The organism is Thioclava sp. SK-1 (assembly GCF_001705665.1).
In the GTDB taxonomy this organism is placed as follows: Bacteria; Pseudomonadota; Alphaproteobacteria; order Rhodobacterales; family Rhodobacteraceae; genus Thioclava.
In genome coordinates this window covers 1-56,636 of record NZ_MDHA01000101.1, presented here as the reverse complement: position 1 = coordinate 56,636, position 56,636 = coordinate 1, and the positions used below count along the sequence as shown (strand labels likewise).

The window sequence follows — 56,636 nt, the reverse complement described above, 5'->3', positions numbered from 1 at the left end:
ATGAAGATCGCGATGCGCTGGCCGGTGATCAGGTTCTCGACCCGGCGCATGAGGTACATCATGATCGGGTTGCGGATTTCCGGATCGTCGAGGAAAGCCGTGATGTCGAAGCCCACCAGGTCGGCATCGAAGGCGATGGTGTCTTCGGAATTGTCGAAGACCCAGCCGAGCCGTTCGTTGCCGAGCCAGCGATCCAGCCGGTTGCCGATGTCTTCCGCGCCGCCGCCGAACCCCAGCAATTCGCGTAGGGCAGAGACGGTGCGGCCATTGCGCGGCAGGTTGGACAGGCCGGTGACGGCCATCTCTATCCGCCGGATGTCCTCGGCCGAGAAGGTGGCGCGCTCGCCGCCCAGCATGGATTTGACCAGTTCGACCATGAAGGCCTGGCCGTCGGCATCAAGGTCGATTGCCATGAACGGAGCGCAGCCGGTCGGGCGACCGGGTTGAAAATCGAGATAGGAGCCGCCCGAGGCGCGGACGAAGATCTCGGCCCCATAATCCTTGTCGAAGAGGACGCGCTTCGCCCCGAATTTTTCCAGCTGTGACAGCAGGAAGGTCTGCACCACCGTCTTGCCGGAGCCGGAGGGGCCGCAGATGAAGGTGTGACCGAGATCGCCGACATGGAAATTGAAGTAGAAGGGGCTTCCGGCGCTGGTCTGGAGCTTGCTGACCGCATCGCCCCATTCGTTGCCGTGCCGGTGGCCGGTCGGGTAATTGTGAAGCGGCGACATGGCCGTGTAGTTGCGGCTGGTCACCATCGCGACCCGTGCTCGATGCGCATGGTTTCCGGGAAGCTGCGCCCAGAATTGCGGCTCAAGCCCCATGTCCTCGCGGGCGACGACAGCCCCGGATTCCGACAGCAGGTTATGCGCATCGGCGGCGCGGGCTTTCAGTTCCTTCGCGTCATCGGTCAGGACCGTCAGGGACAGGTTATGTTCGCCCATCACGAATTCGCCCGACATCAGGTCGTCGCGGGCGTCGCGCAGCCCGTCCGCCTGGGACACGGCGGGGTCATTCGCGTTGCGCAGCCGCCCTTCCTTGAGGGCCATCTGACGCATCGCCTCGTTCTTCGCCGTGCAGCGGAAGGACTGCGTCAGGACGAAACGGAACGGGGCCGTCAGCAGATTGTCGAACATGTTCGGGCGGGTGCGGGCGTGGTATTCCTTGATGCCGAACATCGCGCCATAGGTGCTGGCGGCGGCATGGCGGATTTCCAGCGCCTCTCGCCCGAAGATCACCCGGTCAGTGTAGATCGCATTGCCAATGGTCCCGTGCACCAGCGGGACCGGCTCATACCGGCCAGAGATCAATTGCTTCAGGACGCTGGCAGGCTCGGAGATCAGCAGGTCGCGGTGGTCCCTGATGATCGAGAGCTTCCGGGGCCGAAAGCGGCTGAGGCTGCGCGTCAGCTGCGTGGTCTTGTCGTCGAGATCGTCCAGAAGATCCTGATCCACCTCGATCTGGCTGGTGCGGGCGCGACGGACGCCCTTTGCCAACCGTCCGCCGGGCAGGCTGCGGGGCTGCATGTAGACGGTCAGATACAGATCGTTCCGGAACAGGCGCTTGGCCTCGATCCGGCTACGATAACTCTCGTCGATCCAGCGGGCGAGGTCGGTGACAAAGGTGCCAGACGGATAGTCGTCATCGGTGGCCCGGACCACATGGACATAGGCCATGACGGTGTCGTCGGCGATGTTGCGCAGGGCATGGCTGAGCTGGTTGTGCAGCGTGTTGATGAGCTGGGTATCTGCCGTGCGGAAGGAGACGCCCTCAAGCTTCAGCATCTGGAAGGCCCCCCGGTTGCGCGTGATGATCGTGTGCGCGTCCGAATGGCGGATGAAGGGAAGGTAGCGGTCTGCCGTGTTCTCGGTCTTGATCTTGTCGAGCAGGCCCATCAGTCGATCTCCTCGATCTTATAGAGGCGGCGGAGACGCAGGGGGGATGTCGATGATCCCCCCCAGAGGCTCCGGTTCCGGCACCGGGCATTTGTGTCCAGCCAGCGAAACAGGATTTGAAAAGCGTTCTGATCGCGCTCGACGATCAGGCGAGAGACGCCGAGAAGGGGGATCGCAATGGGCAGGTAGAAGATCGAGTCCGCGGCGATCATCGCCAGACCGCCGATGCCGCAGCACATGGCGAAGGCTTCGACAGGGATGCCGAAGATCATCGCCGGGCGCGTGAGGGCGAGGAACAGCACGTCCTCGTTCATCTTCACCTTTTCCATTGGTTGCCCTCCCTGCCGATCAGCCGGTGATCATGCTGAGCACCTCGGAGGAGGCGTAGATCAGGACGACGCCGCCAACCGCCCAAGCAGCACGGCGAAGATCGACGAAGTTGAAGAGCCAGCCCGCGCCGATGAACATGAGCGCGATCAGGGCAATGGGCTGCTTGGCGCTTTCGAACTCGTCGAGGATGTTGTTCAGGAAGTCGGTGAAGCCTGCGGCGGCGGCGGGCTGCGCCGCTGCGGTCAGGACCGCAGCCAGGAACATCGGGGCGCCGATGCTCCGGTAGCGGGTCAGAAAGGTCTTCATGGTTGCGTCCTTCTATTGAAAAACCAAGGCGTTTGATCCGGTGGCCGCGCCGAACACGTCCCATCGTTTCGCGCTGTCCTTGTCGTCACTCGGGGAGGGCGACCGCTTTTCTATCGAGGGGGCGGTCACGGACCCCTCTCCCAGCACGCGGGCCACATAGCCGTTGTGGAAACCACGCGTGAAAGAGCCGGTGTTGTAGGAGGAAAGTGCCTGGTGCAGGGCCTGTGTCTGGTCCGCTCCGGCATCGCGCGCCCGGTCATAGCCGTCGCGCAGCACGGTTTCCGCCGCCGTCAGATTGCGGCAGGCATCGAACACGGTGGCGGGCGTCAGCCCGAGCCAGGACAGGTTGGCGCTGTTGATCTGCCCGAGGCCCATGTCGATGGACTTGCCTTCTGCGATCAGGCGGGCAGCGATTTGCGCTGCCTCATTGGCGGAGCGCGGCGCATAGGATGCCCGATCCGGGCCGTTCACGCCGATGGCGAACGGGTTGAAGCCACTCTCGGCGGCGACGAGCTTTTCCATGATGGAGGGGGCGACACCGGGCGCGCAGTTTTCGGCGACGGCCCGGAACGCGGTGGCATTCATGGGCTCAGCCTGCGCGAGGCGCGGTGAGCCGACGGTGAATGCTGAAAGGATCGAGAGGGAGAGGAGGGAACGGCAGAGCGGTCGGAGGATCAGCCAGCGCAGAGCGCCGAAGCGATCACTCGGTGTCTTCGTCTTGTCCAGATTTCGGGGCAGGCACCCAAACACCTTCGGCGTCGGGGAAAATGCGCATGTGGAAGCTGACCAGCGCATCGGAAGACTTGAAGACGCGGGCTTCGCCAGTCTTCGAGGAAATGACCGGGCTGGCCGCGCCGTTCGTCTGAACAGCCCAGAGCTCCCAGTTCCATCCTTTTGGGGTGTGAATCGGGCGGTAGTCGAGCTTGCCACCCTTCTCAAGGAAGTTTTGCACTGCATCAGTCGTAATCACGCGTGGGTTCCACATTGGCTGACACCTGTCGTTGGGAATTTCTGGACAGGTGCTGCGTATCCTTGAATCACGACTTTTTTCAACTTTAAAGCCTTTTTTTGAAAAAGGCGCTAAACGACTAAAAGAAGCCTATGTTTATGAAAAGCGCCAAACATGGACTTAGCGTATTTGACAATAAGCGCTTGTTCTGGAAGTTTGGCGTCAAATTTGGTGCTTTGGCGCTATTCCTGACGTTCTCCGCTATAGGATGATCACCCCGCTGTGACCATCGCGCGAGCGGGACACCGGCGGGGACATGCCGATCGAAGATGCGAAGGAGGCAGAGGCCTTGATCCTGGATGGACATGCGATGCGGCGCGCCGCCGCGACTGCCTTGACCTGTGCGGGCCTCTCCTTGGCGGCTCCTCCGGCTGCACAAGCCTATCAGGTCGACTGTGCGATCCTGATCTGTCTGGCGGGAGGCTGGCCCGGCAGCACCGAATGCAACGAAGCGCGATCCGTCTTCATCAGCAGGATCACGCCTTGGCCGGTGGAGCCTCCCTTACAGATCTGGAACTGTCCCTTGGGCGTGTCCTACCGCCCGCCTCAGGGCCAGAGCCCTCTGCCGCTTTTGCGTGAAGCTTCGAGCACGCCGATGCCTTCGACACCGCAGCCATTCTCGGCCGTCCTGGAGGGGCTGCCTGTGCCGACGACTAAGAAGGATGAGATGATGTCCCTGATCGCGGACTATGCCGACGACAACGGCGTGGCCGACATCGACATCAGCGGGTCCGAGTATGACTTCGTCCGCTCAATCCGCGTTTACAACGTCGAATATGCCCGCCAACGTCAAAGTGGCGGTGATGATGGTGTTTGTCGTGGTAGCGAGAAGCTCCGCGTCGGCACTTATGGCGTGCAGGGCGACTTTAGCTGGTCCGGCAGTTCGGTGGCATCATTGCCGGATGCTTTCGAAGGTCTTGCCGGTTGGGGTGAGAGCTGTCCGAGCCTCTATCAGCGGTCCGTCTTCATCGACTGGACGGACTACCAAGGAAAATATGGCTATGAGCAGGTGGATTACTAATTGTTGTGGCGGCGCTGGCGGTGGACTACCAGAATTGCGGCCTCAAACGAAACCCTGTATGCCTAATGACACAATAATGCGACCGAGAGAGTCGTGACGAGGAAAGGAGCAGTAAGAAATCCCAAAAATTAAAGCCCCCGCGAAGGCGGCAACCTTCCACGGGGGGAAGTAGGACCTAGGGCCGGCAAGCCCGAAAACGTCTCTAGTCAAGATCAGTTATACCAGCTTCCCCACATTGCAGGCAAGTCAAAAACGCATTTGTGCGACCAGTAGAAGTTTGCCTGCCGCCGCCTCGCTTCACACGAACGAGGATCGAACAGATGCATGTATCCCAGGCTTTGCCTGTCCGACGGTGTGAGGCCGTCAAACCAACGCTTCCACGCGGCATGGAGCGCGACGGCTTTGTCGCGCTTGTCGATGCGGTTGCTTCCAGCCTTGGCATCGGTGCTGCGGCGATGATGACCTTTCGCACCATGATCGCGTCGACCAGGCCGAGCGCGTTAAAGCGCGGCCCGGACGAACCGTGCTGCTATCTCAGCCAGAACGAGATCGCGCATAAGCGTGGCGTCACGGCTTGCCGCATCCGAGAGCACGAGGCGGCGCTCGTCCGCGCAGGGCTCATCGAGAAGCGGACGATGGCGAATGGTGCGCGGTCCGGCTTTTCCGGTTGTGGCGTTTTCTTCGGCGTGGCGATCGCACGCGTCGACGAGTTTCTGTGCCTGCGCGACGAGATCGAGGCCGATCGCAGGGCTCATGCTCGCCTGCGTGGTCAGCGCAGTTCGCACAAGCGGCACCTGAAAGGCATTCTGTGCGAGCTGGTCGAGCGTCATGGGCTGACAGCAGAGGTCGAGCGTATCCATCAGACGTTTGCGGAGTGGCCGTCAGGCCAGGCGCTTCATCGGATGTCGCTCGAAGAGCTTCAGAACCACGAGGCTGAAGCCGAAGCGCTGACGATTTCTGCGTCTAACTTTCTGCACGAAACGCATGATCGACCGCTCGAAAACGAGCGCTTTCATATACAAGATACAACTCAAGATTCTAACGAAGTACCTTGTAACGACCATGTCGATACGCGGAGCGTGGGCAAGCCCACGCAATCCATCGTTTCTGGGCCGCAGCCTAGCGGCCGCGTCCGTTGCTTAGAAAGACAGGATGGGGCGGCCAGCGAGGCGCACAAGTCCAAATTTATTCAGAACCTAGGCAGTGATCGCCTCTACGATCTTTGTTCCGAAGAGATGAAGATGTGGCTCGACATCGAGCGACAAAAGCGGGGCAGGCTGGATTTCCATGCCTTCGTGATCGCCGCGCAAAAGCGACTGCCTGAACTGGGGATTCATCCTTCTGCCTGGGAGGAAGCCGTGAATCTGTTGGGTGAAGATGCAGCGATGCTTTGTGTGCTGATCACTGATGCGAAGGTTGCCGATCCCGAAGCCACCATTCTTTCCGCAGGGGGCTATCTCCGAGGCATGGTGCGGGCGCAGCGGAAAGGGACTTTGAACATCATGGGAAGCCTGATCGGGCTGAATGAACGGAGCAGGAGGCGCCAGTGAGACTGCTCATAAATTCCGCAACCATAGTGGCGGTCTTCGCAGTCCCTACGGCTGCGCAAGAGCTTTGCATCAAGCCAATCAGGCCGGAGTCCGCGCACCTTCTCGATGCTGGGTTTTCCGGTGCCGAGGTCAGGGCGCTGTTTCGGCGTTATTTCAGCGAGGTCGAGGACTACCTGAATTGCCTGAATGACATCTCAGGTCGGATCAGGGCTGATGCGCGAGCCGCGGCCTACGATTATCAGCGTGTGCTGGAGACGACAGAGCCGGGTGAGGTTGATCTGGGTGACGATGGGTTTCAGCCGCCAACTGTCGCAATGAGAGACACAGGTGAACTCTTCTTGGATTATCGACCAAGCCAGTTGAGTGAAGCAAAACGTCCGTAGCAGAGCTTGATGGTGTCCATTCTGTTAGGCTCAGCGACTGTTCTTCGCAGGAAGAACTTGCAGATTTCGGGTCGCAATCGACAACAGAACATGCGCTGCAACCGCGAGCGTGAGGAGTGCCGCCGCCCAATGCAGGAAGAACGGCAGCACGGAGGCGTTGAAGTCCCACATGGACAGCGCATAGCTGAACCGCAGCCGAGGCCAGAAACCGAGAATGGAGCCGCTGAACGTGCCCTGCACCGCGATGGCCAGCGCGACGACCCAGAGCAGCGGGCCGCTCCACCTTGGCAGCGCTAGGCCTGAAAGGTTGCAGACCAGCGCCGTGATGCGGTTCCAGTTCACGCCGAGATGCAGCGCCGCCAGCGCGATGGCCCAATAGGCTGCGAACCAGTGGATTTCCTGCAGTAGGAAAATGCGCGGCATCGGCAGCCATTGCGCCAGAGTGCGCGACACACCGAGGCTGGTGAGCAGCAGCGCCACGATCGCCAGAGCAAGCAACGCGCCGAGGACCGCGTCGCAGGCCCGCTGAACCGTCATGCGCCCCCGCCGCACCCCCTTCCACCAGAAGAGATTGTTGGCGACATGGCGCAGGACGGCGATGAGAAAAACGGTGCCGATAGCCTCATGTGCCGCATTGCCCAGCCACCAATAGGCAAAGGCCAGCACAAGGCAGATCAGCATCGCACCATCGAGCAGCAGCCGCGGCAGCGGGCGGGTCCAGCGCATCATTCGTAGCTGCGCGCGTCGTTGTAGGTGTACATGTAGCTGCGGCTTTCGCGCGACATGTGGCAGGAGCGGCAGCGGGCGGTATCTTCATTCATGTTGATCTCGCCGGTGGGCCAGTACCACTGGAACTGCCAGTCACCGGTGCGGGTGCCATCGGTGTAGGCATCGCCAAGGCCTTCGCCCTTTTCCATGACGAAGAGCCGGTAGACTTCTCCCTCGCGCCAGTCTTGCAGGATCACCTGCGTGCCATCGGGCACCTCTTCGCCCGCCTTCAGCGCGGCCAGTGCCTCGGGCGAGGTGTACATGTACTCGGTCACATTCCCGCGGGTGACGGTGGTGTAATGCTCCAGCTCCGCGATCATTTCCTCCGTAGGGAAGCGGACCTCGTTGGGTTCGGCCCAGGCGGCGATGGCGAATACTCCGGCAAGCGCGAGGCCGGCAGAAAGGGTGAGTGCTGATCTCTTCATCGAAAACATCCCTTGGTGTCATTGGTCTCAGGCGAAAGCCGAGAGAGTTGCAGGTGAAAGATTAAAATGGGCCATGGGCGGTCATCCGATTAGCCGTGCAATCGGGATAGCCATCATTAGCCAAGGCGATAAATGCGACCGGGCCCCTGTGTCAGGACGACAAGGGCCCCAGTCTGATGCCTAGAACTCGGTGGCCGGGTTCAGCAGCTTCATCAGTTCGGCGTCATGGTGCTCTCTCACCTCGGGCTGGTTACCGAAGATCATCGTCGCCCCATTGGCACGGGTATAGGCGGGCCAGTCAGGCAGGCCGGCTACGTTCGGATTACCCGTCCGCGCGAAGGCGACCCAAGCGCTACTCATCTTGTCGGCCAGCGCTCGCGCCTCATCGCCATTGCCGTGGGCCGTTTCCGTGAGCGCGAGGCTGTTCATCACGAAGGGAATTTCCGAGGTGTGATAGGACATGGCAAACCCGCCAAGGACAGGCGTGTCCCATGCGAACAGGTAGTTATAGACCGGGGCGCCGCCCTGATCCGCCTTCAGGCTCGCGGTCTTCAGGGTTGGTGCGCGCAGGAAGCTTTCGACATAGAGCGCATCAGCCGGATTGCGGTCGGGATAGGCGGCAGCGAATGCGGCCGTCACGGCGTCGGTCGCGTCCCCGTATTGCGCCTGCAATTTCCCGGCGATCTGTTCGGCGGACCATGTGTTCCAGTTGTCGGTCTGCGCGCCGTAGATATCGCCAAACAGAGAGAAAACCGTGTTCCATTCGGTCATGTTGCTGCCGATCAGCAGGGGGATGCCCTTGCCGAGTTCGGGGAAGCCCTCCCCTACGGGTTCGGCGGGAATGTAGCTGCCATCGGTGCTGGGCGCCCAGGCAAGGCCGATGCCCGGTCCCATGACGGATTGGGTCTGCTGTTCCTGCGCGGTCTGATCGAGCGCCTTCTGACTGGCCTCCGCAATCGCCTGATAGGGCAGCCTGTCAAGTTCGTTGAGGTTGTCAGCCCCGATGCCGAGATTTTCCAGCGTCAGTTCACCGACCCGTTCCGTCGCCTCAGGCGGAAGCAGGGTCATCCCCATGCCCACAACGGTGCCGCTTTCGACAATGGCCTTTTCGAACAGCCCCTCAGCCGCAGGCGTCGCCATCAGGGTGAGCACTTTCGCGCCGCCACCGGATTCCCCGAAGATCGTCACATTCTCGGGGTCGCCGCCGAAGGAGGCTGCATTCGCCTGCACCCATTCGAGAGCGGCCACCAGATCTTCGACACCCGCATTCGCGGAGCGAGCGTATTCCTCGCCATAGGCCGAGAGGTCCAGATGCCCCATGACATTCAGGCGGTGGTTGACCGACACGACGACGACATCACCCGTCCGGCTGAGGTTCTCGCCATCATAGGCATAGCTTTCGATCGAGGAGCCGCCCGAGAAGCCGCCGCCGTGCAGCCAGACCATGACGGGGCGCTTCTGCTGATCGGATACCGAGGGCGTCCAGACATTCAGGTTCAGGCAGTCATCACTCTGTGTCAGATGCGGGCCGGAGAACATGAAGTTCTGCAACGGATTGACTGCCGTTTGGGGGCAGATGTCCCCATAGGTCATCGCGGGGCGGATATCGTCCCAGTCCGGCACCGGCTTGGGGTCCCGAAAACGCGCCGCGGTGGCATAGGGGATGCCGCGATAGGTGAAGATCCCGTCGTGGACAAAGCCCTGAACCTTGCCGTTTTGGGTTTGGGCAATTGCCACGCCCGGCCCCGCAAGGAGAGTGTCGTTTTCGGCATGGGCTGCGGCGGCAGAGATGGCCATCGCCAGTGCCAAAGCCGCAGTTCTGGTTGATCGCATGTCTTGATCCTGTTGTATTTTGGGGTGTGCGAAACCGGGGCGGGGCCTGTGGATTGCCCCGCCGCGTGCTCTTGAAAATGCAGTGAAGGTGTCAGGCTCGCCGCGAGAGCGGCTTCAGAACTTGCCGTTGTCGTTCTGCCAGTCGCTTTCCGTTGGGATCGGCGCGACCGTGTCCCAATGCTCGGCGATCTTGCCATCCTGGGTGCGGAACATGTCGTAGAACGCGGTCGGCTGCCCGTTTATGCGGCCTTCGCTGGCGACCAGGACGAAGTTCCCTTCACCCAGCACGTAGTGCACCGTGTCATAGGACAGCTCGATGCCGGCAGCGGGTAGCGCTGCGAAGGCACTTTCCACCCCTGACAGGCCATCGGCCACCTGCGGGTTGTGCTGAATGTAGGTGTCACCATCAAAGAAACCGGGCAGCGCATCGAAGTTCCGGTCGACCAGAAACTGCTCGACGAAGCTGCGTACAAGAGCCTTGTTCTCTTCGGTGCTGGTCCGTTCCGCCAGATCGGTCGCGCCATCCACCATCGTGCGCCCCGAAGGGTTGGGGTCTGCCATCGGCTGAAGGTTGTCCCAGTGTTCGACGATCTGGTCGCCCTCGAAACGGAAGATGTCGAAGCCCGCCATGGGGCCGTCGAACGTGTAGGCGGTATGCGCAAAGACATAGTCGCCGTCTTCGAACACCCTCACCGTGTCCACCTCGGTCTGACCGTTGGCGACGATGGATTGCAGGGCGCGGAAGGAGTCCACCCCGTCCGGCACGCTGAGATTGTGCTGGATGTAAGTCTCCGGGCTGATGACTGCGACGGGCTCGGCCTCTCCGGTTTCGAGAGATTTCAGAAGGGCTACGACCTGCTTTTCACGGGCCGACAGGGTGCCGTCTTCGGTATGTGCCTCGGACAGTGCAGGCGAGATCGAGAGGATCAGCGCAAGCGCCGCGGCGGTTTTCAGAGTGCTTTGGTGGGGCATTTGGGACTTTCCATGCTTCATTTCGGGCTGCATCAGGGTGAAAGCTCAGATCTTCGCAGGCGCTTCGACGCCGGACATCACCTGCACCGCGTCGGGCAGCCGTGCACCGGCCATCTCGGTCTGCCGGACGGCGGCGTTCAATTCGACCAGTTCGGCGGCTGAGAAAGAGACCTCGGTCGCGCCGATGTTCTGCACCAAGTGATTCGTCTGCGTCGTGCCGGGGATCGGGACGATCCAAGGCTTTTGCGCCATGAGCCATGCCAGCGCGATCTGACCGGGCTCGGCCCCTTTGCGGCCTGCCCAGTCGCGCACCACGTCGACCAGCGCCATATTCTGCGGCAGATTTTCGGGCGAGAACCGAGTGGTGTAGCCGCGGAAATCTCCTTCGGCAAAGCGGGTCCGTTCGTCGATGGCCCCGGCGAGGAAACCAACGGCAAGCGGGCTCCACGGGACGAAGCCGATGCCCAGCTCTTCGCAGGTGTCGAGGACACCCTCTTCGGGGCCGCGCCAGAGCATCGAATATTCGCTTTGCACCGCCGTGACCGGCAGCACCGCATGGGCGCGGCGCAGGGTTTGCAGCCCCATTTCCGACATGCCCCAATGCAGGACCTTGCCCTCATCCATCAAACCCTTCACGGCGCCGGCGACATCTTCGATCGGCACCTCCGGATCGACGCGGTGCTGATACAAAAGGTCGATGCGATCCGTCCCCAGACGGGCCAACATGCCCTCCACCGCGCGTTTGATATGTTCGGGGCGACTGTTGCGGCCACCACGGCGCTCGCCGGTCTCAAAATCGATGTCGAAACCGAACTTCGAGGTGATCACGACCTCGTCCCGGAAACCCTTGATCGCATCGCCCAGAATACGCTCGCACTCATGCGGGCCGTAGGCCTCGGCCGTATCGAAGAAGGTCACTCCGCGATCATGGGCTTCGCGGATCAGGCCGACCATCTCGTTCCGGTTGGGGATCAGCGTGGTATAGGTGCGGTGCATGTTCTGCACGCCCAGCCCGATGGCAGAGACCTCAAGCTGACCCAGTTTGCGCTTGGGCAAATCCCCTGCACGCGTGGCATTTTGCGTCTGGGCGGTGGCCTGAGTGGAGCGGGCCAGTTGCGACAGGGCCAGCCCGCCAGCGGCGGCGAGCACCGAACGGCGGGCAATCGAAAGCGGTGAATTGGTCATGAGGCAGGTCCTTGGTTGGGGATGGCGCGGCGGCCCTGCACCGAAGGCGCAAAGCCTGCGACGGCTCAGCGTTCCTGAGAGGTCGGACGGAAGAGGATCTCGTTCACGTCCATGTCGTCTGGCTGGGAAAGGGAGAAGATCACGCAACGCGCGAAGCTGGAGGCAGGGATGGCCGCGTCTTCGTAGAACTTGGCCACGAACTCCGACACGCCCGGTGCCTTGACCGACTGAGGCAGCTCGGTATCGACCGCGCCAGGAGACAGGATGGTGTTGCGGATGTTGTAGGGCTTGGCTTCCTGCCGGAAGGCCTCGGTCAGGGCGCGAACGGCGTATTTCGTCGCGCAATACACCGCGCCTCCGGGGCTGATCACGTGGCCCGCGACGGAAGAAACGTTGATGAAATGGCCGCTCTTTTGCTCGCGAAAATAGGGCAGCGCGGCGTGGATGCCGTAAAGAACGCCCTTGATGTTGACATCAATCGCCTGGTCCCATTCCTCGACACGGCCCATCTCCAGCGGAGACAGCGGCATCAGGCCAGCGTTGTTGATCATGACGTCGATCTTGCCGAAGGTCTCGACGGCAAAGGCGGTGAAGGCCTGAAGCTGCGCCGCATCGGTCACGTCCAGTTGGAACGGCGCTGCATTTTCACGACCCAGCTCATCCGCAAGGGCTTCGAGCCGATCAACTCGCCGCGCCCCCAGCACAACCTTGGCGCCTGCCGCAACCAAATGCCGCGCTGTTTCCGCACCCAGACCCGAACTTGCGCCGGTGATTGCGACCACTTTGCCGGTGATACCCTCAGTCATATTCCATGTCCTTTTAAGTCTCGCCGGTCCGCAAAACGCGGATCGGCGTGTTGGACATAAAATATTTCAGGCTATGATTCCGAACAATATCCCGAATATCGCACGGCTTGTTCGATCTGGCTTATTAATCGGTGCACCTATCGGACCGGTGCCGCACAGCCTCGGCAAACAGCCGCAGGGCCAGCGGCGGGTGACGGTTCTTCGGGTAGTACAAGGCCGCGCTAGTGTAGGTCGGGGCCCAGTCGGGCAAGACGTGGATCAGCCGGCCTTCTGCCAGGTGCGGTGCCGCGCTCAGGTAAGGAACCCAGGCAATTGCGATGGATTGCAGCGCGGCAGAGAGCATCAGGTTGGTATTGCCGAGGGTAAGCGGACCCGTGACATCCAGCGAATGGCTGCTCGGCCCCTGCACCATCTCCCATTTGACCAGCGCACCGCTTTCGAAACGATAGCGAACGCACCTGTGTGCTAACAGATCCTGCGGCCCCTTGGGCGTGCCCGCAGCGGCAAGATAGTCTGGCGTGGCAACAGCGACCATGCGCAACGGCGGCCCGAATGGCACGGCAACCATGTCGAGCGGCACGTCCTCGTGCAGCCTGATGCCCGCATCGAAGCCATCCTTGACGATGTCGACCATCCGCGTCTCGGTTGCGAATTCCAGATGGATGTCGGGGTGCTTGGCCAGAAAGGACGGAAGGACATCCTGCATCAGGATCTGCACGGATTCCTCGGACGCGCTGATCCGAATGTGCCCCCGCGGACGCCGCGCATTGGAGCTGGCGTCGTCCAGCGCCTGCCCCAGATCGTCCAGCGCCGGAGAGATGCGCTGCAGCAGCGCCTGCCCAGCCTCGGTCAGCGCGACCGAGCGCGTCGTCCGGTTGAAGAGCCGCAGGTTGAGATCTTCTTCAAGCGTCCGAATCGCGTGACTGAGTGCCGAGGGCGACAGACCCAGCTGCTTGGCCGCGCCACGAAAGCTGCCGATCTCGGCGACGGTGATGAAGGCATTGAGCTTCGCAAACTCTGGTTTCGGCAACGGACGTCTCCCGGTTTATTCGGCATGCAAACGGCTGTTCGACAGAACAGCGGTGCACGATTGATGAGCCATATCGCAGAGTTTGCTCCCGAGAGCGACGATTGTGCCGCTAGGTTTTGCGGAATCTCGCGCCGCGCTCCGGGACATTCAGTGGGGAATGTCAGGCAGGTCGCATCGCAACGAAAATGGCCCGACCACCGGCCGGGCCATCTTGATCAGTGTCCGGTCATTTCCATCGCAGCCGCAGGCAGGCGATCCCCTTCGACCGAAATCGCGTCGGCTGCGGTCTTGATGCGCGCGAGATCATCTGCCGTCAGGTCCAGAGAAGCCGCGCCAAGGTTTTCCTCAAGGCGATGTGCCTTGGTCGTGCCCGGGATCGGCACGATGGAGGGGCGCTGCGCCAGCAGCCAGGCCAGCGCGACCTGCGCGGGCGTTGCGCCCTTTTCCTCAGCCACGGTCCGGACCAGGTCGACCAGCGCCATGTTCGCGGCGCGTGCCTCGGGTGCGAAACGGGGCACGAAATTGCGGAAGTCGTCCTCGGCAAAGACGGTGTCCATGGTGATTTGCCCGGTCAGGAACCCGGCTCCGAGCGGGCTGAACGGGACAAAGCCGATGTTCAGCTCATCCAGCAGGTCCAGAAGCCCGGCCTCCGGTCCGCGCCAGAAGAGCGAGTATTCGCTTTGCACGGCGCTCAGCGGTTTCACTGCATGGGCGCGGCGGATGGTGTCGGTGCCCGCTTCCGACAGGCCCCAGTGCAGCACCTTGCCCTCGTCGATCAGCTCGGCAACGGCGCCCGCCACGTCTTCGATCGGCACATCGCGGTCGACGCGGTGCTGGTAGAGCAGGTCGATCCTGTCGGTGCCCAGTCGCTTCAGCATGGCATCGACGGCCTGCTTGATACGCGCAGGGCGGCTGTTGGTGCCCGCGCCGCGTTCCCCGGTTTCGGGATTGATGTCGAAGCCGAACTTGGTGGCGATCTTCACCTGATCCCGGACCGGCGCCAACGCCTCGCCCACGAGGACTTCATTGGCAAAGGGGCCATAGGCTTCGGCGGTGTCAAAGAGGGTCACGCCGTGATCGACGGCGCCGCGGATCAGGTCAATCATCTGGCCGTGATCGGCGGCGGGCCCGTAGACCGAGGTCATGGACATGCAGCCAAGACCGATGGCAGAGACGTCGAGCGTGCCAAGGTTGCGATGTTTCATGGAAGGGTTCCTTTCGGTTCAGGCGCTTAGTTGAGGCGCCGCAGGATGAAGAGTTTGGAGATGACCAGCGCCAGCAGGACAAGAACGGCCCCGCCCAGAAGCGCATGAGAGGTGCGCTCGGCCACGGCGGCAGCCGAGCTGCCGGAGGCCGAGGTCAACGTCGCCAAGGCGACCAGAAGCGCGAGGCCAAGCGACGATCCCATCTGGTGCGCGACGTTGATGGTGCCGGAGGCCGCCCCGATATCACGGGGCTCGACCTCTGCGATACCGGCGGAGGTCAGCGGGGCCATGGCAGCCCCCTGCCCGAAGCCCACGAAGATCATCGGCAGCATGATTTGCGTCCAGAGGTTGCTGTCCGTGCCCAGCAAGGAAAGCCATGCAAGGCCACCGCCGCATGTCACGAGGCTGAGTACCAGCACCGGCCCACGCCCGATCCGCGCGATCATCCGGGTCACGTTCATCGCGGCGAGGAAGTTCACAAAGGTGGCGGGCAGGAAGGCAAGACCGGTCATCGCGGCAGACAGGCCCAGCACCTCCTGCATGTATTGCGCGACGAAGAAATAGAAGGCGACGTTGGCACCCAAGAACAGCACGCGCGCGCCATAGGCTCCGCTGCGTTCGGCATGGGCCAGCAGGCGCAGCGGCAGCAGCGGCTCGCTCACCCGCGCCTCGACCAGCAGAAACGCCGCCAGCAGGACGGCCCCCGCCGCCAGAACCCCGATGGAGCCCCAGCTGCCCCAGCCGGTTTCCGCCGCGTGCACGGAGGCAAAGACCAGCCCGCCCAGACCCAGCGTCGACAGGACCGCGCCGCCGAAGTCGACCTTGCCCTTGAAGGTCTCCGTTTCCTGGACGAAGCGCAGCGCCACGATCATCAGGCCAAGGCTGACCGGAATGTTCAGGAAGAACCCGGCACGCCAGGACACCAGATCGGCCAGCAGCCCGCCCAGCACCATGCCGAAGCTGGCCGAAACACCCGCCGCGGCGGAATACCAGGCGACGGCCTTGTTGCGTTCTTCGCCCGCGCCAAAGGTGACCTGCAGCAGCGCCAGCGTGGAGGGCGCGAGAATGGCGGCACCAAGGCCCTGCACCGCCCGTGCGGCTACGATGAAGCCCGCACTTTGCGCCAGCCCGATGGCCAGCGAAGCCACGGCAAAGATGCCAAGGCCCGTCATGTACATGCGGCGGCGACCGAACAGATCGCCCAGCTTGCCGCCCAGCAGCAGGAAGCCTCCAAAGAACAACGTGTAGATGGAAGAGACCCAGGAAAGCCCTGCGTCGGTAAAGCCGAGATCCGCCTGAAGGCGCGGCAGGGCCGTCAGCACGATGGAAATGTCGAGCACGATCATGGCGTAGCTCAGCACGATCAGTGCGAGCACAGCCTTTCTGTGCGTGGAAGATGTCTGTGTCATGGGGGTCCGGAAATGGGATCTGCGTGTGATTTGATCGCCGGCCAAGCGCCGGGGTTGCGCTTTATCTAGACCCGCACCATTTGATCGATTAGGTCGATAAAGGCGAATGTCGACATAAGCAAAAAGGCATAATCAATGCGCCGAACCTTCAATGAGCTCTATGCCTTCACCGTGGTGGCCCGGCACCGCAGCTTCACGAGTGCGGCGGCGCATCTGGGCATGTCGCAATCGGCGCTGTCGCAGACCGTCAAGAACCTTGAGGAAAATCTCGGCGTGCGGCTTCTGACGCGCTCGACCCGCAGCGTCTCTCCGACCGAGGCCGGCGAACGGCTGCTGTCCCGTCTGGGTCCGCAGTTCGACGAGATGGAGGATGCGCTGGAGGCGCTGAATTCAGATCGCTAGACCCCGCGCGGGACGATCCGTATCAGCGCGGGCGAACACGCAGTCCTTGCGATCCTTCAGCCCCGGCTTGCGGATTTCCTGGAGGACTAACCTGAAATCGCAGTGGAAATCGGGGCGACGGTGGGATGATCGACATCGTCGCCGAAGGCACTTCCACTCCCATTCCCCGTCCCAAGGGGCTGCGATTTTTCGAGGATGCCCGCCAGCTACCGCGGCAGTTTCGCTTAGATCATCCAGCCTGGTCGAACAGGGGATCGTAACCGTGGTTGAATTGGTCACGAATAACTTGCTCAGCGCATTCGGGGGCTTGGGCGGGCAGATCCAAGCCTAACCGCCACAGGAGCCTGGACCTAGCCCGTTTACCGAACCGCAGCGCGCGAGCGTGATTCCTGGGTCAGCGAGTGCGCGGTGCCTGAACAAGGAACCCTAAAAAAGGCGGAGTTCCGTGTCGCTCGCTGACCCGATTTTCGAATGTCCCGAGCTTCACTGGAAGAATTCGACCGCTTTGGCCCGCTCTAGGCTGGCAGCGGCGTCGAAGGGAAGCAAATATCCGGCCTCCACCAGCGCCTGTGCCGCAGTGTCGACGGCTTCGGCATAGGCCTGCGACGTGCCATAGCGCGCGGTCATCTCCTCGGGCGTCAAGTCGAGCGAATATCCGGACAGCATACAGAAGACTGACGGGCCGTTGATTGCGTAAGTGGTCGACGGCACGCTATACTCTGGCAACAGAAGTCCGCCGATCGGCAGGCCTTGCGCGTCCCGTTGTACGTCTCCTGCCGCGTCCCGCGCAAAGAGTTGCGAAGCGGGAGCAGGGGTGCCGTTTTCGGCCCAGGCTTCCAGCGCCACCAGCGCCGCCGCCAGCGCCGCGCCGTTGTCGACCTTCGAATAGCTCGGCGGCAGGTCACAGTTCTGTGACGCAAGCGTATCGGTAAAGCTCAGTGGCCCGGTCTCGCTTGGGTACGAGGCATCGCGCAGCACCATCCTGTTCACATACTCAGCCCCATAGACCGAACTATGGGCCGATCCGGCCAACTCCCAGATGCGCACGTACTCGCTGGGTTGGGCGGGGGAGAACATGTCCGCCAAGACCTCGGAGTTCACGGTGATCGCGGGGATGGGCAGATCATCGCGCAGCTGCCCCGCCAGATCGTCGAAGAGGAAGGCGTCGAAGGTGCCCGTCAGCGGCTGGATCGTGTTGTAGTAGGACGTCAGGCGGCGCGCGGATTGCGACTGCCCCAGAGCGACAACCGTTTCGATTTCGTAGCCCTGAAGCGGCGCATTTGCCGCCTCGGTGTCTGTCAAGGCCGCGACGGTCTGCGAATAGACGTCCCATGACAGCGGATCCGCCCAATTGCCGGGAACGCCGACATTGATGTCGATCTCTCCGCCGGTCTGCGGGTCGGTATTCTCGGCATCCACGCTCAGACCCGCATAGCGCTCTGGGCTCCAGGTTTTCAGACGCTCGACCCCCATGCGCTGTGCCGAGACCACGGCGACGGCATAACCCTGAGTCAGCAGGTGCTCGTGCATCTCGGCAAATGCGAAATCGATGTCTTGCCCGGCGGTCACGTTCGTCCATTCGACCACAAGCGTTCCGTTGAAGGCTTCTGGTGTGGGGCGACGCAGGAGAACCCGGCTGCGGTAGGGATGTCCACCGTCGATGACCTCGGCGGTTTCGAATTCGTTGTCCATGGCTCCACGGTAGCGCTGCGCGGTACCCTCTGTGTAGAACTCCAATTCGGAATAGCCCATTGCTGCCAGATCGACCGCAGCCGCTGACATAGGCGTGGTGCCCGACACGTTCACCGCCGTCAGTTGGGACGGCGGCACCGTGTCGCCGAAGGCCGCCGTTCCGACCACGGATAGCGCCGCCATCAGGGCAAGATGAGAAGTTGCAAGGTGGCGGGTCAAACGCATTTTATGTCCTTTCGATTGTCTGGGCGCGGTGATCGCGCTCTGGACACGAACTATCAAATGAAGTCACCTGTTATAATCTTCTCTAATCTATAAGACCTGTGAAGTAGGAGTTCACAATGGCCGGACAATATGATGACCTTGAGAGCTTTCAAGTTGTGGCAGAGGAACTGAGTTTTACCCGAGCCGCGGCGCGTCTCAACATCAGCACCTCGGCGCTCAGCCAGACGGTCCGCCGCTTGGAGGCGCGGTTGGGGTTCCGTTTGTTGGTACGATCCACGCGATCTGTTGCCTTGACCCCGGCAGGTGAGCGCATGTTCACCGCCGTATGCGACGGTCTAGGAACTATCCGGCATGAAATCGACGCGCTCAGCTCGCAAAGTGACACAGCATCGGGTGCCCTCCGGATCACCGCATCGGACTATGATGCCCTGCAAATTCTAGAGCCAGCGCTGCGTGATTTCCTGCCAACCTATCCCGGAATTTCGATCGAGGTCGTGATCGACAATGGATTTACCGACATCGTCGCAGAAAAATTCGATGCCGGGATCCGGGTTGGCAAGAAATTGGACAAGGACATGATCTCCTTTCCGCTCCGAGGACCGATCCCGAAAAGGATCGTCGGCTCACCGCAGTATTTTGCGCGTCGCAGCCGACCCAAGCAGCCAAGTGATCTGTCGCACCATAGCTGCATCAACATGCGGTTTTCCCGTAGTGGCGAGCTTTTCGCATGGGAGTTTGAAGAGGATGGCCGCAATTTCCGGGTGCGTGTTCCGTCACAGCTGATCGTATCCGATCCCCAGGTCGCCCTGAACGCGACCCTTGCCGGAACCGGTTTGAGCTATATGCCGCAGGATCTGGTGGAAGCGCATCTTGCGTCGGGAACGCTGGAGTCGGTGCTGGACGCCTGGACACCCTCAATTCCGGAAATCCACCTGTACTACCCGAATAGAACGCACCAGACCCGTGCATTCACGCTGTTCACCCAGCACATGCGACAGTGGGCGCGATCGGCGTAACCCGTCTATTACCAAGACCTGCCCCACCCGGTGCAATGACAACAACTTGTTTCACAGCCATTCCCAAACAGGAAAGAACGGGCAGTTGTCCCCCAACTCGACTGCTCATTCAGCTGCGTCGAAACTTGCCTTCCAGTGATCGGGACCTGCAAGCTGCGAACCATGAGGTCGGGAAACTAGAAGCTCATCGCCTTTCATGTCGTACCTTGGCCAGTTCGGCAGCCCAGGACCGTTCGGAGTCGGCTACTGTGGCCCCCGCGACTGGACACTTTTAGCCATCCTCGGTTGCATAGAGCCTATGCCATCTCAGCGATGCCGTATTGCATTAAGGAACAGGCGAAACGCGGGAGTGGATTGTCGGCGGTTCGGATAGTAGAGGTGATATCCCTCCCAGACCGGCCACCAATCCTGAAGAACCGGCTGCAGACGTCCGCTAGCAATATGTTCCTCTACGAGGTCGAGCGGAACATATCCGATACCGATGCCGTCCAGAACGGATGCGACGCGAAGAAAGAGGTTGTTGTATATGGCAGGCCCATCGACGCGCACCCGGATTTCCTCGCCGTCTTTGACGAACTCCCATGCAAAGATCTGTCCATGCGTCGGCAGTCGCATAGCAATACACCGGTGCTCGGTAAGATCAGTGGGGTGATCAGGCATTGAGTGCGCGACAATATAAGACGGCGCAGCCACGCAGGCGATCGGCACGTCGGGGCTAATACGAGCCGCAATCATGTCCTTGGCCACTTCGCTGCCGAGCCGCACACCAGCATCGTAGCCTTGTGCGATAACGTCGACCATCGAGCCCTCGACTGTGATCTCGATCTGAATATCAGGGTACGCTTGGAGAAATTTCCCAACCTTCGGGCGAAGCACGGAAATGGCTGCATGCTCGGTCGCATTGATCCGAAGGATCCCACTCGGCGTCTCGCGAACTGCGTCCAGGTGACGGAGAGCTGCCAGAACCTCGTCGAATTGGGGCCCGATGCGCTCCATCAGCTCGGCTCCGGCATCGGTAGTCGACACGCTGCGCGTTGAGCGGTTGAACAGACGCACGCCAAGGTCCTTTTCCAGATTACGAATGATCTGGCTCAAAGTGGATTGGGAGAGGCCTAACTGTGCGGCGGCCCGGGTGAAGCTGAGGTGCTCCGCAACGACCGTGAAGACATAAAGATCGTTGAAAGCGCGGCGGCTCATCGTGCGGTTCACCTGATTCTAGAAAAATTGACCTCCGTCATGCCAATGAAGCTGCCCCGTGTCCATCATCCGTGCGATCTCCAAGTCCGCCCGAAGGCACCCTACACAGATGCTCACAGATGTTCGGCACTTTCTGGAATGGGATTTTTCGAAGTCAACCGCCAAGAATGATTGCCCATACCGATCCGTCCTATCGAAAATCCAGCATAGTCTGCGCCAGCCACTGCCCCCACCTTGAGGTGCATAGTTCCATCCCCCTCCCAGCATTCGTGCCACCTCGGTGCGTTTTCGAAACAGCAAGGAAGCCTATGTCCCCACCGATCGACTTTCAGATACGCCGCCGCACCTTTCTGACCTCGAGCGCAGCAGTCGCGATAACTGCCGGAACGCTTTCGAAAACAACGCCGGCGCACGCCCAGACGCGCCTTCCGATCGGAGCCACGAGCCAGAGTGTTTCGCTGATGATCAACGGAGAGGAGCGCAACCTGACCGTCGATAACCGCACCACTCTGCTTGACGCCCTCCGCGAGTCGGTAGAACTGACCGGCACAAAGAAGGGCTGCGATCACGGACAGTGCGGCGCCTGCACAGTCACGGTGAACGGCACACGGATCAACTCCTGCCTGTCGCTTGCAGTGATGCACGAGGGCGATGAGATTGAGACGATCGAGGGGATCGGCGCACCCGATAGCCTTGACCCGATGCAGGCCGCTTTTGTTAAGCATGACGGTTATCAGTGCGGCTATTGCACGCCGGGCCAGATCCAATCTGCACGCTCTGTGCTGAACGAAATCCGCGACGGCATTCCCAGCCATGTCACCCGTGACCTGACGGCCACGATTGAAATCACCGATGCCGAGATCCGCGAACGGATGTCGGGCAACATCTGCCGCTGCGGGGCCTATGCCAACATCCTGGCCGCCATCACCGAAGTCGCGGAGCAAGAGGCATGAGAGAATTTTCATACGAACGGATCGCCGATCCCGCTGCTGCTGCAGCCCGTGCCGCAGAGGTCGAGGGCGCGAAATTCATTGCAGGTGGCACCAATCTGCTGGATCTGATGAAACTTGAGATCGAAACGCCGGTGCACCTGATTGATGTCAACGGCAGCGGGCTCGACAAGATCACCGAAACGCCGGAAGGCGGGTTGCGGATTGGCGCGCTGGTACGCAACACAACGCTGTCGGCACACGCTCGTGTGCGCCGTGATTATCCCGTGCTCACACGCGCATTGGTCGCAGGCGCATCTGGTCAGCTGCGCAACAAGGCAACCACGGCAGGCAATTTGCTTCAACGCACCCGCTGCCCCTATTTCTATGACACCGCTCAGGCCTGTAACAAGCGTGTGCCCGGATCGGGCTGCTCGGCCCTGACCGAAGGCGCCTTCTCGCGCCAGCTCGGAATCATAGGCACTTCGGATGCCTGCATCGCCACGCATCCATCTGACATGGCGGTCGGGCTGCGTACCCTTGATGCGGTCGTCGAGACGATCACGCCCACGGGCATGACCCGCACCATCCATCTTGAGGAGTTTCACCACCTGCCTGGCGACACGCCAGATCAGGAGAACGCTCTGATGCCAGGCGAGATGATCACGGCAGTGACGCTTCCCGCTCCGATCGGCGGCCAGCAGGTCTACCACAAGGTCCGGGACCGTGCGTCCTATGCTTTTGCCCTGGTGTCGGTCGCGTTGATCCGACAGCCTGACGGGTCCGGTCGCGTCGCACTTGGTGGCGTCGCGCCCAAGCCTTGGCGCTCTGCCGCTGCAGATGCCGAGTTGCCGAATGGCGCGGCCGCCGTCGTGGCCCAACTTCTCGATGGCGCGCGGCCGACCGAGGAGAACACATTCAAGATCGCTCTTGCTGAGCGCACGCTCGCAGCTTTGCTGGCGGAGGACTAAGCCATGGAATTCAATCAACCTGCTGGACAGAACCTTTTTGACCAGTCCCGCATTGTCGGCAAACCGATGCCCCGGGTTGAAGGCCCACTCAAGGTTTCCGGACATGCCAAATATGCCTTCGAGCGGCATGATGTGGTCGCCGGGCAGCTGCATGGCTATCCTGTCGTCTCGACCATCGCACAAGGACGCATCACTGAAATCGATACCAGCGCGGCAGAGTCGGCTCCCGGCTTCCGCGGGGTGGTGACGGCCCTCGAGATCGGCGAGATGCCCTCGCCTTTCGCTTGGAACTTCGCACCGCTCTTCGGTGGAGACCGCGTTTCGCATTATCATCAAGCCATCGCGGTTGTCGTGGCCGAGACCTTTGAACAAGCCCGTGCGGCAGCGGCACTGGTGCGCGTCGACTATGAGGTCGAGGAAGGTAACTACGATCTCGAAGCAGCTTGGGAACGCGCACGAGAAGACCGGTCAGAGCCAGTCTCGCGCATCGGCGACTTCGAAGGTGCCTTCGCGGCAGCCGAGGTGACGCTGGATGGGGAATACCGCACGCCGGGGCATAGCCACGCGATGATGGAGCCGCACGCCACGATCGCCAACTGGCAGGACGGCAAGCTGACCATCTGGACCGCGACACAGATGGTGGACTGGATCCGTCAATCCCTCGCCAGAACGCTTGAGATGGACCCAGAGAACGTTCGTGTCGACAGCCCCTACATTGGCGGGGGCTTTGGGGCCAAACTGTATCTCCGGGCCGACGCCGTTCTCGCAGCACTGGCCGCCCGTAAACTCGCGGAGCCAGTGAAGGTTGCGCTGCCACGCCCCATGATCATGAACAACACAACTCACCGGGCGGCCACAATCCAGCGTATTCGCATAGGCGCGGATCGCGAAGGCAGGATCACCGCCATCGCGCATGAAGCGATTTCGAATACGTTACCGTCGGGCCGAGGCGAAACCGCGACAGCACAGACTCGTGCCTTTTATGCAGGTGCCAACCGGCTGATCGTGCACCATACGGCCGTGATGCACCTGCCCGAAGCCAATGCGATGCGAGCGCCGGGTGAGGCCTCTGGCCTCATGGCGTTGGAGATCGCGATGGATGAAATGGCGGAGAAGCTGGAGATGGACCCCGTCCAGTTCCGCATCATCAACGACACGCAGGTTGACCCGGAATCACCAGACCGGCCCTTTTCAAACCGCAATTTCGTTCAATGCCTGGAACACGGAGCAGAGGTCTTCGGCTGGGCCGAACGAAATATGACACCCGGGGGGCGGCGCGAGGGCATGTGGCTGATTGGCCATGGCGCCGCAGGCGCCTATCGCGGCTCTCCCGCGATGGCCTCCGGCGCGAGGATCCGTCTGCAGCCCTCGGGCCGGCTGATCGTAGAGACAGACATGACCGACATCGGCACCGGCAGCTATACGGTAATTGCCCAGACCGCCGCCGAAGTGATGGGGCTTCCGGTCGAAGCTGTAGATGTTGTCTTGGGCGACAGCGCATTCCCGGTATCGGCCGGGTCTGGCGGCCAGTGGGGCGGACCAAGTGCGACGGCAGGCGTCTATGCGGCCTGCGTTGCCTTGCGTGCCGAGATCGCGACCCGGCTTGGTGTCGAGAATGCGGATAGCCTCGAGTTTGTCGATGGCCATGTCCGCGGCAATGATCTGGATCGCTTGCTTTCCGAAATGGCCGCCGAAGGCGAAATCATATCGGAAGACACGATCACGTTCGGCGACTTTCGCCGCGATCATATCGTCTCGACCTTCGGGGCACACTTCGTCGAGGTCGCCGTGCATGCGTTGACAGGCGAGATGCGGGTGCGCCGGATGCTTGCCGTATGCGACTCTGGCCGGATCCTGAACCCGGTCACTGCCCGTAGCCAGGTGATTGGCGGCATGGTTATGGGCGTCGGCGCGGCCTTGATGGAAGAAATCGCCGTGGACACACATCGTGGATATTTCCCTGCACACGATCTAGCTGGATATGAAGTCCCCGTCCATGCAGACATTCCGGCGCAGGAGGTGATCTTCCTCGATACGCTTGATCCGGTCTCGACACCGATGAAAGCGAAGGGCGTCGGCGAGCTTGGACTGTGCGGGGTCGCGGCGGCGGTGGCGAATGCTGCCTATAACGCCACCGGTGTGCGCGTTCGGAACTATCCGATGACCCTCGAGAAGTTCATCCCTGGTCTTCCGACCGCATGAATCGATAAGTGGCCTCCCAACAGGGAGGCCACAGCACCGCCAAGATATGTAGTGGGAAACGCCCCGACGCAGAGCCTGCCCGGCCAGGGATCATCATTATGGAGAGGGGTAAGCAGTTCAGGCCTCTTTTGTCGGACGGAACAGGATCTCGTTGATATCCACCTCCTCCGGCTGGCTGAGGGCAAAGATCACCGCCTGCGCGAAGCTGGACGGCGGGATGGCGATGCTCTGATAGATGCCGCTCACTGCCTCATGCACACCCTCGGCCTTGACCGAGGCAGGAAGTTCAGTATCCACAGCGCCCGGTGACAAAATGGTCGTACGCAGGGGACCGTAGCCCTTGACCTCTTGGCGCAGGGACTCGGCGATGGCGCGCACCCCGAATTTCGTCGCACAATAGACAGCACCGATAGGGTTTACCACGTGGCCTGCGACAGAAGAGACGAAGAGATTTTGCCCGAAGCCTTGCTCTTGCATGATCGGCAGTACGGCCCCGATGCCGTAAAGGACACCCTTCAGGTTCACATCGATGCACAGGTCCCATTCGTCGGTGCGCTTCATAGCAAGCGGGGAAAGTGGCATCACACCAGCATTATGCAGCATAGCATCAACCTTGCCCCATTTGGCCCGAGCATCGGCGACAAAGTCTTCGACCCCCGCCCGATCGGTGACGTCGACCTGAAAGGCCGAGGCATTTTCGGGGCCGAGTTCGGCGACTAGCATGTCAAGCCGGTCCTTCCGGCGGGCACCCAAGGCGACCTTGGCCCCGGATTTGACCAACTGCCGGGCTGTTTCCTCGCCAAGACCGGAACTGGCTCCGGTTATGATGACAACCTTGTCGACAACAGGCTCGTTCATTTTCAAAAATCCTTTTGATTGATGGGTGTTTCCAGACGGACCCGCGGCAGCTGACGTGCCATTGGAATGTCACTGCCGCGACTGACCGCCCGGCGTGATGGCATCATGAGGCGGCACCTGCCCGCCGAGGCTTACTGGAGCCCCTCGATCGGGTGCATCACATCTGCCGGCAGGTGGCGCTGCCAGAACATGGCGGCTTCAGTAACCCAGTCTTCGGCAGCACTTCCCAGACCATTGCCAAACCCGTGGCCAATGTCGGGAACGACGCGGTAGGTCACGTCCACCTGCTGCGCGCGAAGGTCACTTACCCGCGGCACCATGCTGGATGGCGGCGCGATGGAATCATGCTCGCCAACAATGGCATAGGTCGGCGGTTCATCGGGTCCGATATCCGTGTGCCCGGTATAGGCCATGATCACCGCGTCCGGGCGCTGCGTGGTTGTCGCCCCGAAGGCATCCGGCCCGTGGCTGCCGATATAGGCCGCCATGCGCGCGCCCGCTGAACTGCCCCAGGTCGAATATCCGTCGCGCTCCACCCCAAGCGCATCGGCATTGTCCAAGATGTAATCGACAGCGCGGGCCATGTCCGCTGTCGAGACCTCGCGACCCTGACCTGTACGATAGGTCACGACGAAGGCATTGAAGCCAAGGTCGGACAGTTCCATGGCATAAGGGAAGCCTTCATGCACCGATCCGACATAGGAGAACCCGCCCCCAGGGGCGATCAAGGCAAAGGGCGCGCCGGGCTCTCCGGGAAAGAAGAAAAGGCCAGCTTCCGCCAGCGACGGTACCTCTTGGCGTTCGGCCTCGGTGTAAATTTCGTGAAACACGGGAACGCCGGATTGCTTCAAGAGAAGGACTTCATTCAGGCCTGCCACAACCACATCCGGGCGTACTGCACTGTGATACGGCAGTAACTGGGCCATGCGGCTCATTGGCATGGACTGATCGTAGTTTCGGCCCGCCCAAGGGAGGAGACGCGGCCCAAACCCTTGGAACTCCTCACGGTTGAGCAGGTCAGAAATTGTGCTGTCCGGAGTAAGTGGTTCTGTCACAACGTGGCGCGTCACGAGAGAGGCGGAAGGCGAGTTAGTGCCTTTACTGTCTTGCGCGCCGGCTTCCCCAAAGCCCGCAGAGAGGCAGATCGCCGTTAACGCGATCTGTCGCAATGCGGAAAATAATTCGGTCTGTAACATCTCGGGCTCCAGTCTGTGATTGGTAATGTACTGGATGAGGTGGGTGCGAGGGGTTGGACGAATTAGTGGCCAAAGATCGATAGGTCTCATTGAGTTAGCAAATGAGTGGAGACCTTCTGCTCCCTGCCAACTATTCCGGCTCCACGGTCCCGTTCGAAGGGCAGGAAGGACCATGCGCCACCGGCGAGCTCTAGACCGGTTGACCGGGGGACCAGTTGGCTGGGCCAGCGGCCTCTCCCGCGGCATTCCTCGTTCGAGGGTTGCGCCAGAAAGGTTGGCGTAGAGCCTCAAGTATGGGGGAGAGAGCATGTTTGTTCACACGTTCTTCGCCCGCGTCAAAAGTGACCTGCAGCAGCGCCAGCGTGGAGGGTGCGAGGATGGCCGCGCCGAGGCCCTGCACCGCCCGCGCGGCGACGATGAAGCCCGCACTTTGCGCCAGCCCGATGGCCAGCGAGGCCACGGCAAAGATGCCAAGGCCGGTCATATACATGCGGCGGCGACCGAACAGATCGCCCAGCTTGCCGCCCAGCAGCAGGAAGCCTCCAAAGAACAACGTGTAGATGGAAGAGACCCAGGAAAGCCCTGCGTCGGTAAAGCCGAGATCCGCCTGAAGGCGCGGCAGGGCCGTCAGCACGATGGAAATGTCGAGCACGATCATGGCGTAGCTCAGCACGATCAGTGCGAGCACAGCCTTTCTGTGCGTGGAAGATGTCTGTGTCATGGGGGTCCGGAAATGGGATCTGCGTGTGATTTGATCGCCGGCCATGCGCCGGGGTTGCGCTTTATCTAGACCCGCACCATTTCATCGATTAGGTCGATAAAGGCGAATGCCGACATAAGCAGAAAGGCATAATCAATGCGCCGAACCTTCAATGAGCTCTATGCCTTCACGGTGGTGGCCCGGCACCGCAGCTTCACGCGCGCGGCGGTGCATCTGGGCATGTCGCAATCGGCGCTGTCGCAGACCGTCAAGAACCTTGAGGAAAATCTGGGCGTGCGGCTGTTGACGCGCTCGACCCGCAGCGTCTCTCCGACCGAGGCCGGCGAACGGCTGCTGTCCCGTCTGGGGCCGCAGTTCGACGAGATGGAGGACGCGCTGGAGGCCCTGAATTCAGATCGCCAGACCCCGCGCGGCACGATCAGGATCAGCGCGGGAGAACACCCGGCCATCGCGGTGCTGCAACCGAAACTGGCGGATTTTCTCGAAACATACCCCGATATCACCGTGGAAATCGGCGTCGATGGCGGGATGATCGACATCGTGGCCGAAAGCTTTGATGCGGGCGTGCGGCTGGGTCAGCAGGTCGCCAAGGACATGATCGCGGTGCGCATCAGTGCCGATATCCGCATGTGCATGATCGCAACGCCCGGCTACCTTGAAAAGCACGGCACACCGAAAGCGCCGGAAGATCTGACCGATCATCGCTGCATCAACACGCGCCTGCCCACTCATAACGGGGTGTTTGCATGGGAGTTGGAGAAGGATGGCGAGGAAACGCGTGTGCGTGTCGAAGGCCCCGCGACCTTCAACAATCTGCCGCTGCGGCTTGCCTCTGCGCTCGATGGGATCGGCATCGGCTATCTGCCATTTGATCGTGCCGAGCCCTATCTGAAATCCGGGCGACTTGTCCCGGTTCTGGAAGACTGGTGGCCCATTTGGGAAGGTTATCACCTGTATTACCCCAACAGGCGCCAGATGAGCCCGGCCTTCCGGCTGCTGATCGACCACCTGCGCCACAGGATTTGATCTGCGGCGCAGGCCGCGGGTTTAGTCCGCCAGATCTCCCAGCCCCTTTTCCTCGATCCACTCCGCCGCCAGATCAGCAATCTGCGCATTGTTGGTATCCGAGAAAATGAAGTGGGTGTTGCCGGTGATGCCGATCTCGGGTAGGTGCACCAGCGTCACGTCGCCGCCGTGGTCATTGATGGCATCCACCCACAGACGCGCCATCGCCAGACGGGTGCGCCAGTTGTCGAGACCGAAATCCTCCGTCGGCTCTTCGGGGATGTTGTCGCCGTAATAGACCACGATCGGGATCTGCGTCAGCTTCGCAAAATCCTCGTCCGAGATCGCGACAGGCTCCAGAGTGCCTGCGGATCCGGTCATCGGTTCGGGCATCTCACCCTCGGGGAAGACATATCCACTGCCCGGCTCATAGGAGATCACGGCTTTCACATTCGGGTTCTTGATCGCAGTCAGCCAACCGGGGCCACCGGCCTGCGAATGGGTCACGAGGATTGACGGCCCGATCTCCTCCACCAGCGCGGAGACACCATCGCTGACCACATCCACGTCGAACGCCCCGGTGTTCGGCGTCACCGAGCGCAGGAACTCGTTGAGCGTGGCCTCGCTTTCGTTGAACTGAACGCCGTCGAAGTAGTCCGGCCACTGGCCGATGCGGAACATGTCGAAATAGAGCTGGTCGAAATTCGTGGGCGTCACCTCGGCCGGGGCGGTGCTGTTGCCCGCACGGCCACGGCGCGGCTGGTCAATGGTGTAGACCGGGAAATGGCGACGCAGCATGAGGGTCTGGAACCCTTCGCGACCATCGGCGGTGGTTTCCCAGCTTTTTCCCGACTGGAAGGCCCCGTGCCACAGCACCAGCGGCAGGGCGCGCGGCGCTTCGGGCACCTGATAGAACGCATAGGCATGATCGCCGTGGAAAGTCTGACCGGCGGTCGACATCGGGTTCTTGGTGTCGAAACTGCCCGGTTCGCTCAGAACCGTGCCGCCGGCGGTGAAACTGCCCTGATCGTTGATCGTCAGCGGCTCGAAGGCCAGCGCTTGCGCGGCCAGCCCGAGGCTTGCCGTGGCGGTCAGGAGGAGGGTGTGGAGGGTCATGCGTCTTCCCTTGTTGCGATATGTGCAACGAAGGTGGCCGTTTACGGCCCGACTCATTAGGTGGCTCGCCTCGATTGGCTTTATCACCTGCATCGATCAGTGGGGCCGCGCGCCGGGTGCATTATTCGGCCAGACTTATCGCGCCTAGCGGGACGCGCGCGCTAATCACGTGGCCTGTCTTCCCCTATTTTCCTGCCATGACACCTGATCATCTGACAGCGGAGGCCGATATGGCACGGACCCGCCCTCGTCCCGCGTGGCGCAATCTGACGGCGTTGGCCTTCTGCCCTTCGGCCGGTGCAGCCGAGGCTCAGTCGCAGGCTGCGCCGGCTTTGGCCGAACGCGCCCCCGAGGCGCGGAGCGTGCAGGCAACCACACCGTTCACATCCGGCGATACTGTTGGCGATATCCTGACACGGCCCGAATTCGCAGGCTATGCGCGCCGCCTGTTGCCCTGGGCAGACCGGGCCTATGATGCGGATATGCCGATAAGCAGGATGGCGCAGCGCCTGCCCTATCACAGCGAAGTGCGCAGCGATGTCGTGCTGGAGGGGCTCAATCGCATCCTGGCGGCGCAACAGGCAGGTGTGCCGGTTTTCCATGAAATCTACACCGAAGCAGAGCGGACCGAGGCACCAACGCTGAACGAGGCCGGGCTGTTCTTCTTTCCCGGGCAACCCGGCGCGCCCTTCGCGCTGATCGCGCCGGGTGGCGGCTTTTCCTATGTCGGCTCGGTTCACGAAGGCTTCCCCTATGCGATGGCGCTTGCCGATCAGGGCTTCAATGCCTTCGTCCTGACCTATCGTACAGGGCAAGGTGGCCGAATTGCCACAACGGACATGGCGCGGGCGATCGACGTGATCATGGACGCCGCCGATGAGTTTCAGGTCGCGCGCGAAGGTTATTCGGTCTGGGGCAGCTCCGCCGGGGCCCGCATGGCCGCCTTCATCGGCTCTCACGGGCCGGATGGGTTCGGCGCCCGGACCACGCAGCGCCCGGCAGCGGTTGTCATGGCATACACCTCGCACAGCGACCGCAGCGACCATGAGCCGCCGACCTATGCCATCGTCGGCGCGCGTGACTGGATCGCTCCGCCAGGCAACATGCGACCGAGGGTCGAGACTCTCCGTGCATTGGGTACGGATGTAGAATTTCGCATTGTGCCGGATGTGGCGCACGGCTTCGGTGCGGGCCAGGGAACCGGCGCCGATGGATGGATCACCGAAGCCGCAGCCTTCTGGCAGCGCCATCTGCCCGAGAGAGAGTCGCGACCGATGGAGGACGAGAAGTGACATCCTTCCATGATCTCAACAGACGAGAGACGCTCATGGGATCGTTCCGATCCCCGGCACCACCAAGCTGTCCCGTGTAAAAGAAAACAACGGCGCGGCCGACCTGGTTCTGAGCACGGACGAACTCGGCTCGATCAACGCTGCGGCCGCCAAGGTAGAAGGCACCCGCTATACGGAGGCGCTGGAAGCCACCACCGGTCTCTGAGCCCCTGCCCTTCCGATGCGCCCCGGCCCTGCTCCGGGGCGCGTCCCCGACCCCAGAAATAGACAGAAGTTAAGGAAACCGCATGCCCGAAGAATTTCCGCGCGTCGCCCCGGCAATGATCTACGACACAACGCCCGGCCTCGGGGCCTTCACGGACTGTGTGCTGTTCGGGCGCGTCTGGCCATCGGACGCCCTGCCGCAGCGCGACCGGTCGCTGCTGACCATCTCGGCGCTGATCGCGGGCGGCAAGTTCCCGCAGCTGGGCAGCCACTCGGCGCGCGGCTTGGACAATGGTCTGCTGCCCCAGGAGCTGGCGGAGATTACCCTGCAACTGGCGATCTACACCGGCTGGCCGAATGCCATGTCCGCCGCCGCGGAACTGCGCAAGGTCTTCGACGAGAAGGGCGTGGCGCAGGTGACGCAGAGCCCGGCACCCAAGCTGGATCTGCCCGCCGAGGCCGAAGCCGCCCGCGCCGCCATCGTGGACAAGAACGTCCGCCCGACCGCGGCGTTGCTGGCCGACCTGACCGACGAGGTCCTGTTCGGTGACCTCTGGCGCCGCCCGGACCTGAGCCCGCGTGACCGCTCGCTGGCCACGGTTGCTGCGCTGGTCATGATCGGCCAGCCCGAACAGCTGCCCTTCCACATGAACCGCGCGCTCGACAACGGCCTGACGGAAGAGCAGGCAGGTGCCGCCCTGGCCCACCTTGCCTTCTACGCCGGTTGGCCGCGAGCAATGTCTGCAGTGCCGGTCCTGAAACAGATCCTGGAGCAGAGAAATGGCCACTGACACCGGTTCTGGACCCCTGAATGCGAGGCCCCGCGTCATCTGTCACATGGATACCGGACTGGACGCCCGGGTCGACGTATCCAGCTGGTGCGCCACGGCAGGCGTCGAGCGGAGCGACCAGACGGACCTCTACTACGAGCTGATGCGGGGGGTCGGCGCCCGTGGCTACATCGTGGGGCGGGTTACGATGGATCCCTATGCGAAGGGCATGGCGGAGGATCCCGGCGGCGCGGCCCCTGCCCGCCGCCTGCACCTCGGCGTCAACCGCGACCTGCCGCTGGCGGTTGTGCTCGACCCCTCGGGCAAGCCGCACTGGGAAAGCGGTGTCCTGGACGGAGAGCATCTTGTCATGGTGCTGGGCCCGGAGGTGCCGGAGCATCAGGCGGTGCACCTGCGCTACGAGGTCAGTCGCGATACCTCAGTGCGCGAAGGATGAGCTGGAAGGCGGGCGAGGCCTGCCGCCGCGACGGGTAGTACATGTGGTAGCCTGGGAAAGGCGGCGAGAAATCCTTGAGAACGGCTTCCAGCCGTCCGTCCTGCAAGTAGCCGTTCAAATGGTAATCTGGCAGGCAGCACAGCCCCCGCCCGTCGAGGCAGGCCTGCACGATCACATCCACGTCATTGCTGGTCAGCTGGCCCTCGACCCGTACGTTCAGGGGTTTGCCATCCCTCTCGTATTCCCACGCGTAGAGCCCGCCGAGCGTGGGCAGGCGCAGGTTGATACAATTGTGCTCGGTCAGGTCGTGGGGCGTCTCGGGGCGGCCATGAGCGGCGAAGTACTCCGGCGCACCCACTGTCAGCATCCGCAGGTCGGGGCCGATCCGCACCGCGATCATGTCCTTCTCGACGCTCTCGCCCAGCCGGACACCTGCGTCAAAGCGTTCCTCGACGATATCCACCATGCGCTGTTCGACGTTGATCTCCAGCTCTACGTCCGGATGTTCGGCCAGCACCGGGTTCAGCCGGGGCCACAAGATCTCGGTCGCGGCATGGCGCGAGGTGGTGAGCCGGACGAGGCCTGCGGGCTTGGCACGCATCTCGTTCAGGCTGGAGAGCCGCGCCTCAATATCGTCGAAGGCCGGGCGCAGGGTCGCGGCCAACTGCTCCCCTGCCAGTGTGGGCGAGACATTGCGCGTGGTCCGCGTCAGCAGGCGCAGGTCGAGCCGCTCCTCCAGCCGCTTCACCGTGTGGCTGAGCGAGCTCTGAGACGTGCCCAGCCGGGCCGCGGCGCGGGTAAAGCTCCGCTCTTCGCAGACCGCCAGAAAGGCCATGAGGTCACCCAGTTCGTCCCGCTTCAATGATGAATGTCCTTCATAAAGGTATCCAGTCTGATCTTTCTTTTCTGAATAAATCGTTCGCTTACATGATGGTCAAGATGGAGGCTGCCTGATCACCCAGTGCTGATCGCCATGGACGCGCTACCGACCGAAAGGAGACCACCATGCCTTCCTTACCCTTCTCGCGCCGCCTCATGCTTGCGGCGCTCACGCTGCTACCGCTGGCGAGCCGCACCAAGGCGCAAGACAGCACTGCCGCGCCGGACCTTTCTGGCCGAGTGCTGGTCGTACTCTATACCCGCAGCCACAACAGCCGCATTCCGGCGGAATTGGTGCGCCGCCGGACCGGCGGCGACCTCTTCGAGATCCGCACCCGGGACCCCTACCCGATCGACTATTTCGAAACGGTCGAGCAAGTGACGCGCGAACGTGAGGTCGGCTATCGCCCGCCACTCGACGGAGAAGTGGCGGATATCGCAGGATATGACACGATTGTCCTCGCCTTTCCGATCTGGGGTGGCAGCCTGCCGCCGCCGGTTCGCAGCTTCCTCGACGCCCATGACCTTGGCGGCAAGCGGTTGGTGCCCATGATCTGCCACGGCGGCTATGGCCCGGGCGAGGCGATGGCGCTGCTGCGCGCTGCTGCTCCAGAGGTGGAGGTTACCGCTCCCTTTGTCATGGAAGGCGAACAGGAGCGCCGGGTGGTGAACCGCGTGGATGATTGGTTGGGCGGCTGACGGCAGAACGGAGAAAGGGGCGCCCCGAGGACGCCCCCTTCTGAACTGTTATCTTACATGTCCTGCTTTGTCGGGCGGAACAGGATCTCGTTGATGTCCACGTCAGCAGGCTGGCTCAGCGCAAAGAGCACAGCGCGGCCAAAGCTGGAGGCTGGGATCGCCTGATCTTCGTAGAACCCCGCGATGGCTTCATGCACGCCCTCGGCCTTGACCGAACCGGGCAGTTCCGTGTCCACGGCACCTGGCGACAGGATCGTGGTGCGCAGGGGGCCGTATTGCTTGACCTCCTGCCGCAGGGCCTCGGCAATAGCGCGCACGCCGAACTTGGTCGCGCAATAGACGGCACCGGCCGGATTGATCACATGGCCCGCAACCGAAGAGACGAAGAGGTTCTGGCCAAAGCCCTGCTCCTGCATGATCGGCAGCACCGCCCCGATCCCGTAGAGCACCCCCTTCAGGTTCACGTCGATGCACTGGTCCCACTCGTCAACGCGCTTCATCGCCAGCGGAGCCAGCGGCATGACACCCGCGTTGTGCAGCATGGCATCAATCTTGCCCCACTTGGTCTTGGCGTCGGCGACAAAGGCCTCGACTTCGCCCTGCTTGGTCACGTCGACCGCAAAGGCGGAAGCGTTGTCCGGGCCCAGTTCGGTCACCAGTTCCTTCAACCGGTCCATCCGCCGCGCGCCGAGCGCGACTTTGGCACCCTGAGCGACCAGTTGGCGCGCGGTTTCCGCGCCGAGGCCCGAGCTCGCGCCGGTGATGACGACGACTTTGTTGTTCAGATCTTCCATTGTCTTGTCCTTGTTCATTCCATGTCGGTCCGACTGTCAGCCGAGGTAGTCCTCGTCCGAGACATGCTCGGCCCAGTCCGTCGAGCGTCCGTCGAGGCTCTCTGCAATCGCGACGTGGCTCATCGCCTTGGTGTCGCTGGCGCCGTGCCAGTGCCGTTCATTCGGGCCGAACCAGACGGTGTCCCCAGCCAGCACTTCCTGCTTGGGTTCGCCTGCCTTCTGCACCCAACCGCGGCCGCTGAGGATATAGAGCAGCTGCCCCGCCGGATGGCTGTGCCAAGCGGTCCGCGCCCTTGCAGAGAAGGTCACGATGGCCGAGCCGGTGCGACCGGGGGCCTCTGCCTCGAAGTACTGGTCGACGCGCACATCGCCGGTGAAGGTCTTGGCCGGGCCGACACCCGAGGGCTGTTCTGCATTTCTAAGGATCTTCATGACCGTCTCCTTGGTTGCGTTGATGCTGATATACGCCGCCTCGGTGATATGATTAGTCGCTGGATCGGTATTGCTTTGATGCTGAGGATTCATGGATAATCAGATGGGCACCGCTCAGTGGTCATGAACCAAGTGCCGATTATGCCCCGTCGCCGATAATCTCTATCGGTCCCAGCAATCTTATCGATGGCAGTGGAGCGCTTAGCTTCAGCAGAACCGTAGCCAATTAGGGATACTCCATGACGCTCTCTCGGGCCCTGCTGCCGACCACCTTCGCCGCCGCCACCGCCGTTCTGGCCGAACCGAACCGCGTCCGCTTTCCGACCGACGAGATGATCGCGGAATTGGAACACTACACGACCGTGACCCGCGGCAATGTCACCGAGTACATGTACACCTCGCCAGAGGCACTCTCTGCCATCCGCGAGGGCGCCGAGGTGCCCGACGGCACCCAGGTGATCCTGCAGGACTGGCGCGAGGGCGAGGTCTATCGCCTTTTCGTCATGGAAAAGGGCGAAAACTGGGGCGCCGACTACGACGAGTCCAGCCGCGCCGATGACTGGCAATTCCAGTGGTACTGGCCCGATGGCACGGTCAACATGGACGAGAACACCGGCCGGTGCCGCTCCTGCCACATGTCGCGCGAGGATCGGAACTTCATGTTCACCTACAACGACGCGCGCCGCTTCGAATGAGCCGCTGGATGCGACCCGGCGCGCGGCTGGGGCTGGCCCTGCTGACCCTGGCGCTACTGATCTTCTGCTTTGCCTACTGGTGGCTGAGCAACCTTGCCCATGAGATCGCGGACAGCGTGATGCTGCTGGCGCTGTCGCGACATGTGATTAACAACCGCTTTTGGTGGCGTCAGCTGCGTGCCGGCCGCTGGACGGCCGAGCGGGCGGTGACCACGGCCCTGACCCTCCTCGTTGCGCTCGACGTGCTGGTCCTTCTGGGGACAAGTCTTGCCATCTCGCAATCCCTTCTGGCCGCCCTGCCCCGCCCTGCCCTCTTCACCCTGCGCGAGGTGCATTGGTTCGCGGCCTACTGGCTTATCCCGCTGGCCGCGCTGCACCTCGGGCTGAACGCCGGGCGGATTGGGCGATTGCTGCGACAGGTCGGCATGCCCGCAACACCGTGGGCGCTGCGGCTGGGGCTCTGCGTGCTGCTTGCCCTTGTCGCGTTGCAGGGGCTGGCCAGTGGCGGGCTTTTGGGGCTCTGGCCCCGGCTCGGCTTTCGCTACAGCCTTGCCATGTGGGACTTCAACGCAGCGGCCTGGCCCTTCTTCCTGCATTGGGGCGCTGTGATCGGCCTCTTCTCGGGCATCGGGCTGGCGCTTGCAAGCGCCATCAGGCGACAGGCCCGGTCCACGTAAGACAGGGGCAATCCCGTCTCCAGAACTCTCGGGCAGGTCGGCGACTGTGTTTGGGCTGATGTAGATTGGTACCGCTGACGGCGTGCCCTTGCGGGCACCGCGCCATACATGCCGCATTCGCATAAACCCATGCGGCATTCAGCGTCTAATCATATTTCTGAAACCTGCCATCTTAGCTGTCAGACAGCGCCCCCACGAAGGAGAGGCGCCTCATCACAGGACATTCCAAGATGACTGACGGACAACGGACAGAGCCCCGTCCGTCCATCGGCGTAATCGGCGCCGGTTGGCTGGGCGGTACGGTTGGGCGGGCACTTGCCCGGGCCGGATACGAGGTCGTGCTGTCGACCCGCCACCCCGAGAGGTTGAAGCGCGACGTGGCAGGGCTGGCAACCGCCCGGGCGGGCTCGGTAGACGAAGCCGCCGCCTGCGAGGTGATCGTGATGGCAACGCCCTATGACGCGATGCCGGACTATGGTGCGCGGTTTGCCGGGCACTTCGCGGGCAAGGTCGTGATCGACGCCACCAACCCCTCGGGCAGCTCCAGGCTTGGCATTGAGGGGGCGCGCATCGGCGTCGGCGCGCTCAGCCAGGGCTACTTCCCGGCGGCGCGGCTGGTGCGCTGCTTCTGCGCGGTGGATGCGACCTGCATTGAAGACACCCATGGCTATGGCGAAAGCGCCACCCTTGGCGTGCCACTGGCAGGCGACGACGCCGAGGCGGTGGCCCTCGCCGCCCGCCTGGTGCGTGACACGGGGTGCGACCCGGTTGTGACCGGCGGGCTCGAGACCGCGTGCCTCTTCCAGCGCGGCGCCCCCGGTTTTCGCGCCAATACCGATGCAGACAGGCTCCGCTCCCTCATGGGCCTGACCCAGACGGCCTGACACCCTTTTTCAAGGACCCTCCCCATGACACTTCACGAACCGGGCGAGACCGCCGCGCGCCACCCCGGCGCGATCCTCGCCATCATCCTCATTAGCTATCTGATGATTATCCTCGACGTCTCCATCGTCATCACCGGCCTGCCGAAGATCCGCGAGGAGCTCTCCTTCACCACGGCCGAGCTGAGCTGGGTGCAATCCATCTACACGCTGACCTTCGGCGGCTTCCTCCTTCTAGGGGCGCGGGCTGGCGACATCCTCGGGCGACGAAAGACCTTTCAGGCCGGGCTGGTGATCTTCACCCTGGCCTCCCTCGCCATCGGCGTGGCGCAGAGCGCCGAGATACTGATCATCGCCCGTGGCATCCAGGGCTTCGGCGCCGCGATCCTCGCACCTTCGACGCTGGCGCTGCTCTCCTTCTCCTTCGCGGAGGGGCGCGAGCGAACCCGCGCAACCGCCTGGTACGGCTCCACCGCCGGGATCGGCGCGGCCTTCGGCCTCGTCCTCGGCGGCGTGCTGGCCGATACGCTCAGCTGGCGCGTGGGCTTCTTCATCAACCTGCCCATCGGGCTGGCGATGATCTTCCTCGGCGCACGTTTCGTAGAGGAGACGGTGCCGACACCGGGCAAGTTCGACCTTGCCGGTGCCATCGGCTCGACCCTCGGCTTCGGGGCGCTGATCTGGGGCGTCGTCTCGACCGCTGAGCGCGGCTGGAGCGACACCGCCGCGCTCTCGGCGATCGGTGCGGGCGCGCTGATCATCGTGGCCTTCGTCTTGCACGAAGCCCGCGCCGCCCAGCCGATCATGCCACTGCGTCTCTTCGCCAGCCGAGAGCGGGTCGGCGCCTACGGGGCACGGTTCCTCTATCTTGCCGCCATGGTCGGGTTCTTCTTCTTCACGACACAGTTCCTTCAAGGCGTTGACGGCTTCAGCCCGTTGCAGGCAGGCCTCGGCTTTCTCCCGATGACGTTGGTCAACTTCGCCGTCGCCATGACGGTGCCGCGCCTGACCGAGACACTGGGCAACCGGACGCTGATGCTCGCGGGCCTCGCGGTCACCGCGGTGGGGATGATCTGGCTGGCGCAGGCTGATGCGGGGGCGGGTTATGTCACCTCCATCGCGCTGCCCATGGCGCTGATCGGCGCCGGTCAGGGCTTCTGCTTCGGGCCGCTCACGGCCTCGGGCATCGCGGGCACCCGCAAGGAAGACGCAGGCGCGGCCTCGGGGCTTGTGAACGTGGCGCACCAGATGGGCATGTCCTTTGGCCTCGCCTTCCTTGTCGCCATGGCCGCGCTCTTCGGCGGACCTGCGGATTTTGCCGCCAGCTACCACGCCGCGATGACCACCGGAGCGATCCTGCTGCTGCTGTCTCTGGTGATCGCTCGGGCCCTGATCCCTCGCCCGGCGCGCGCCCAGGCCCGGTTCAATACCGCGGGTTCATAAGGCCTTGCATACGGGCGACGTATTCATAGTTGCCCGTATGCTTTGCTCAGGCCTGCCTGATCAGCCATCCCACGCGCCCCTGCCCGCGCGCTACCAGGCCGCGAAGGAAGAGAGCCATGTCCTTTGCCATTGGCTTTGTTTGAGTTTCGCCAACCTTGCCATGAGCCCCGGGCACTGGCCAGCGCTCCTTGGCACAGACGCCTCTGCCGGTAGCGACCGCACTTGTGCCGGATGACGCTGAATACGTGCATTTACAACCAGTCGGAGGACTGATTGTCCGCCCCACACACGGAAACCATGGAAGGGCGCGGCCTCCGGGTCGCGCCCTTTGCTCGTCACACGACAGGCAGGATGCGAAAAAGGCCGACCCGGAGAACCGGGTCGGCCTTCGCTTACGCAGTCCAAGCACGCGGGGATCAGACCCGTAGCAGGGTCTTGATCGCCCGGCGTTCGTCCATCGCCTTGTAGCCCTCGGCCACGTCGGCGAGCGGGATTTCGAGGTCGAAAACCTTGCCCGGATTGATCTCGCGCTTGAGCACGCTGTCGATCAGGTCCGGCAGGAAACGCCGCACCGGGGCGGGCCCGCCAAGCATCTGGCGCTGTGCAAAGAACAGCTCCTGACCGTCGAAGGTCACGCCATGCGGCACGCCGACGTAGCCGATCGAGCCGCCGGGACGGGCGCCGTAGATCGCCTGTTTCATCGACTCTTCCATGCCGACGCATTCCATCACCGCATCCGCACCGACGCCGCCGGTCAGCTCACGGATCTTAGCGATGCCATCTTCGCCGCGCTCGGCGACGATGTCAGTCGCGCCGAATTCCAGCGCCAGATCCTGACGCGACTTGTGGCGCGACATGGCGATGATCCGATCCGCGCCCATCTGCTTGGCCGAAAGGACGGCCATCAGGCCCACGGCGCCGTCCCCCACCACGGCCACGGTCATACCGGGCTTCACGCCCGCCGCGTCACAGGCGAAGTAGCCGGTGCCATAGACGTCCGAGACCGCCAGAAGCGAGGGGATCAGGTCTTCGTCCGGGTGCTGATCCAGCGCGACCAGCGTGCCGTCGGCCAGCGGCACACGGGCCAGCGGCGCCTGCGCTCCGGTCATGAACTCGCGCTGCTCGCAGGAGGACTGGAAGCCGTATTTGCAATGTGGGCAGCTGTTGTCGGACAGCACGAAGGAGCCGACGACGAATTGGCCGGGCCTCACGCTGGTGACAGCATCGCCAACGGCCCCGACTACGCCACAGTATTCGTGGCCCATGGCTTGCGGGCCATCGACCGGCTGCGCGCCGCGATAGGGCCAGAGGTCGGAGCCGCAGACGCAACTGGCTGCAAGGCGGATGATGGCATCGGTCGGTTTCTGGATGGTCGGTTCGGCCACGTCTTCGAACCGGACATCGCCTGCGCCATAGAGCATGGTCGCTTTCATGGGATCACTCCTTCAGAGTCTTTTATTTGCCGCGCCGCACCAGGCGCGGGATTTTACGCCGGTTTGCGCGGTAGACCGGGGTGTGCGAACAGATTAACACGGGGACACCCTGCTCATTAGGCCATGAGGTCCAATTGCGCTCATGCTGTGGATTCATCAATGCCGGTGCAGCCTCTACCGCCGCCTGCCTCTCGATCCGCACGAGTGCGCAGCCCACGGTGGCGTAGCGTGTTTGGTTGAGAGGATGGGCGTGCCGTGCGGTAAGCGCACCAGCCTCGAAACGGAAAAATTTCTGCCAGTAAACGCTGCACCGGGAGCAGAGAGGGCCCGCGGGTAGCCGGTGCAATGGGCGGGGAGACGCACCGCCCGGCGGCTTAAGCCGGCGTCAGCCGGGCCTCCATTGCACGTCCGAGGTAGTACCCAATTTGGTCCGCCTGCCCCATGGCCAGCAGTGCCGCCACGGTCAAAAGGTTGCGGCCTCGCGGGGCCAGCCCGTCACGCAAACAAAGATCGGCAACGAGCGCATGCATTTTGAGAACCGAACAGATCGCCACCGGCCAGTCCGCGTAGAAGGCAAGGTGGATCACCAGTCCCGAGAGCTTCTCGGGAGCGATGCCACTGGTGGGTAGCCCAGCCATTATGACACCGGAGCTGCGCGGTACACCTGTCGGCCACATGCGCTGATTTCGGCAGCAAGCCTCGGTTACGTGGCGCGAGGGCCTCTTTGTTCGGTCCCCCTTATCCAAGGCCACATCGCGACATTTGCGATGAAAGCGCTGTTCACTACCTGTACCGATTTTGACTGCGGCGCTTCGTCCGGGATAGCGCCTTCACTCATCGCTTACTCGCTGGCTTGGACGACGATGCCATGATCATGCCAATGGTTCATGCACTGGACCGGTTTCAATGCCAGGCTCAGTAAGGCTTTGAGCCAAGGCGTTCTGTCGGTACGGCAGTCATTCCCTTGGGGCCCCGTGATGCTGCCTAGGTTGAGGGCTCGCCGGGGATCTCATCTGCCAGCCCGTTTACAGCTGTAAACCCGGGGGGCAAGTCGGTCAGCGCATGTAGTCTCTGACCGCGTCGTTAGACACTATATAGCGAAAAAACTTGACTTAGACCCGTGAATCAAGGCTCTTGTCCTCAAGTGGCGCGAAAAAGGCCGCATTTTCGAATTTGAGGCAACCAGATGATTCCTGTGACACCACTGGCTAGTGAGAAGCCCTCAGCGCTCGCGACAGATATTTCCGAGCGGTTGAATGCTGCGATCCGGGAACATCTGCTCTCTGCTTTTGCCCCAGACAGCAGTAAAACGCTACGGTCTTTCTCCGCACCTGAGGCGGCAGAACTTCTTGGGGTCTCCGGTCAGTTTATGCGCAAGGTGCACTCAGAAGGAACGATCCCCGAACCCGACGACGTGCGTGGCGGGCGGCGCTATTATACCGCGCAAGAGATATGGGATGCGCGCCAGATCCTGGAAAAGTCGTCTCGCAAGAAAGGGCGCTATCTACCCCGCAGATCCGGAGACGAGAAACTGCAGATTTGGCAGTTGATGAACTTCAAGGGCGGCTCGAGCAAGAGCACCACGAGTGTCCATCTTGCGCATTACTTCGCGCTCCGGGGCTATCGCGTGTTGGTCGTGGATCTTGACCCTCAGGGGTCGCTTACGTCCATGTGCGGCATCAGTCCGGAAATCGAATTCGATGGGCTGACGGTCTATGACGCGATCCGCTACGACGACCCGGTCAGCATGGCCGATGTCGTCGTTCCCACCTACTTTCCGGGTATCTCGATTGCTCCGTCGCGACTGCTGCTGTCGGAGTTCGAGACGGAATCCGCCGTCCATTCGGACCCGGACCAGCCGTTCTTTACCCGGATCCGCAATGCCTTGTCCCAGGTCGAGGATGATTTCGACCTTGTCCTGATGGACAGCCCGCCGCAGCTGGGTTTCCTGACCATCGCCGGTATGGCCGCCGCCAGCTCTTTGATCGTGCCGCTGACGCCTTCGATGCTGGACGTGTCTTCGACCGCTCAGTTCCTCGAGCTGGCCGGGGCCTACATGGGGGTGATCGAGGATGCGGGCGCGACGCTGCAGTATGATCACTTCAAGTTCCTGATCACGCGGGATGAGCCCACGGATGTTCCTTCGCAGCAGCTGACGTCGTTCATGCGCGCGCTGTTCCAGGACCGCGTCATGTCTGCGACCGCTCTGAAAAGCACGGCGATCAGTGACGCGACCATGCTCAAACAGTCGATCTATGAGGTTGTTCGTTCGGAAATGACCCGCGCGACCTACGACCGTTCCAAAGCCTCGATGGATGCCGTGGGTCACGAAGTCGAAGTCATGATGCACCAAGCATGGGGGCGTAAATAATGGCCAGAAAGTCCCTGCGGGATATGTCGGGCATCGCGAACACGATCGCGCGCTCGGGCAACACGTCGACTGAACGGCCCCCCAAGACCAGTGCGCCCGCGTTGGGTGCGCTGCAGGGCTCGCTTGCGTCTATCCGCGAGATCGATCCCGGACTGATCGACGATTGGGGGCCCAAGGACCGACTGGATGAGTTTACAGCTGTAAACGCCGAGGATGACGATGAGGGTTTCGAGGCGCTCAAGAACAGCATCCGTGATGGCGGTCAGCAGGTGCCAATCCTGGTCCGGCGCTCCAAGGCTGGCGATGGGCGCTTCGAGGCGATCTATGGCCGCCGCCGTCTGAAGGCGTGCCGGGAACTCGGCATCAAGGTGCGTGCGAACGTTCATGATGTCGACGACGCCACGGCCTTGTTGGCCAAGGGGCTGGAGAATGCCGCGCGGCGCAACCTCTCGTTCTATGAGAAGGCGCGCTTTGCCGAAGCGATCCAGGCCGCGGGTCACGATAGCGGGACGGTGCGTCAGGTCTTGAATCTTTCCGCCTCGGGGCATTCGCACCTGACGAAGGTGACGCAGAACGTCCCGTCCAGGGTCGGCGACCTGATCGGTGCCGCGCCGAAATCCGGCCGGCCGCGGTGGACCGATTTGGCTGAGCTGTTCCTTGACCGCAAGCTGACCGAGAAGGTCGCGCATGACCTGCTGGCCAAGATGAGCGCCGCGTTGACGTCTGATGAACGCTTGGAAACGCTGATCAAGGAAGCAGGCAAGCGCGGAACGAAAGAGTCCAGCGCCCCGCGTGAGATCACGCCGCTGGACGGCGTTGTCATCAAGGCAAGCCGAGGCAGCCTGTCGTTGTCGGTGAAGAAATCCGGCCCAAGCGCCGGGTTCGCGAGCTGGCTTGAGAGCAATCTTGAGGACATCATCAAGAGATCCTACGCCGAGTTTACAGATGTAAACTCGGACGATGGCAAATGAGGACGAGCAGAAAGGAGGAAAGGTAAACAAAGAAAACCCCCGAAACCGAAGCTTCGAGGGCTGCTGCGCAGAGCGCAATTCTTAGATTAGACACCTAGAAACTAGCAGCCAGCGAATCGCCATACAAGAGAAAACGCTTCTGGGCGAACGGGATTTCTTTGTCTGCTGACAGAAAATGGAAAAATACGGTGACGCTCCGCCAGGAGCAACTGAGGCAGGCACGCCTCAGCATGAGAGAGCTGTGCCCATCAACTGGCAGCCCTCTGGCTGGCGCAAGGCGACTGCAGCTCTCGCGGCCTCAGAACAGCTTGCCCAAGCCGGTGAACGGGCTGCTGTACCCAAATCGCGCGCCTTTGTGGCGGTAAAGCGGGTGGGAGCTTACATTGGCCTCAAGGCGGGGGACATGATGCTTCTCGACACGCTCGGGGCCTTCACTCAGGCCCAAGACTGGGAAGAGGGGCAGCGCCCGATCGTCTGGGCGTCGAACGCCTATCTTATGGAGCAGACGGGGTTCTCGCTTTCCGCGCTCAAACGCCACGCCCGGCGTCTGGCCGAGGCCGGGGTGATTTCCTTCCAGGACAGTCCCAACGGCAAACGGTGGGGCCGCAGGGACGCCGAGGGGCGCATCGTCGAGGCCTATGGCTTCGATCTGTCGCCGCTGTCGGCGCGTGTCGAGGCATTCGAGGAGCTGCACGCCGAGCTTCAGGTTGAGCGCGAGCTCTGCCAGCGTTTGAAGCGCCAGATCACCGTAGCGCGCCGGATGATCCGCGCGCGGATCGAGGCAGCCGTCAGCAGCGCGATGCGCGGCCCCTGGGCGCAGTTCACGCGGCTTTTTGATGAGCTTCTGGAGCGGCTTCCGCGTCGCCATGAAGCGTCCGAGCAGCTTGCGCGGCTGTTGAGCTGGTTTAAGGAGCTCCAGGAACGCGTTGAAGCTGCCTATCTTAAGGCGACCGAGATCGTTCAGCCTGTGGAAAACGCGTCGGTAAGTAATGAACAAATGCCGGAGAAGAATCAAGAAATGGACCCCAGGGAGCTCATTTCTGACACCCACATACTAAATACAAACCAACTTAATCCTGTAACTCGTAATTCCTCAGAAAATGAGGAACCCGTAAGCGTGACGCCCAATGCTCGGCCCGCGGAACAGGTTGATAGCGAGTTGGAAGAATGGGTAGCTGAAGTCCGCAAGAAATGCGCCGGGCTGGATCTGCCCACCGTGATGCACGCCTGTCCCGAATTCGCATCCTGGGCGCGCAATATGGGCGGGTTCCTGAAGAATTGGAACGATCTGCATCGGGTGGCGGGGCAGCTCAGACCTATGATCGGGGTGTCTGAACACGCTTGGAACGTGGCGCAGGACCGGCTGGGCAAGCAGGTGGCTACGGCGGCGCTGGCCCTTGTCTTTGAAAAACATAGCGCGGGTGAGGTTGCCTCGCCTGGCGGTTATCTGCGCGGCATGGTCGAGAAGGCCGGGGCAGGGGAGCTGCACCTCGAGCGCAGCTTCTATGGCAGGCTCAGCGGGCAGGCGGCGTGATGGGGCAAGGGTTCAAAGGCCGGCGGCCTTGGTCAGGTTCACCCGGAACCGATCGCGCCTGCGCTGGTAACGGCGGGTCATCTCGGCCGAAGCGTGCCCGAGATGTTTCTGGACGTGGCGTTCGTCGACCTCTGCCGAACTGGCGAGGCCAGCACGCAGGCTGTGGCCTGAGAACAGCGCGAGGCGCTCCGTCTCGGGCAGGTCGGGGCGGATGCCCGCGTGCAGCACTGTGCGCTTGATCAGCCGTGCAACATGCTTGTCGTTGAGCCGCGTTTCGTAGGCGCACTTGCCATCACGTGACGTGCTGACAAAGACCGGCCCGAAGTCTATCTTCGCGAAGTGCAGCCATTGCTCGAGCGCGTGTACCGGGCAGGTCTGATCCGTCGAGCCGCGGCCGATTTCGACCTCGCGCCAACCGGTCTTGGCGTTGAGCGTCAGGAGGGCGCCCTTGTCCAAGATTTCGATCCAGCCGCCGGACTCCGGGGTGTCGTCCTTGTGTACGTCCAGACTGACGATCTCGGACCGGCGCAGGCCGCCAGCATATCCCAAGAACAGGATGGCCCGATCTCTTAGGCCACGCAAGTCATAGGGCAGGGTGGCAACCATCGCGACGATGTCTTCGGCAAGGATGGCTGCCTTCTGCACCGGTGGCCGCGCGTGTTTGCGCCTGATCCCGGCCAAAACCGCGGCGATGTGCCGGTTCTTGCGGTCGAGGGAAAAGCCGCGCTGCGCGCAGTTCCAGGTGAGACCCGACAGGCGTCGTTCGATGGTGCTGACCGACAGAGGACGGGACGCCGACGGCAAAGCGCCCGACCCGGACGCCAGATCGGCGAGGTAAAGCCCGATTATGTCCGGTGAGGGCGGCAGCGGGTCCGTGCCCTTCATCCGGCACCAGCGTGTGAAGTGAGCCCAGTCCTTGGCATAGGCTCTCAGCGTGTTGTCCGAAGCCGCGGCGCGGGCATACGCGCGGGCGGTGTCTACCAGTCGGTCCAAGGCGCCGGAGCCCGCGACATGTGCGGGCAGGGCAATGCTGGTGCTTTCCTTGTGACCCCTGTCGTCGCCGCGCGAAACCTCATGCTCTGCAGAGGGCGCAGATGTCGATTTCTCGGTCTCTGAGGGCATTTCTCGCTGACTCCGGTGATGAAGTTGGACGGTTTCGCTACATATCTAGTAATGTCCGATAATGCAAACTTATTGGACATTATTGCGTTCGGCAAGATGGGGCTCTTTGATCGCAATTATATAGCCAAAAGCGCCGCCTCCATGTAGGATGCGGCCATGACATTCGCCCGGCCAGATCCCCTCAATGCCCTTGGCACCCCGTCCGGAATACCCGCATGGGCCTCATCCGCGCGCGCGGAAACCCTTGAAGATGTTACGTTCTTTTCAGGCGCAGCGCTGAGCCATCTGTACCTTGTGCTGGAACGCGAGGACGTGCCCCAGGCCTTGCTGCGGGACAGGCTGGCGCTGCGTGCGGCGGAGGCTTGCGTTGCGTTTTCCGGTCGACCGGGGCGGGCCGGAGAGTTGCGCGACATGGTGAATTTTCTGCGCCCCGGCGATCTGCCCGGACCGGCCGGTGAAACCTACCTGGCCTGGCGGCGCGCGGTGGAACGACCGGTGTCGGTCAAGGCTCTCGGCAGGGCCCTGCCTGATCTTCAAGCCGAACGGATCGCGGGCTGGCTCGATGCGGGGCAGGGCGCGCCGGTGCCCCGTGCCGCAATGGTTCTGGAGGCGGTGCTGATGGCGGCGCCCCGCGCCGAAGTGCCGGCGCTGATCCTCGCGGATGCGGCGCTGGCGCAGACACTTGGCTGGGATCATGTGGTGCCGCTGCTGGCCGCGGGCCTGAAACGCGCTGATCTGCGCAAGAGAGGTGAGGACCTGCGGCTGGCCTGCCATCGGGCGCTTCTCGCTTCGGCGATCGAGGCCCTACGCCTCTCCTTTGTCCTCACCCGCCGCGCGGCAAATCTGAACGCGGTAACTCCTAGGTTGCGGGCCAAGGGGGCAGGGGAGGCGGTCGAGATGTTTCTGACCCGCGATGCTGTTGTTCCTTCGGCGCTACCCCTGCCGGATCGCGCTGCGCGGCGGCTTTGCGATCGATTGGTCGATCTCGGCGCAGTGCGCGAACTTACCGGTCGAGACACCTTCCGGCTCTACGGGGTCTGAGCGATGGCCAAGGATCGACGCGCCCCTGAGCTTGACCGAGAACTGGCCGACCTGCCGCCGGAGCTGCGCTGGGGGGAATGGATGCGCCGGATCGAGGCGGTGCTCTTTGCCTCGTCCGCGCCGGTGGCGCGCGAGGACCTGGCGCGGATCGTAGGGCAGGGGGCCTCGGTGGATCTGCTGGTCGAAGACCTGTCAGCCGATCTGGAGGGGCGGGCGTTTGAGATCGCCCAGGTCGGCGGCGGCTGGATGTTCCAGACGCGCACGGTCTACGCCCCCGCGATCCGCGCTGCGGCGGATGTCGGCGACCAGTTGCTGGATCTGAATGAATTCGACGTCGCGGTGCTGGCTGCGATCGCTTACCATCAGCCGATCACCCGCGACGGGTTGAAGGAGGTCTTCGGAAAGGAGATCAGTCGCGACCTGATCGGGCGCCTGCATGCGCGCGAGCTGATCGGGACCGGGCCAAGGGCCCCGCGCCGCGGCGCGCCTTACACCTTCGTGACGACCGAGCAGTTTCTTGTCGCCTTCGGGTTGGAGAGCCTTCGCGATCTTCCCGATCGGGAGCAGTTGGAGGATGCGGGGGTTGCAGCGGAAGCACTATAGGTCGATTTCGGGTTGAATGTCGTTGATCTTTTCGAGCGCTAAGTCACTTAGACAGAAATATTTTTTCCCGCAGCTTCGTGTCTTTCCGGGCCCCGCTGCCGTCGCCTAGTGCAAACTCGGTCGTTCTGTTTATCGTTTCACCTATAATGAAACGATTCTTGGGGATCGCCAGAAATACTCATGATTTCAGTGTGATAGTCCTTTCGAATTCTTGACGAAGTTGCCTATTGCCTCCTGACACCTGAATCGTTGCAAAGTAAGTGAAACGAAAACTTGCGAAGTGGAAAAACGTAGGTGTATCAATGCTATAATCGTTTCGCAATTGAGGGGTATCGTTTCATGGCCTTGTCGGATCAAGACATTCTAGACTTTGTCGGCGAGAACCCGGGTGCCGGACGCGACGCCATCCGGAAGGGCGTTGCAGGGGATGTAAGCGAAACCACCGTATGGCGTCTCTTGAAGCGGATGGTGGAGGAAGGTCGCCTCGAGGTATCTGGCAAGGGCAGGGCGACGGGATACAGGATCGCCGGGGGCGCGGTCGTCCGATCGCATTTGTCGACGCCATATAACAGGCGGGCGCCGGTGTTCTATCGACCGGAGTTTCTCGACGCATACGTCCCGGAAAAGATCTGGTACTTGTCTGCACCTGACCGCGAAAGGCTGTTGGAGGCTGGCCGCCCGCAGGGAGGCGCAATTCCAGTCGGAACATACGCACGTCGGATCCTTGAACAGCTTTTGGTCGATCTCAGTTGGGCATCGTCCAGGATGGAGGGGAACACCTACGATATTCTGCAGACTGAGCGACTGATCAGGTTTGGCGAAGAAGCTGCGGGAAAGGACCGCAAAGAAGCCCTAATGATCCTCAACCATAAGGAAGCCATTCAGTATATCGTCGATAATCTTGATGAGATCGGGCTCCGTCGCCCTGATATGTTCGCGATTCATGCGCTGCTCTCGGATGGTCTTCTGGCGGACCCTGCGATGTCGGGCCGGTTGCGAGCGATGCCGGTCGGGATCACGCACTCGAGCTATCGACCGCTCGACGATGGGGTCACGATCGCAGAAGAGTTCGACATCCTGCTGCACAAGGCTGCGCAGATCACTGATCCGTTCGAGCAGTCCTTCTTCCTCTTGGTGCACATCCCGTACCTCCAGGCCTTTGCCGACGTCAACAAGCGGACGTCGCGCGTGGCCTCGAACATCCCACTTCTGAAGTCGGACCTTGCCCCAATGTCGTTCATGACGATGGACGACAGCGATTATATCGATGGGCTGATTGGGGTCTATGAATTGAACAACGTCGCGCTGCTGCGCGAGGTCTACATAGACGCGTACCTCGCTTCCGCAGAAAAGTACCGAATTCTCCGCGCTGAGGTTGAGAGCCCGGAAAAGGCTGCTCTTGCTTACCGGGAGTTTGTTCGCGCTGCGGTGCGGCGTTGCGTTCTCGAATTTAAAGAGTTCCGAACCGATGCGGTTGATGAGATGGCATTGGCTGCTGGCGTACCCGATGCTGATCGAGCAGACGTTGTCGCCTACGTACGTGAGCAGATCGCAGGGCTCCATGAGGGCAACGTCATTCGCTATCGGCTGAAACACGATGATCTGGAAGGAGTGAACCTGCGCTAGATCGTCGATCAACGCGGACCGAAGAACGTCGACGCATCAAAAGCGCATACAGTTATTGCGATAGTCGTTGCAATGATGTGCATCCAAAATAGTGTGGTTCGGAGAGGGTTCTTAAAATGTCTTTAATGCTCAAATTCGTACGAGTTACATTCTTTCTCGTCCTATACTTCTCCTTGTGCATGGTCGTTGTGATCACCCTGCTTCAGGGCTGGCCTGTTGGCGGGCAGATGCTGTTTGCATTCGGTGCCCCTATCATTTTGGTATGGTGGCAAGAAAAACGGAGATCGCGGAAAGTCGCTGCAAAAGCGCAAGCCGAGGGAAGTTCCGAAACCCGAACATCCGGATCTGATCCGGTAACCCGATCAAGCGACTACGACAAACATATCGAGCGTGAGCGCGAACGATCTGGCGAAGCCATTGCGTCCCACGCACCGACTGCCGTTCAAGCCTACTCCCCACCTAAGCAGGACTATGCCGCAATCGTCCGTGCGGGAGGGTCTTCCGTGCCAGACTCATTGCCCGCTGCCGAACGAGCGCAGCCTTCGCAAGCGACAGAGGCGGCCACCAAGACCTACGTGCATCCGAAGCAGGACTATGCCGAGATCGTCCGTGCCGGAAAGTCCGCGGCACCAGCCCTTGCTGCAGCGGCTGAAAGAAAGCAACCAGCGCCAGCTGCCCCATCTTGGAGATCACCAAAAACCGGGTGGATCAACTCTGACGAAACGACGAGTGTAGCGGGCCGCAACATCGGCGGGATGGTTTACGTTGGAACCCCTCCAACGCTGAACACCAACGGCTATCGTTCAAAGTGCCGAGGGTATATCGATCCCGCTTTGCCTGTGGCGAAGCGGGGCACGGACGTTTCAGGAAGGGGGATGCCGTATTGGCCGAACTACTCGGAAATCTCGCCGGACTGCAGGGCAACCTATCTCGATTGGCTTGCCGGCGGTCGAAAAGATGCATGGTTTGATGCAGGATACATGTTCCTGTATTTTTACGGATTGGAGCGCCGTTTCTTCGTCGATCAGTCCCAGGATGACGCCAAGGATATCGTCCAGGAAGTTCGAAGGTTGCAGTCACTCTACCCCGATAGTCACTCCGTTCGGCGCTACTTGGGGGAGTTCCTAGACATCGCGAATCTTGTCGAAGTCGAGTTCGACGCGATCGAGCCCATTTTTGAGAAGCAGGGCTGGGAGCTTCCGTTTTCACTAAAGTACGCAATTGGGGCTCGGATTTATAGGGGCGAAAATTTGACTGCCGAATGGCTGTTGAGTTGGTTCATTTGCCACCCTGAAACATATCTGAGAACTCCGGCGACGCGATGCCGGGATGAGTTCATCGCTCTTTTCCGTATCCGGTTTGACCAGCGGTTTCCTGATGGGCTCAAGGTTGCCAAACCTCGGAAGACGCTAAAGGTATCCTATAGAGCTGCTTCCAGCGAGTTTGAGGGCTCAGCAAACCCAACCGTTGAAGGAAAGCCGGTGCCGGATATCTCTGGCCTGCGTAAGCCGGTCGAGATCGCACAAGAATTGGCCGATGAGGCTATGAGCGATCTCGATAAGCTTAGCCGTTTCTTGGGTCGCAACCCTGACGGTCGTGGGAGCGTAGAAGCGTATGCTTTGTTGCCTTCTGTGCTGTGGCAATCCTTCCCATCGGAGGAAATGGACAGCTTGAGATCTTGGGCAAGCACTATCGTCGATCAGGGTGGATTGGTGCCGCTCGAGGACGTGATAGGACGTCTGGAGGGAGAAAGGAGCGAGAAGATCGGCAAACGGCAGATGACAGGAGCTGCCGACGCGCTCGCCCGCCTCGGTTTCGGTTTGGCGCCCGACCCTCGGTTTGCGCTCCGGTCGCCCAAGGCGGAGGAGCCCGTAGTGCTGTTTAGCTTGGGCGAACCCATCGAAAAACTGGAGGAAGTTTCCGACAGCTATCGAAGCGCCTTGATTGAACTGGCACTTGGGTCGTTCGTCGCCCATGCGGATGGTCGCATCGCTGAGCCTGAACGCAGGGCGCTGGAGGACCAAGTTTCTGCCGCGTCCCTCAGCGATCAGGAACGCCGCCGACTGCGTGCGAACCTCGAATGGTTCCTGGCGGTACCACCGGACATGACGCTTCTGCGGCGCAAACTGAAGGAGGTGGGGCAAGACAGCCAGGCCGCTATGCGGGCAGCACTGGTTGGTGCAGCACATGCCGATGGCATTATTCACTCCGACGAGGTCGCAAGTATCGAGAAGATCTACAAGGCTTTGGGCCTTGATCCTGCGTTGGCCTACTCGGACCTGCATGCTGGCGAAGTTTCTGATGGTCCTCGCACTGTGCGTGCCTCGCAACCGGGTCGTCCGGGCGAAGCGATACCCGATCCTGAGAAGGCCAGCGGACCCAAGCTCGACGCTTCACGGATCGCAGCAATCCGTTCGGACACCGAGCGCGTGTCGTCGGTCCTCGGTCAGATTTTCGATGTCGAAGAGGAAGAAAGCGGTGGCTCCGCGCTTGCCAGCCCAAGCCAGCTTGCAGGGCTTGACCCGAAACATGGTGCCCTCGTGCTTGAGGTGATTGTTCGCGAGCATTGGTCTGAAACCGAGTTCGAGACGATCTGCATCGCGCATGGTTTGATGGCGTCCGGTGCCTTGGAGGTCGTGAATGAATGGGCCTTCGAGACCTATGATGAAGCGCTTCTCGATGAGTATGATGGATATGACGTGTCTTCGGACATTGCGGAGGCCGTAAAAGAAAAGATGAACACGGAGGGCAGGGATGTCGAAGTTGAAACCACGTGAACGCGATGCAATCGTACAGGCGCTTCGGGCCGGGGTCGTGCCCAAGCTCGGTTTGCGTCACATTCAGGTCGGCCGCGTCCGAGAAATCGAAGAACTGGTCAAGGACATGGACCGGATCTCCGATGGCGGATCGGCGATCCGGTTCATCATCGGGGAATACGGATCAGGCAAGACGTTCTTCATGAATCTGATCCGCCTCGTGGCTCTGGAGAAAGGCCTGGTCGTAATGTTCGCAGATCTGGCGCCAGATCGCCGCATTCACGCGACTGGCGGGCAAGCCCGTGGGCTCTATGCCGAGATGGCCCGAAACCTGTCGACGCGGACAAAGCCCGATGGCGGGGCATTGGCCAGCGTGGTGGAGCGTTTTGTCAGCCAGGCTCACCGAGATGCTGAAGAACGGGATTTGCCAACGGGAGCTGTGATCCGTGAACGCCTTGGCCACTTCGAAGAACTTACCGGGGGGTTTGAGTTCGCCGAAGTCATCCGTCGATATTGGGAAGGCCACGAGGCTGGCGACGATGAGTTGAAATCCGCGGCCCTGAGGTGGCTGCGCGGTGAATTCGCCACACGCACCGACGCGCGTAAAGCGCTCGGTGTCCGCACGATCATCGATGATGCCAGTGTCTATGACCACCTGAAGCTGATGTCAGCATTCGTGTGCGAGGCCGGTTACAAAGGTTTGCTCGTCGGCCTTGACGAGATGGTGAACCTCTACAAGCTTACCTCGTCTCAAGCCCGCAATGCGAACTACGAGCAGATCCTTCGGATTCTGAACGACGTGCTGCAAGGCAGTGCGGAGAACCTCGGATTTCTCATGGGCGGCACACCGGAATTCCTGATGAACACCCGTCGAGGGCTTTACAGCTATGAGGCCCTCCAGTCGCGTTTGGCTGAGAACACCTTCGCGCGAGACGGCTTGGTAGACCTTTCGGGGCCCGTTGTCCGGCTGGCCAGCCTGACCCCTGAAGACCTCTTCGTTCTTTTGGCCAACGTTCGGCGGATCATGCAGGACGACGCTGGTGCTTTGCCGGACACCGCGCTCGAGGCCTTCATGACACATTGTTCGGACCGGATCGGCGAGGCCTATTTCCGGACACCGCGCAATACGGTGACGGCCTTCGTGAACTTGCTTTCCGTGCTTGAACAAAACCCCGGTGTCGAATGGAGCGACTTGATCGAAAAGATCGAGGTCTCGGAAGATCTCGGCGACGACATGACCGAGGTAGACGAGGCGACTGGCGCCCAAGGCTCTAGTGACGATGACCTGATCAGCTTCAAGCTCTGACTCCGATGAGCAGTGCGTTCGACAAGCTGGCGAGGCCAGTGCAGAAATGGATACGCCAACAAGGATGGCGCGAGCTTCGCGACATCCAGGCGCGCTCCATCCGGACGATCTACGAGACCAATGCTGACTTGATCGTTGCGGCTTCCACGGCGGGCGGAAAGACCGAGGCGGCGTTCTTTCCGTTGATTTCGCAGGTGCTTGACGAGCCGTTCGACGGCACAGGCTTCGACCTGCTCTACATCGGTCCGCTGAAAGCTTTGATCACGGACCAGGCTATGCGGCTGGAGGGTATCTGCCAGGAAGCAGAGCTTCCGGTTGTTCCTTGGCACGGGGATGTTTCGCAATCGATCAAGACGCGCGCGTTGAAATCTCCAAAAGGGATCCTGCTGATAACCCCAGAGTCCCTTGAGGCGCTTTTCATTCGTCGCGGTTTGAAAATTGCCCGCCTGTTTGGGGCCACGCGGGCGGTCGTGATCGACGAGTTGCACACGTTTCTGGATAGTGAACGCGGTGTTCAGCTTCGTTCACTGCTCACAAGGCTCGAACTCGCGATAAAACGCCCAATCCGTCGGATAGGTCTGTCAGCTACGCTAGGCGACATGGACCTCGCCAAGGCCTATCTTCGCCCTGACGCAGCAAGCTCTGTCCAGCTGATCGAAGCAGATGGCGGCGAGGCTGAATTGAGGCTTCAGCTTCGCGGCTACTTCTCAGGCGATGAAGATGAAACCTGCCCATCCGCAACGGACGCCATAGCAGCCCATCTATTCAAACACCTTCGAGGCAGCGACAATCTGGTCTTCGCCGGAGCGCGCCAACGGGTTGAGATTTACGCAGATCGGTTGCGGGAGCTTTGTGCACGGGAGCAGCTGCCGCAGGAATTCTATCCCCACCACGCGAGCCTCTCCCGCGAGCATCGTGATTTCGTGGAGCGCCGCTTGAAGGATGCCGCAAAGCCGACAACTGCCGTTTGCACGTCGACGCTCGAACTTGGAATCGACATCGGTGATGTGACCTGCGTGGCTCAAATCGGCGCGCCATTCAGCGTCGCTGCGTTGCGACAACGTCTCGGCCGGTCCGGCCGGCGTGAAGGACAGCCAGCCATTCTCAGGCAGTATGCTGTTGAAACTAAGTTGATGGCGGAGAGCAGTTTCGTGGACCGCCTTCGCCTCGGGCTGATCAGATCTATCGCCATGATAGATCTGCTGTTGGAAGGCTGGTGCGAACCGCCAAAACCCCAGGCCCTTCATCTCTCGACGCTCGTCCATCAGATACTGTCAGTAATCGCGCAGCGCGGCGGTGCGTCTGCAAGCGCAGTCTACAACGTGCTCTGCCGTGAAGGCCCCTTTCGGAGGGTCACAACCGAAGTCTTCGCAGATGTGTTGCGTGCGATTGGGCATCCAGAAACCGGGTTGATCGAGCAAGCCGACAGCGGGCTGTTATTGTTGGGGCCGACAGGCGAGAAGCTGGTAGACCATTACAGCTTCTATGCGGTGTTCAAGACACCTGAGGAATTCCGTTTGGTTGCAGAGGGGCGGGATCTTGGAACCTTGCCGATCGACAACGTTCTTGCCCCTGGAATGCTATTAATATTCTCCGGGCGACGTTGGATCGTTCAAGAAATCCATGATCGTGAAAAGGTGATCGTCGTCAAACCCGCTAAGGCTGGTGTGCCTCCCGTCTTCGGCGGCGATGCAGGGGAGATTCATGACAAGGTCATAGACCGAATGTTCGCCGTTCTCGAGGGGGGTACTAGTCCAGCCTACATGGATTCTGTTTCCTTGACGATGCTGGAGGAAGCGCGTGCTCAATATCAACTACTAGGATTTCGGAACGAGAATATCCACTCGTTCGGCGAGCACAGATCGATCATCGCAACACGGGTCGGAACGGTGAAGACGTCAACTCTCGCGCTCGCACTCAGAAGTGAAGGCTTCTCAGTCGAGCAGCATGACGGATTTCTGCAGGTGGAAAACGGGGATGAAACTCCAGATCTACGGGCGGTGCTTGGACGGATTTCGGCTGGAGATGCGCGCGACATCTTCGGTGGTGCTGGAAACCTTGTTTCGGAAAAGTTCCACCCCTATCTGCATCACGAATTATTGGTTCTCGACGCGTGCTCTTCCAAGGTCGATACTAGTTGCCTTGGCACGTTGTCAGAGCGGCTAAGATCATGACAATTATGCCAGGTTATCTCAGATTCCGTAAGTCGGTGCCGTATAATGCCCCTGGATCAACTGCGGCGAAGCTCCCATCCGTACGTACATCAATCCTTCGATAAAGATCCAGGTATTCGCTCCCATGGGTGACCGTACCCTCTCGCGTAGGGATTATCAGTAGCTTCTCGGGGTACTTATGTGGATCGGCATAGCCAATTTCCCAGGGACACCATCGCGAAGAAACTGAGTTTGAGGTGGCAAGAAACAAGAAGTAGTCGAGTTCCCTGATGCGCTTTTTGATTTTGTCTGCGGTTGTCCGATTGGGTGTAAGCGGTCGCTGGGGACCACAGTCAGCTTATCTTGACGGTGTGAAGTTCCACGGCAGCAGTTCGTCGAGGCGGCTTTGAGGGTGGCCGTTGGCGATGGCGGTCAGGGTCGCCTTGAGGTAGGCGAAGGGCTCGATTCCGTTGATTTTGCAGGTCTCGATCAGCGAGGCGATGCGCCCCCAGGCGACGCCGCCTTCGTCGTGACCGGCGAAGAGCGCGTTCTTACGATTGAGGGCGATGGGTCGCATTAGGTTCTCGACCCTGTTGGAGTCGATCTCGACGCGGCCGTCGGTCAGGAAGGTTTGCAGCCCGTCCCAGTGATTGTGGATGTAGGTGAGTTTCTCACCCAGCCGGGATTTGGCGGAGATCTTGTGGCGTTGTGCCTGCAGCCAGTCGCCGAAGGCTGCCATCAGCGGCGCGGTGCGGGCTTGGCGTGCAGAGAGGCGCTGGCCGGGCGCGATATCGCGGATGTCGGCCTCGACGGCATAGAATTCGGCAATGCGGCGCAGCC

General features: G+C 61.5%; 53 protein-coding genes (1 of these 53 running past the window's edge). 26 read left to right on the top strand and 27 right to left on the bottom strand.

Features of this window, described 5'->3' with window-relative positions; all coding sequences use genetic code 11:
- The 5 genes from BFP70_RS20070 to BFP70_RS20050 all read right to left on the bottom strand — a co-directional run.
- Positions 1–1,895: the 5' portion of a VirB4 family type IV secretion system protein gene (locus BFP70_RS20070; RefSeq protein ID WP_066013904.1), read on the bottom strand. Its footprint begins 79 nt before the window's first position; the window shows 1,895 of its 1,974 coding nt (coding positions 1–1,895); the start codon lies at positions 1,893–1,895; its stop codon lies off the left edge, out of view.
- Positions 1,895–2,224, bottom strand: coding sequence for a type IV secretion system protein VirB3 (locus tag BFP70_RS20065; protein WP_066013902.1), 330 nt, complete (start codon positions 2,222–2,224; stop codon positions 1,895–1,897). The genes BFP70_RS20070 and BFP70_RS20065 overlap by 1 nt, the downstream gene beginning before the upstream one ends.
- A gap of 19 nt (positions 2,225–2,243) precedes the next feature.
- Complete coding sequence (locus BFP70_RS20060) at positions 2,244–2,531, bottom strand: TrbC/VirB2 family protein (RefSeq protein WP_066013901.1); 288 nt, start codon at positions 2,529–2,531, stop codon at positions 2,244–2,246.
- A gap of 12 nt (positions 2,532–2,543) precedes the next feature.
- A complete protein-coding gene (locus tag BFP70_RS20055; RefSeq protein WP_066013900.1) occupies positions 2,544–3,116 on the bottom strand; it encodes a lytic transglycosylase domain-containing protein in 573 nt (190 codons plus the stop codon).
- Between the two features lie 115 nt (positions 3,117–3,231).
- A complete protein-coding gene (locus BFP70_RS20050; RefSeq protein WP_066013899.1) occupies positions 3,232–3,516 on the bottom strand; it encodes a hypothetical protein in 285 nt (94 codons plus the stop codon).
- Positions 3,517–3,796: 280 nt separating this feature from the next.
- Between BFP70_RS20050 and BFP70_RS20045 the strand changes: the two genes are divergently transcribed.
- From BFP70_RS20045 to BFP70_RS20035, 3 genes are all read left to right on the top strand, one after another.
- Positions 3,797–4,561 (top strand): hypothetical protein, encoded by a 765-nt coding sequence (locus BFP70_RS20045; RefSeq protein WP_255356795.1) that lies wholly within the window; start codon positions 3,797–3,799, stop codon positions 4,559–4,561.
- 386 nt (positions 4,562–4,947) lie between these two features.
- Entirely contained in the window at positions 4,948–6,111 is a 1,164-nt protein-coding gene (repC, locus tag BFP70_RS20040) for a replication initiation protein RepC (RefSeq protein ID WP_176715612.1), read from the top strand.
- The gene (locus BFP70_RS20035) at positions 6,108–6,494 is read left to right on the top strand and encodes a hypothetical protein (protein WP_066013895.1); all 387 of its coding nucleotides are present in this window, start codon (positions 6,108–6,110) and stop codon (positions 6,492–6,494) included. The genes repC (BFP70_RS20040) and BFP70_RS20035 overlap by 4 nt, the downstream gene beginning before the upstream one ends.
- A 30-nt stretch (positions 6,495–6,524) precedes the next feature.
- Here the strand turns inward: BFP70_RS20035 and BFP70_RS20030 are convergent, their stop codons facing one another.
- The 9 genes from BFP70_RS20030 to BFP70_RS19990 all read right to left on the bottom strand — a co-directional run bounded on the left by BFP70_RS20030 (position 6,525) and on the right by BFP70_RS19990 (position 16,127).
- Positions 6,525–7,223 carry a DUF4405 domain-containing protein gene (locus tag BFP70_RS20030; protein WP_066013893.1) on the bottom strand — a complete coding sequence of 233 codons (699 nt, stop codon included), beginning with the start codon at positions 7,221–7,223 and terminating at the stop codon, positions 6,525–6,527.
- Positions 7,220–7,687, bottom strand: a complete 468-nt coding sequence (locus BFP70_RS20025) for a cytochrome P460 family protein (RefSeq protein WP_066013918.1) — start codon at positions 7,685–7,687, stop codon at positions 7,220–7,222. Before BFP70_RS20025 ends, BFP70_RS20030 begins: the two co-directional genes overlap by 4 nt.
- A gap of 180 nt (positions 7,688–7,867) precedes the next feature.
- Positions 7,868–9,484 carry a carboxylesterase/lipase family protein gene (locus BFP70_RS20020; RefSeq protein ID WP_218059706.1) on the bottom strand — a complete coding sequence of 539 codons (1,617 nt, stop codon included), beginning with the start codon at positions 9,482–9,484 and terminating at the stop codon, positions 7,868–7,870.
- Positions 9,485–9,634: 150 nt separating this feature from the next.
- A complete protein-coding gene (locus tag BFP70_RS20015; RefSeq protein ID WP_218059705.1) occupies positions 9,635–10,492 on the bottom strand; it encodes a nuclear transport factor 2 family protein in 858 nt (285 codons plus the stop codon).
- A gap of 45 nt (positions 10,493–10,537) precedes the next feature.
- Positions 10,538–11,677 carry an aldo/keto reductase gene (locus BFP70_RS20010; protein ID WP_066013889.1) on the bottom strand — a complete coding sequence of 380 codons (1,140 nt, stop codon included), beginning with the start codon at positions 11,675–11,677 and terminating at the stop codon, positions 10,538–10,540.
- 65 nt (positions 11,678–11,742) lie between these two features.
- Entirely contained in the window at positions 11,743–12,483 is a 741-nt protein-coding gene (locus BFP70_RS20005; RefSeq protein ID WP_066013888.1) for an SDR family oxidoreductase, read from the bottom strand.
- A 124-nt stretch (positions 12,484–12,607) separates the two neighbouring features.
- Positions 12,608–13,513: a LysR family transcriptional regulator gene (locus tag BFP70_RS20000; RefSeq protein ID WP_066013887.1), complete on the bottom strand. Its 906-nt coding sequence runs from the start codon at positions 13,511–13,513 to the stop codon at positions 12,608–12,610.
- Positions 13,514–13,728: 215 nt separating this feature from the next.
- Positions 13,729–14,718, bottom strand: coding sequence for an aldo/keto reductase (locus BFP70_RS19995; RefSeq protein ID WP_066013886.1), 990 nt, complete (start codon positions 14,716–14,718; stop codon positions 13,729–13,731).
- A gap of 26 nt (positions 14,719–14,744) precedes the next feature.
- The gene (locus BFP70_RS19990; protein WP_066013884.1) at positions 14,745–16,127 is read right to left on the bottom strand and encodes an MFS transporter; all 1,383 of its coding nucleotides are present in this window, start codon (positions 16,125–16,127) and stop codon (positions 14,745–14,747) included.
- Between the two features lie 135 nt (positions 16,128–16,262).
- Between BFP70_RS19990 and BFP70_RS21530 the strand changes: the two genes are divergently transcribed.
- Entirely contained in the window at positions 16,263–16,529 is a 267-nt protein-coding gene (locus BFP70_RS21530) for a LysR family transcriptional regulator (RefSeq protein WP_066013882.1), read from the top strand.
- A gap of 483 nt (positions 16,530–17,012) precedes the next feature.
- Here BFP70_RS21530 and BFP70_RS19980 read toward each other — a convergent pair whose 3' ends face one another.
- Positions 17,013–18,446: an alpha/beta hydrolase domain-containing protein gene (locus BFP70_RS19980; RefSeq protein ID WP_066013880.1), complete on the bottom strand. Its 1,434-nt coding sequence runs from the start codon at positions 18,444–18,446 to the stop codon at positions 17,013–17,015.
- Positions 18,447–18,562: 116 nt separating this feature from the next.
- On the opposite strand from BFP70_RS19980, the gene BFP70_RS19975 reads away from it, so the two are divergent.
- Positions 18,563–19,462, top strand: coding sequence for a LysR family transcriptional regulator (locus BFP70_RS19975; RefSeq protein WP_066013879.1), 900 nt, complete (start codon positions 18,563–18,565; stop codon positions 19,460–19,462).
- 306 nt (positions 19,463–19,768) lie between these two features.
- Here the strand turns inward: BFP70_RS19975 and BFP70_RS19970 are convergent, their stop codons facing one another.
- A complete protein-coding gene (locus BFP70_RS19970; RefSeq protein WP_066013877.1) occupies positions 19,769–20,659 on the bottom strand; it encodes a LysR family transcriptional regulator in 891 nt (296 codons plus the stop codon).
- Positions 20,660–20,967: 308 nt separating this feature from the next.
- Here BFP70_RS19970 and paoA point away from each other — a divergent pair, with 308 nt between their 5' ends.
- From paoA to paoC, 3 genes are read left to right on the top strand one after another with little or no spacing between them, the layout of a single operon-like run.
- Entirely contained in the window at positions 20,968–21,612 is a 645-nt protein-coding gene (gene paoA / locus BFP70_RS19965; RefSeq protein WP_066013875.1) for an aldehyde dehydrogenase iron-sulfur subunit PaoA, read from the top strand.
- Entirely contained in the window at positions 21,609–22,559 is a 951-nt protein-coding gene (locus tag BFP70_RS19960; RefSeq protein ID WP_066013873.1) for a xanthine dehydrogenase family protein subunit M, read from the top strand. Before paoA ends, BFP70_RS19960 begins: the two co-directional genes overlap by 4 nt.
- Positions 22,560–22,562: 3 nt before the next feature.
- Positions 22,563–24,761, top strand: a complete 2,199-nt coding sequence (paoC, locus tag BFP70_RS19955; RefSeq protein ID WP_066013872.1) for an aldehyde oxidoreductase molybdenum-binding subunit PaoC — start codon at positions 22,563–22,565, stop codon at positions 24,759–24,761.
- Positions 24,762–24,878: 117 nt separating this feature from the next.
- Here paoC and BFP70_RS19950 read toward each other — a convergent pair whose 3' ends face one another.
- The 3 genes from BFP70_RS19950 to BFP70_RS19940 form a co-directional block, all read right to left on the bottom strand.
- Complete coding sequence (locus BFP70_RS19950) at positions 24,879–25,619, bottom strand: SDR family oxidoreductase (RefSeq protein ID WP_066013871.1); 741 nt, start codon at positions 25,617–25,619, stop codon at positions 24,879–24,881.
- Between the two features lie 131 nt (positions 25,620–25,750).
- Positions 25,751–26,815 carry an alpha/beta hydrolase gene (locus tag BFP70_RS19945; RefSeq protein ID WP_083217638.1) on the bottom strand — a complete coding sequence of 355 codons (1,065 nt, stop codon included), beginning with the start codon at positions 26,813–26,815 and terminating at the stop codon, positions 25,751–25,753.
- 190 nt (positions 26,816–27,005) lie between these two features.
- On the bottom strand, positions 27,006–27,536 hold the full coding sequence (locus tag BFP70_RS19940; protein WP_083217642.1) for an MFS transporter: 531 nt from the start codon (positions 27,534–27,536) through the stop codon (positions 27,006–27,008).
- 135 nt (positions 27,537–27,671) lie between these two features.
- Here BFP70_RS19940 and BFP70_RS19935 point away from each other — a divergent pair, with 135 nt between their 5' ends.
- On the top strand, positions 27,672–28,562 hold the full coding sequence (locus BFP70_RS19935) for a LysR family transcriptional regulator (RefSeq protein WP_066013868.1): 891 nt from the start codon (positions 27,672–27,674) through the stop codon (positions 28,560–28,562).
- A gap of 21 nt (positions 28,563–28,583) precedes the next feature.
- On the opposite strand, the gene BFP70_RS19930 is transcribed toward BFP70_RS19935, so the two are convergent.
- Complete coding sequence (locus BFP70_RS19930) at positions 28,584–29,657, bottom strand: alpha/beta fold hydrolase (RefSeq protein WP_066013866.1); 1,074 nt, start codon at positions 29,655–29,657, stop codon at positions 28,584–28,586.
- A 197-nt stretch (positions 29,658–29,854) separates the two neighbouring features.
- Here BFP70_RS19930 and BFP70_RS19925 point away from each other — a divergent pair, with 197 nt between their 5' ends.
- From BFP70_RS19925 to BFP70_RS19915, 3 genes are all read left to right on the top strand, one after another.
- Positions 29,855–30,949 (top strand): alpha/beta hydrolase, encoded by a 1,095-nt coding sequence (locus BFP70_RS19925; protein WP_218059704.1) that lies wholly within the window; start codon positions 29,855–29,857, stop codon positions 30,947–30,949.
- A 287-nt stretch (positions 30,950–31,236) separates the two neighbouring features.
- A complete protein-coding gene (locus BFP70_RS19920) occupies positions 31,237–31,944 on the top strand; it encodes a carboxymuconolactone decarboxylase family protein (protein ID WP_066013864.1) in 708 nt (235 codons plus the stop codon).
- A 46-nt stretch (positions 31,945–31,990) separates the two neighbouring features.
- The gene (locus BFP70_RS19915) at positions 31,991–32,380 is read left to right on the top strand and encodes a hypothetical protein (protein WP_141693298.1); all 390 of its coding nucleotides are present in this window, start codon (positions 31,991–31,993) and stop codon (positions 32,378–32,380) included.
- On the opposite strand, the gene BFP70_RS19910 is transcribed toward BFP70_RS19915, so the two are convergent.
- Positions 32,349–33,242, bottom strand: coding sequence for a LysR family transcriptional regulator (locus tag BFP70_RS19910; protein WP_066013858.1), 894 nt, complete (start codon positions 33,240–33,242; stop codon positions 32,349–32,351). The genes BFP70_RS19915 and BFP70_RS19910 overlap by 32 nt on opposite strands.
- Before the next feature lie 143 nt (positions 33,243–33,385).
- Here BFP70_RS19910 and BFP70_RS19905 point away from each other — a divergent pair, with 143 nt between their 5' ends.
- Positions 33,386–33,958, top strand: a complete 573-nt coding sequence (locus BFP70_RS19905) for a flavodoxin (protein ID WP_066013855.1) — start codon at positions 33,386–33,388, stop codon at positions 33,956–33,958.
- A 53-nt stretch (positions 33,959–34,011) separates the two neighbouring features.
- On the opposite strand, the gene BFP70_RS19900 is transcribed toward BFP70_RS19905, so the two are convergent.
- Positions 34,012–34,752, bottom strand: coding sequence for an SDR family oxidoreductase (locus BFP70_RS19900; protein ID WP_066013853.1), 741 nt, complete (start codon positions 34,750–34,752; stop codon positions 34,012–34,014).
- 36 nt (positions 34,753–34,788) lie between these two features.
- A complete protein-coding gene (locus BFP70_RS19895; RefSeq protein WP_369820228.1) occupies positions 34,789–35,277 on the bottom strand; it encodes a cupin domain-containing protein in 489 nt (162 codons plus the stop codon).
- Between the two features lie 146 nt (positions 35,278–35,423).
- On the opposite strand from BFP70_RS19895, the gene BFP70_RS19890 reads away from it, so the two are divergent.
- From BFP70_RS19890 to BFP70_RS19875, 4 genes are all read left to right on the top strand, one after another.
- Complete coding sequence (locus tag BFP70_RS19890; protein WP_066013848.1) at positions 35,424–35,879, top strand: cytochrome P460 family protein; 456 nt, start codon at positions 35,424–35,426, stop codon at positions 35,877–35,879.
- Positions 35,876–36,556 carry a DUF4405 domain-containing protein gene (locus BFP70_RS19885; RefSeq protein WP_141693297.1) on the top strand — a complete coding sequence of 227 codons (681 nt, stop codon included), beginning with the start codon at positions 35,876–35,878 and terminating at the stop codon, positions 36,554–36,556. The genes BFP70_RS19890 and BFP70_RS19885 overlap by 4 nt, the downstream gene beginning before the upstream one ends.
- A 230-nt stretch (positions 36,557–36,786) precedes the next feature.
- Positions 36,787–37,440: an NADPH-dependent F420 reductase gene (locus BFP70_RS19880; protein ID WP_066013844.1), complete on the top strand. Its 654-nt coding sequence runs from the start codon at positions 36,787–36,789 to the stop codon at positions 37,438–37,440.
- Positions 37,441–37,464: 24 nt separating this feature from the next.
- Positions 37,465–38,880, top strand: coding sequence for an MFS transporter (locus BFP70_RS19875; RefSeq protein ID WP_066013839.1), 1,416 nt, complete (start codon positions 37,465–37,467; stop codon positions 38,878–38,880).
- A 416-nt stretch (positions 38,881–39,296) separates the two neighbouring features.
- Here the strand turns inward: BFP70_RS19875 and BFP70_RS19870 are convergent, their stop codons facing one another.
- Positions 39,297–40,313 (bottom strand): zinc-dependent alcohol dehydrogenase family protein, encoded by a 1,017-nt coding sequence (locus tag BFP70_RS19870; protein WP_066013837.1) that lies wholly within the window; start codon positions 40,311–40,313, stop codon positions 39,297–39,299.
- Between the two features lie 374 nt (positions 40,314–40,687).
- Positions 40,688–40,951, bottom strand: a complete 264-nt coding sequence (locus BFP70_RS19865) for a carboxymuconolactone decarboxylase family protein (RefSeq protein WP_066013835.1) — start codon at positions 40,949–40,951, stop codon at positions 40,688–40,690.
- A gap of 548 nt (positions 40,952–41,499) precedes the next feature.
- On the opposite strand from BFP70_RS19865, the gene repA reads away from it, so the two are divergent.
- The 3 genes from repA to repC (BFP70_RS19850) all read left to right on the top strand — a co-directional run bounded on the left by repA (position 41,500) and on the right by repC (BFP70_RS19850) (position 45,189).
- Entirely contained in the window at positions 41,500–42,684 is a 1,185-nt protein-coding gene (gene repA / locus BFP70_RS19860) for a plasmid partitioning protein RepA (RefSeq protein WP_066013833.1), read from the top strand.
- The gene (repB, locus tag BFP70_RS19855; protein ID WP_066013829.1) at positions 42,684–43,655 is read left to right on the top strand and encodes a plasmid partitioning protein RepB; all 972 of its coding nucleotides are present in this window, start codon (positions 42,684–42,686) and stop codon (positions 43,653–43,655) included. Before repA ends, repB begins: the two co-directional genes overlap by 1 nt.
- Before the next feature lie 247 nt (positions 43,656–43,902).
- Positions 43,903–45,189, top strand: coding sequence for a plasmid replication protein RepC (gene repC / locus BFP70_RS19850; protein ID WP_255356796.1), 1,287 nt, complete (start codon positions 43,903–43,905; stop codon positions 45,187–45,189).
- 12 nt (positions 45,190–45,201) lie between these two features.
- Here repC (BFP70_RS19850) and BFP70_RS19845 read toward each other — a convergent pair whose 3' ends face one another.
- Entirely contained in the window at positions 45,202–46,311 is a 1,110-nt protein-coding gene (locus BFP70_RS19845) for a tyrosine-type recombinase/integrase (protein ID WP_066013827.1), read from the bottom strand.
- A gap of 156 nt (positions 46,312–46,467) precedes the next feature.
- Between BFP70_RS19845 and BFP70_RS19840 the strand changes: the two genes are divergently transcribed.
- From BFP70_RS19840 to BFP70_RS19815, 6 genes are all read left to right on the top strand, one after another.
- Positions 46,468–47,352: a DUF1403 family protein gene (locus tag BFP70_RS19840; protein ID WP_066013825.1), complete on the top strand. Its 885-nt coding sequence runs from the start codon at positions 46,468–46,470 to the stop codon at positions 47,350–47,352.
- A 3-nt stretch (positions 47,353–47,355) separates the two neighbouring features.
- Complete coding sequence (locus BFP70_RS19835) at positions 47,356–47,955, top strand: SMC-Scp complex subunit ScpB (protein ID WP_066013824.1); 600 nt, start codon at positions 47,356–47,358, stop codon at positions 47,953–47,955.
- Between the two features lie 339 nt (positions 47,956–48,294).
- Entirely contained in the window at positions 48,295–49,581 is a 1,287-nt protein-coding gene (locus BFP70_RS19830; RefSeq protein ID WP_066013822.1) for a Fic family protein, read from the top strand.
- A gap of 179 nt (positions 49,582–49,760) precedes the next feature.
- Positions 49,761–52,358, top strand: coding sequence for a TerB N-terminal domain-containing protein (locus tag BFP70_RS19825; protein ID WP_255356794.1), 2,598 nt, complete (start codon positions 49,761–49,763; stop codon positions 52,356–52,358).
- Complete coding sequence (locus tag BFP70_RS19820) at positions 52,336–53,643, top strand: ATP-binding protein (protein ID WP_066013820.1); 1,308 nt, start codon at positions 52,336–52,338, stop codon at positions 53,641–53,643. Before BFP70_RS19825 ends, BFP70_RS19820 begins: the two co-directional genes overlap by 23 nt.
- Before the next feature lie 5 nt (positions 53,644–53,648).
- The gene (locus BFP70_RS19815) at positions 53,649–55,817 is read left to right on the top strand and encodes a DEAD/DEAH box helicase (protein ID WP_066013818.1); all 2,169 of its coding nucleotides are present in this window, start codon (positions 53,649–53,651) and stop codon (positions 55,815–55,817) included.
- A gap of 337 nt (positions 55,818–56,154) precedes the next feature.
- Here BFP70_RS19815 and BFP70_RS19810 read toward each other — a convergent pair.
- Positions 56,155–56,636: transposase (locus BFP70_RS19810; protein WP_141693295.1), on the bottom strand; the 482-nt coding region annotated here is incomplete at its 5' end.

Coding starts and splice junctions, on each gene's coding strand:
- BFP70_RS20065 (WP_066013902.1), bottom strand. CDS start 2,224: ATGGAAAAGGTGAAGATGAACGAGGACGTGCTGTTCCTCGCCCTCACG.
- BFP70_RS20060 (WP_066013901.1), bottom strand. CDS start 2,531: ATGAAGACCTTTCTGACCCGCTACCGGAGCATCGGCGCCCCGATGTTC.
- BFP70_RS20055 (WP_066013900.1), bottom strand. CDS start 3,116: ATGAATGCCACCGCGTTCCGGGCCGTCGCCGAAAACTGCGCGCCCGGT.
- BFP70_RS20050 (WP_066013899.1), bottom strand. CDS start 3,516: ATGTGGAACCCACGCGTGATTACGACTGATGCAGTGCAAAACTTCCTT.
- BFP70_RS20045 (WP_255356795.1), top strand. CDS start 3,797: ATGCCGATCGAAGATGCGAAGGAGGCAGAGGCCTTGATCCTGGATGGA.
- repC (WP_176715612.1), top strand. CDS start 4,948: ATGGAGCGCGACGGCTTTGTCGCGCTTGTCGATGCGGTTGCTTCCAGC.
- BFP70_RS20030 (WP_066013893.1), bottom strand. CDS start 7,223: ATGATGCGCTGGACCCGCCCGCTGCCGCGGCTGCTGCTCGATGGTGCG.
- BFP70_RS20025 (WP_066013918.1), bottom strand. CDS start 7,687: ATGAAGAGATCAGCACTCACCCTTTCTGCCGGCCTCGCGCTTGCCGGA.
- BFP70_RS20020 (WP_218059706.1), bottom strand. CDS start 9,484: ATGGCCATCTCTGCCGCCGCAGCCCATGCCGAAAACGACACTCTCCTT.
- BFP70_RS20015 (WP_218059705.1), bottom strand. CDS start 10,492: ATGCCCCACCAAAGCACTCTGAAAACCGCCGCGGCGCTTGCGCTGATC.
- BFP70_RS20010 (WP_066013889.1), bottom strand. CDS start 11,677: ATGACCAATTCACCGCTTTCGATTGCCCGCCGTTCGGTGCTCGCCGCC.
- BFP70_RS20005 (WP_066013888.1), bottom strand. CDS start 12,483: ATGACTGAGGGTATCACCGGCAAAGTGGTCGCAATCACCGGCGCAAGT.
- BFP70_RS19995 (WP_066013886.1), bottom strand. CDS start 14,718: ATGAAACATCGCAACCTTGGCACGCTCGACGTCTCTGCCATCGGTCTT.
- BFP70_RS19990 (WP_066013884.1), bottom strand. CDS start 16,127: ATGACACAGACATCTTCCACGCACAGAAAGGCTGTGCTCGCACTGATC.
- BFP70_RS21530 (WP_066013882.1), top strand. CDS start 16,263: ATGCGCCGAACCTTCAATGAGCTCTATGCCTTCACCGTGGTGGCCCGG.
- BFP70_RS19980 (WP_066013880.1), bottom strand. CDS start 18,446: ATGCGTTTGACCCGCCACCTTGCAACTTCTCATCTTGCCCTGATGGCG.
- BFP70_RS19975 (WP_066013879.1), top strand. CDS start 18,563: ATGGCCGGACAATATGATGACCTTGAGAGCTTTCAAGTTGTGGCAGAG.
- BFP70_RS19970 (WP_066013877.1), bottom strand. CDS start 20,659: ATGAGCCGCCGCGCTTTCAACGATCTTTATGTCTTCACGGTCGTTGCG.
- paoA (WP_066013875.1), top strand. CDS start 20,968: ATGTCCCCACCGATCGACTTTCAGATACGCCGCCGCACCTTTCTGACC.
- BFP70_RS19960 (WP_066013873.1), top strand. CDS start 21,609: ATGAGAGAATTTTCATACGAACGGATCGCCGATCCCGCTGCTGCTGCA.
- paoC (WP_066013872.1), top strand. CDS start 22,563: ATGGAATTCAATCAACCTGCTGGACAGAACCTTTTTGACCAGTCCCGC.
- BFP70_RS19950 (WP_066013871.1), bottom strand. CDS start 25,619: ATGAACGAGCCTGTTGTCGACAAGGTTGTCATCATAACCGGAGCCAGT.
- BFP70_RS19945 (WP_083217638.1), bottom strand. CDS start 26,815: ATGTTACAGACCGAATTATTTTCCGCATTGCGACAGATCGCGTTAACG.
- BFP70_RS19940 (WP_083217642.1), bottom strand. CDS start 27,536: ATGACACAGACATCTTCCACGCACAGAAAGGCTGTGCTCGCACTGATC.
- BFP70_RS19935 (WP_066013868.1), top strand. CDS start 27,672: ATGCGCCGAACCTTCAATGAGCTCTATGCCTTCACGGTGGTGGCCCGG.
- BFP70_RS19930 (WP_066013866.1), bottom strand. CDS start 29,657: ATGACCCTCCACACCCTCCTCCTGACCGCCACGGCAAGCCTCGGGCTG.
- BFP70_RS19925 (WP_218059704.1), top strand. CDS start 29,855: ATGACACCTGATCATCTGACAGCGGAGGCCGATATGGCACGGACCCGC.
- BFP70_RS19920 (WP_066013864.1), top strand. CDS start 31,237: ATGCCCGAAGAATTTCCGCGCGTCGCCCCGGCAATGATCTACGACACA.
- BFP70_RS19915 (WP_141693298.1), top strand. CDS start 31,991: ATGGATACCGGACTGGACGCCCGGGTCGACGTATCCAGCTGGTGCGCC.
- BFP70_RS19905 (WP_066013855.1), top strand. CDS start 33,386: ATGCCTTCCTTACCCTTCTCGCGCCGCCTCATGCTTGCGGCGCTCACG.
- BFP70_RS19900 (WP_066013853.1), bottom strand. CDS start 34,752: ATGGAAGATCTGAACAACAAAGTCGTCGTCATCACCGGCGCGAGCTCG.
- BFP70_RS19895 (WP_369820228.1), bottom strand. CDS start 35,277: ATGAATCCTCAGCATCAAAGCAATACCGATCCAGCGACTAATCATATC.
- BFP70_RS19890 (WP_066013848.1), top strand. CDS start 35,424: ATGACGCTCTCTCGGGCCCTGCTGCCGACCACCTTCGCCGCCGCCACC.
- BFP70_RS19885 (WP_141693297.1), top strand. CDS start 35,876: ATGAGCCGCTGGATGCGACCCGGCGCGCGGCTGGGGCTGGCCCTGCTG.
- BFP70_RS19880 (WP_066013844.1), top strand. CDS start 36,787: ATGACTGACGGACAACGGACAGAGCCCCGTCCGTCCATCGGCGTAATC.
- BFP70_RS19875 (WP_066013839.1), top strand. CDS start 37,465: ATGACACTTCACGAACCGGGCGAGACCGCCGCGCGCCACCCCGGCGCG.
- BFP70_RS19870 (WP_066013837.1), bottom strand. CDS start 40,313: ATGAAAGCGACCATGCTCTATGGCGCAGGCGATGTCCGGTTCGAAGAC.
- BFP70_RS19865 (WP_066013835.1), bottom strand. CDS start 40,951: ATGGCTGGGCTACCCACCAGTGGCATCGCTCCCGAGAAGCTCTCGGGA.
- repA (WP_066013833.1), top strand. CDS start 41,500: ATGATTCCTGTGACACCACTGGCTAGTGAGAAGCCCTCAGCGCTCGCG.
- repB (WP_066013829.1), top strand. CDS start 42,684: ATGGCCAGAAAGTCCCTGCGGGATATGTCGGGCATCGCGAACACGATC.
- BFP70_RS19845 (WP_066013827.1), bottom strand. CDS start 46,311: ATGCCCTCAGAGACCGAGAAATCGACATCTGCGCCCTCTGCAGAGCAT.
- BFP70_RS19840 (WP_066013825.1), top strand. CDS start 46,468: ATGACATTCGCCCGGCCAGATCCCCTCAATGCCCTTGGCACCCCGTCC.
- BFP70_RS19835 (WP_066013824.1), top strand. CDS start 47,356: ATGGCCAAGGATCGACGCGCCCCTGAGCTTGACCGAGAACTGGCCGAC.
- BFP70_RS19830 (WP_066013822.1), top strand. CDS start 48,295: ATGGCCTTGTCGGATCAAGACATTCTAGACTTTGTCGGCGAGAACCCG.
- BFP70_RS19825 (WP_255356794.1), top strand. CDS start 49,761: ATGGTCGTTGTGATCACCCTGCTTCAGGGCTGGCCTGTTGGCGGGCAG.
- BFP70_RS19820 (WP_066013820.1), top strand. CDS start 52,336: ATGTCGAAGTTGAAACCACGTGAACGCGATGCAATCGTACAGGCGCTT.
- BFP70_RS19815 (WP_066013818.1), top strand. CDS start 53,649: ATGAGCAGTGCGTTCGACAAGCTGGCGAGGCCAGTGCAGAAATGGATA.